51 protein-coding genes are annotated in these 57,671 nt (G+C 61.7%); 32 read left to right on the top strand and 19 right to left on the bottom strand.

What is annotated here, in order from left to right:
- Positions 1–783: 783 nt before the first annotated feature.
- A complete protein-coding gene (locus L0U82_RS37380) occupies positions 784–4,356 on the top strand; it encodes an autotransporter outer membrane beta-barrel domain-containing protein (RefSeq protein WP_233838860.1) in 3,573 nt (1,190 codons plus the stop codon).
- 644 nt (positions 4,357–5,000) lie between these two features.
- Here L0U82_RS37380 and L0U82_RS37375 read toward each other — a convergent pair.
- A complete protein-coding gene (locus L0U82_RS37375; RefSeq protein ID WP_233838859.1) occupies positions 5,001–5,138 on the bottom strand; it encodes a hypothetical protein in 138 nt (45 codons plus the stop codon).
- Here L0U82_RS37375 and L0U82_RS37370 point away from each other — a divergent pair.
- Positions 5,137–6,906 (top strand): phospholipase D-like domain-containing protein, encoded by a 1,770-nt coding sequence (locus tag L0U82_RS37370; RefSeq protein ID WP_233838858.1) that lies wholly within the window; start codon positions 5,137–5,139, stop codon positions 6,904–6,906. The two genes, L0U82_RS37375 and L0U82_RS37370, sit on opposite strands and share 2 nt — an antisense overlap.
- Before the next feature lie 136 nt (positions 6,907–7,042).
- On the opposite strand, the gene L0U82_RS37365 is transcribed toward L0U82_RS37370, so the two are convergent.
- The 9 genes from L0U82_RS37365 to L0U82_RS37325 all read right to left on the bottom strand — a co-directional run bounded on the left by L0U82_RS37365 (position 7,043) and on the right by L0U82_RS37325 (position 17,138).
- Positions 7,043–7,732 carry a GntR family transcriptional regulator gene (locus tag L0U82_RS37365; RefSeq protein WP_233838857.1) on the bottom strand — a complete coding sequence of 230 codons (690 nt, stop codon included), beginning with the start codon at positions 7,730–7,732 and terminating at the stop codon, positions 7,043–7,045.
- Between the two features lie 70 nt (positions 7,733–7,802).
- Positions 7,803–9,587: a gamma-glutamyltransferase family protein gene (locus tag L0U82_RS37360; protein ID WP_233838856.1), complete on the bottom strand. Its 1,785-nt coding sequence runs from the start codon at positions 9,585–9,587 to the stop codon at positions 7,803–7,805.
- A gap of 85 nt (positions 9,588–9,672) precedes the next feature.
- Positions 9,673–10,470 (bottom strand): ABC transporter permease, encoded by a 798-nt coding sequence (locus tag L0U82_RS37355; protein WP_233838855.1) that lies wholly within the window; start codon positions 10,468–10,470, stop codon positions 9,673–9,675.
- A 3-nt stretch (positions 10,471–10,473) separates the two neighbouring features.
- Positions 10,474–11,427: an ABC transporter permease gene (locus tag L0U82_RS37350; RefSeq protein WP_233838854.1), complete on the bottom strand. Its 954-nt coding sequence runs from the start codon at positions 11,425–11,427 to the stop codon at positions 10,474–10,476.
- On the bottom strand, positions 11,424–12,524 hold the full coding sequence (locus L0U82_RS37345) for an ABC transporter ATP-binding protein (protein ID WP_233838853.1): 1,101 nt from the start codon (positions 12,522–12,524) through the stop codon (positions 11,424–11,426). The genes L0U82_RS37350 and L0U82_RS37345 overlap by 4 nt, the downstream gene beginning before the upstream one ends.
- A complete protein-coding gene (locus L0U82_RS37340) occupies positions 12,521–13,951 on the bottom strand; it encodes a BPL-N domain-containing protein (RefSeq protein ID WP_233838852.1) in 1,431 nt (476 codons plus the stop codon). The genes L0U82_RS37345 and L0U82_RS37340 overlap by 4 nt, the downstream gene beginning before the upstream one ends.
- A 7-nt stretch (positions 13,952–13,958) precedes the next feature.
- A complete protein-coding gene (locus tag L0U82_RS37335) occupies positions 13,959–15,014 on the bottom strand; it encodes an ABC transporter substrate-binding protein (protein ID WP_233838851.1) in 1,056 nt (351 codons plus the stop codon).
- Between the two features lie 91 nt (positions 15,015–15,105).
- Positions 15,106–16,032, bottom strand: coding sequence for a dihydrodipicolinate synthase family protein (locus L0U82_RS37330; protein WP_442793718.1), 927 nt, complete (start codon positions 16,030–16,032; stop codon positions 15,106–15,108).
- Positions 16,033–16,136: 104 nt separating this feature from the next.
- A complete protein-coding gene (locus tag L0U82_RS37325; protein WP_233838850.1) occupies positions 16,137–17,138 on the bottom strand; it encodes a LacI family DNA-binding transcriptional regulator in 1,002 nt (333 codons plus the stop codon).
- Positions 17,139–17,437: 299 nt separating this feature from the next.
- Between L0U82_RS37325 and L0U82_RS37320 the strand changes: the two genes are divergently transcribed.
- The 16 genes from L0U82_RS37320 to L0U82_RS37245 all read left to right on the top strand — a co-directional run bounded on the left by L0U82_RS37320 (position 17,438) and on the right by L0U82_RS37245 (position 34,210).
- Positions 17,438–18,529, top strand: a complete 1,092-nt coding sequence (locus tag L0U82_RS37320) for a Gfo/Idh/MocA family protein (RefSeq protein WP_233838849.1) — start codon at positions 17,438–17,440, stop codon at positions 18,527–18,529.
- A 101-nt stretch (positions 18,530–18,630) separates the two neighbouring features.
- Positions 18,631–19,545: a sugar phosphate isomerase/epimerase family protein gene (locus tag L0U82_RS37315; protein ID WP_233838848.1), complete on the top strand. Its 915-nt coding sequence runs from the start codon at positions 18,631–18,633 to the stop codon at positions 19,543–19,545.
- A 100-nt stretch (positions 19,546–19,645) separates the two neighbouring features.
- Positions 19,646–20,860, top strand: coding sequence for an aldose 1-epimerase family protein (locus L0U82_RS37310; RefSeq protein WP_233838847.1), 1,215 nt, complete (start codon positions 19,646–19,648; stop codon positions 20,858–20,860).
- On the top strand, positions 20,857–21,630 hold the full coding sequence (locus tag L0U82_RS37305; protein ID WP_233838846.1) for an SDR family NAD(P)-dependent oxidoreductase: 774 nt from the start codon (positions 20,857–20,859) through the stop codon (positions 21,628–21,630). Before L0U82_RS37310 ends, L0U82_RS37305 begins: the two co-directional genes overlap by 4 nt.
- An 11-nt stretch (positions 21,631–21,641) precedes the next feature.
- A complete protein-coding gene (locus L0U82_RS37300) occupies positions 21,642–22,838 on the top strand; it encodes a CaiB/BaiF CoA transferase family protein (RefSeq protein ID WP_233838845.1) in 1,197 nt (398 codons plus the stop codon).
- Positions 22,835–23,959, top strand: a complete 1,125-nt coding sequence (locus L0U82_RS37295; RefSeq protein WP_233838844.1) for an extracellular solute-binding protein — start codon at positions 22,835–22,837, stop codon at positions 23,957–23,959. The genes L0U82_RS37300 and L0U82_RS37295 overlap by 4 nt, the downstream gene beginning before the upstream one ends.
- A gap of 27 nt (positions 23,960–23,986) precedes the next feature.
- Positions 23,987–24,757, top strand: a complete 771-nt coding sequence (locus L0U82_RS37290) for an enoyl-CoA hydratase/isomerase family protein (protein WP_326489797.1) — start codon at positions 23,987–23,989, stop codon at positions 24,755–24,757.
- 538 nt (positions 24,758–25,295) lie between these two features.
- Positions 25,296–26,516 carry a cupin gene (locus L0U82_RS37285; protein WP_233838843.1) on the top strand — a complete coding sequence of 407 codons (1,221 nt, stop codon included), beginning with the start codon at positions 25,296–25,298 and terminating at the stop codon, positions 26,514–26,516.
- Positions 26,517–26,592: 76 nt separating this feature from the next.
- Positions 26,593–28,146 carry an ethanolamine ammonia-lyase reactivating factor EutA gene (locus L0U82_RS37280; RefSeq protein ID WP_233838842.1) on the top strand — a complete coding sequence of 518 codons (1,554 nt, stop codon included), beginning with the start codon at positions 26,593–26,595 and terminating at the stop codon, positions 28,144–28,146.
- Positions 28,147–28,156: 10 nt separating this feature from the next.
- Positions 28,157–29,110 (top strand): alpha/beta fold hydrolase, encoded by a 954-nt coding sequence (locus L0U82_RS37275; RefSeq protein ID WP_233838841.1) that lies wholly within the window; start codon positions 28,157–28,159, stop codon positions 29,108–29,110.
- Positions 29,068–30,540, top strand: coding sequence for an MFS transporter (locus tag L0U82_RS37270; RefSeq protein ID WP_233838840.1), 1,473 nt, complete (start codon positions 29,068–29,070; stop codon positions 30,538–30,540). Before L0U82_RS37275 ends, L0U82_RS37270 begins: the two co-directional genes overlap by 43 nt.
- 424 nt (positions 30,541–30,964) lie before the next feature.
- Positions 30,965–31,315: an SH3-like domain-containing protein gene (locus L0U82_RS37265; protein WP_233838839.1), complete on the top strand. Its 351-nt coding sequence runs from the start codon at positions 30,965–30,967 to the stop codon at positions 31,313–31,315.
- 1 nt (position 31,316) lies between these two features.
- On the top strand, positions 31,317–31,961 hold the full coding sequence (gene nthA, locus L0U82_RS37260) for a nitrile hydratase subunit alpha (protein WP_233838838.1): 645 nt from the start codon (positions 31,317–31,319) through the stop codon (positions 31,959–31,961).
- Complete coding sequence (locus L0U82_RS37255; protein ID WP_233838837.1) at positions 31,961–32,335, top strand: SH3-like domain-containing protein; 375 nt, start codon at positions 31,961–31,963, stop codon at positions 32,333–32,335. Before nthA ends, L0U82_RS37255 begins: the two co-directional genes overlap by 1 nt.
- Complete coding sequence (locus L0U82_RS37250; protein ID WP_233838836.1) at positions 32,332–33,087, top strand: aquaporin; 756 nt, start codon at positions 32,332–32,334, stop codon at positions 33,085–33,087. The genes L0U82_RS37255 and L0U82_RS37250 overlap by 4 nt, the downstream gene beginning before the upstream one ends.
- Positions 33,088–33,136: 49 nt before the next feature.
- Complete coding sequence (locus tag L0U82_RS37245; RefSeq protein WP_233838835.1) at positions 33,137–34,210, top strand: HoxN/HupN/NixA family nickel/cobalt transporter; 1,074 nt, start codon at positions 33,137–33,139, stop codon at positions 34,208–34,210.
- A gap of 48 nt (positions 34,211–34,258) precedes the next feature.
- Here the strand turns inward: L0U82_RS37245 and L0U82_RS37240 are convergent, their stop codons facing one another.
- The 4 genes from L0U82_RS37240 to L0U82_RS37225 form a co-directional block, all read right to left on the bottom strand.
- Complete coding sequence (locus L0U82_RS37240) at positions 34,259–35,248, bottom strand: LysR family transcriptional regulator (RefSeq protein WP_233838834.1); 990 nt, start codon at positions 35,246–35,248, stop codon at positions 34,259–34,261.
- Between the two features lie 256 nt (positions 35,249–35,504).
- Positions 35,505–35,723 carry a hypothetical protein gene (locus L0U82_RS37235; protein WP_233838833.1) on the bottom strand — a complete coding sequence of 73 codons (219 nt, stop codon included), beginning with the start codon at positions 35,721–35,723 and terminating at the stop codon, positions 35,505–35,507.
- A gap of 175 nt (positions 35,724–35,898) precedes the next feature.
- Positions 35,899–36,564, bottom strand: coding sequence for an isochorismatase family protein (locus L0U82_RS37230; protein ID WP_233839373.1), 666 nt, complete (start codon positions 36,562–36,564; stop codon positions 35,899–35,901).
- A 245-nt stretch (positions 36,565–36,809) separates the two neighbouring features.
- The gene (locus tag L0U82_RS37225) at positions 36,810–37,634 is read right to left on the bottom strand and encodes an alpha/beta fold hydrolase (RefSeq protein ID WP_233839372.1); all 825 of its coding nucleotides are present in this window, start codon (positions 37,632–37,634) and stop codon (positions 36,810–36,812) included.
- A gap of 249 nt (positions 37,635–37,883) precedes the next feature.
- Between L0U82_RS37225 and L0U82_RS37220 the strand changes: the two genes are divergently transcribed.
- From L0U82_RS37220 to L0U82_RS37175, 10 genes are all read left to right on the top strand, one after another.
- Positions 37,884–38,858: an AraC family transcriptional regulator gene (locus L0U82_RS37220; protein WP_233838832.1), complete on the top strand. Its 975-nt coding sequence runs from the start codon at positions 37,884–37,886 to the stop codon at positions 38,856–38,858.
- A 182-nt stretch (positions 38,859–39,040) separates the two neighbouring features.
- Positions 39,041–40,471: a 3-isopropylmalate dehydratase large subunit gene (gene leuC, locus L0U82_RS37215; protein ID WP_233839371.1), complete on the top strand. Its 1,431-nt coding sequence runs from the start codon at positions 39,041–39,043 to the stop codon at positions 40,469–40,471.
- A 2-nt stretch (positions 40,472–40,473) separates the two neighbouring features.
- On the top strand, positions 40,474–41,070 hold the full coding sequence (gene leuD / locus L0U82_RS37210; RefSeq protein WP_233838831.1) for a 3-isopropylmalate dehydratase small subunit: 597 nt from the start codon (positions 40,474–40,476) through the stop codon (positions 41,068–41,070).
- A 39-nt stretch (positions 41,071–41,109) separates the two neighbouring features.
- Complete coding sequence (gene leuB, locus L0U82_RS37205; protein WP_233838830.1) at positions 41,110–42,180, top strand: 3-isopropylmalate dehydrogenase; 1,071 nt, start codon at positions 41,110–41,112, stop codon at positions 42,178–42,180.
- A 104-nt stretch (positions 42,181–42,284) separates the two neighbouring features.
- Positions 42,285–43,310, top strand: coding sequence for an ABC transporter substrate-binding protein (locus tag L0U82_RS37200; RefSeq protein WP_233838829.1), 1,026 nt, complete (start codon positions 42,285–42,287; stop codon positions 43,308–43,310).
- The gene (locus L0U82_RS37195; protein ID WP_233838828.1) at positions 43,307–44,161 is read left to right on the top strand and encodes an ABC transporter ATP-binding protein; all 855 of its coding nucleotides are present in this window, start codon (positions 43,307–43,309) and stop codon (positions 44,159–44,161) included. Before L0U82_RS37200 ends, L0U82_RS37195 begins: the two co-directional genes overlap by 4 nt.
- Positions 44,142–44,948, top strand: a complete 807-nt coding sequence (locus L0U82_RS37190; protein ID WP_233838827.1) for an ABC transporter permease — start codon at positions 44,142–44,144, stop codon at positions 44,946–44,948. The genes L0U82_RS37195 and L0U82_RS37190 overlap by 20 nt, the downstream gene beginning before the upstream one ends.
- Positions 44,949–45,017: 69 nt before the next feature.
- Entirely contained in the window at positions 45,018–45,773 is a 756-nt protein-coding gene (locus tag L0U82_RS37185) for an SDR family NAD(P)-dependent oxidoreductase (RefSeq protein ID WP_233838826.1), read from the top strand.
- Between the two features lie 159 nt (positions 45,774–45,932).
- On the top strand, positions 45,933–46,949 hold the full coding sequence (locus tag L0U82_RS37180) for an ABC transporter substrate-binding protein (protein ID WP_442793728.1): 1,017 nt from the start codon (positions 45,933–45,935) through the stop codon (positions 46,947–46,949).
- Between the two features lie 20 nt (positions 46,950–46,969).
- Complete coding sequence (locus tag L0U82_RS37175; RefSeq protein WP_233838824.1) at positions 46,970–47,893, top strand: SMP-30/gluconolactonase/LRE family protein; 924 nt, start codon at positions 46,970–46,972, stop codon at positions 47,891–47,893.
- A gap of 31 nt (positions 47,894–47,924) precedes the next feature.
- Here the strand turns inward: L0U82_RS37175 and L0U82_RS37170 are convergent, their stop codons facing one another.
- Positions 47,925–48,827, bottom strand: a complete 903-nt coding sequence (locus L0U82_RS37170; RefSeq protein WP_233838823.1) for a LysR family transcriptional regulator — start codon at positions 48,825–48,827, stop codon at positions 47,925–47,927.
- A gap of 277 nt (positions 48,828–49,104) precedes the next feature.
- On the opposite strand from L0U82_RS37170, the gene L0U82_RS37165 reads away from it, so the two are divergent.
- Positions 49,105–50,049, top strand: coding sequence for a LysR family transcriptional regulator (locus L0U82_RS37165; protein WP_233838822.1), 945 nt, complete (start codon positions 49,105–49,107; stop codon positions 50,047–50,049).
- Positions 50,050–50,159: 110 nt separating this feature from the next.
- On the opposite strand, the gene L0U82_RS37160 is transcribed toward L0U82_RS37165, so the two are convergent.
- From L0U82_RS37160 to L0U82_RS37145, 4 genes are read right to left on the bottom strand one after another with little or no spacing between them, the layout of a single operon-like run.
- Positions 50,160–51,713 (bottom strand): tripartite tricarboxylate transporter permease, encoded by a 1,554-nt coding sequence (locus L0U82_RS37160; protein ID WP_233838821.1) that lies wholly within the window; start codon positions 51,711–51,713, stop codon positions 50,160–50,162.
- 4 nt (positions 51,714–51,717) lie between these two features.
- Positions 51,718–52,218 (bottom strand): tripartite tricarboxylate transporter TctB family protein, encoded by a 501-nt coding sequence (locus L0U82_RS37155; protein ID WP_233838820.1) that lies wholly within the window; start codon positions 52,216–52,218, stop codon positions 51,718–51,720.
- 55 nt (positions 52,219–52,273) lie between these two features.
- Positions 52,274–53,089, bottom strand: coding sequence for an amidohydrolase family protein (locus tag L0U82_RS37150; protein WP_233838819.1), 816 nt, complete (start codon positions 53,087–53,089; stop codon positions 52,274–52,276).
- Between the two features lie 13 nt (positions 53,090–53,102).
- Positions 53,103–54,104 (bottom strand): Bug family tripartite tricarboxylate transporter substrate binding protein, encoded by a 1,002-nt coding sequence (locus tag L0U82_RS37145; protein ID WP_233838818.1) that lies wholly within the window; start codon positions 54,102–54,104, stop codon positions 53,103–53,105.
- Positions 54,105–54,441: 337 nt separating this feature from the next.
- Between L0U82_RS37145 and L0U82_RS37140 the strand changes: the two genes are divergently transcribed.
- The 3 genes from L0U82_RS37140 (at position 54,442) to L0U82_RS37130 (ending at position 57,607) form a co-directional block, all read left to right on the top strand.
- Positions 54,442–55,380, top strand: a complete 939-nt coding sequence (locus tag L0U82_RS37140; RefSeq protein WP_233838817.1) for a Bug family tripartite tricarboxylate transporter substrate binding protein — start codon at positions 54,442–54,444, stop codon at positions 55,378–55,380.
- Positions 55,381–55,402: 22 nt separating this feature from the next.
- Positions 55,403–56,290, top strand: a complete 888-nt coding sequence (locus L0U82_RS37135) for an amidohydrolase family protein (RefSeq protein WP_233838816.1) — start codon at positions 55,403–55,405, stop codon at positions 56,288–56,290.
- A gap of 156 nt (positions 56,291–56,446) precedes the next feature.
- Positions 56,447–57,607: a porin gene (locus L0U82_RS37130; protein WP_233838815.1), complete on the top strand. Its 1,161-nt coding sequence runs from the start codon at positions 56,447–56,449 to the stop codon at positions 57,605–57,607.
- The last annotated feature ends 64 nt before the right edge of the window (positions 57,608–57,671 follow it).

Raw genomic sequence — 57,671 nt, 5'->3', positions numbered from 1 at the left:
TACGTCAACCACGCAGAAATAGCCCCGTTGCCAGCGAGTGCGCGGCGAAGGTGGCATGCGTTATTCACAGCTAGCACTGGATCGTCCGATGGCTAACGCGAATGCGGGCGAAGCGTGTGCACTAAACGGATGACAGGGATGAATATTCCGGTGTGAGGGGGGCATTTGTGGCGCTTGTCGCGCTAATTCCTTAGCTAATACGGGGGCTGGCTGCGATGGGTCACGACGAGGATATGTCGGTAAGTGTATTCATGACGATCTCCTTTCAGTTGAAGGAAGATCCAGTCTGGAATCTGGTGGTCAAAAACGTCGACGCAATTTAACGTTCGTGGGATAGCCTGGCTTCAAACGCCAGTATTTGACAAGAATTAACAGACTTTGCAAATCTCCGGCATTGTTGATCATCGCGCCGGTTAAGCGGAACTGGCTGGTCTTGCGCGTGACTATCAGGATTGCATTTTGCCCGCCCGGAGACTACGCTTCTGGCACAGAAAATCAAAGCCATGGTTGATCCGCATGGCAGATAAATGAAAGACTCAACGCCGCCGCCAGGCGGCGCGAAACGGGGCTCCACAGACAGATGAAATCTCGGCATCAAAGATAACGCCGCGCGGATCGATGAGATTAACGTCGATGTGCGCTCGATGCCTTGCGCGACAAAATAGTGAAAACGCGGAAATCATCTGGGAATGGTGAAATACATATCGCACCTGTTGGCACGATAAATAGGGCGTGATTTGCATTAGAAATAATGTACTGCCCACAACGGTGATCGGGGACATCATGAAACAAAATTGCAATAAAGCAGCGAAAACTATAAATACGGTTTCTGCACGCAATTCACGTGTCATATCGAGAGACAACAAAGGACGTGCCGCCGCGAAATACCCTGGCATCGGAGTGCGTTCCAGCCGCTCCCTGATGCTATCGACGGCGATTGCCGCGCTTTTCTGCACGTTCGCCGGCGTGCGTCCGGCGCACGCGCAGACGTCGTACACCGTGGGCACGGCGTCCGATCTGACCAGTGCGATGACAGACGCGAACACCAATAACGACTACCTTCCGGACCTTACGCTGTCGGGAAACGTCACAACCCCCAGCGGGACCGTGGTGCCTACCGGAACGGCTACTGGCAACGGCTCCGGCAACGGGCTGAACCTGAACGTGGGCGCCTCCACGCTGACATTGAGCGGGGCAGGTACGGTCTGGAATACGGGTACCTTTGGCGGCGCCTTCGATGTCAACGGATCGGGCAGTGGCGGATTGACCGTTTCCAACGGCGCTCAGCTCGTCATTCCGGACACCGTCGAGGTCGGCTTCCTGAGCTTCAATTCGGGCACCCTGACGGTCACGGGAAGCGGTTCGAGTTTGACCACAGACTACCTTGCCGTCGGCCGGGGCGGGGATGCGTCGATCGCACTGACAGACGGCGCCCAGCTAACGACCAGCAACGCCTCGATTGGCGAAGGCCCGGGATTTACCTTGGCATCCAACATCACCATGCTGGTAGACGGAGCGGGTACCGTCTGGAACGCTGGCAACTTCGCGGCGGGTGGAGCGACGAACAGTGTCGATGTGACGGTTTCCAACGGCGCCACGATCCAGGCTGTCAACGCCGGCATCGGTGTAAACGGCACCGCGTCGATGCTGGTGACCGGGGCAGGTTCCAGCTTCGCTGACTCCGGCGTTCTCTTCATCGGGCAAACCCCCTTCGGGAGTACGCCAGGGCAGGGAACACTGATCATCAGCAACGGCGGTCTTGTTTCGGCGTTGGGAGGGGTCGTCGTGGGTGCCGACCGCGGCACCCACGGCACGCTGACCGTCGACACCAACGGGGTCCTCGAAACAGCGGCGCTGCTGCCGGGCGTCGGCGACGCGACGGCGACATTCGATAACGGCACGCTGCGGGCGACCGCCGACAGCACGCCCAACTCAGCGCTGATCTATGGTTTTGCGCCCGACAGTTTCATTCTCGGGGCCGGCGGCATGGTGCTGGATTCCAATGGTTTCAATGTGACCGCCACAACGATCATGTCGGGCGTCGGCGCGCTGACCAAGCAAGGCGCGGGCACGCTCACGCTCACCGACGACAACACCTATACCGGCGGCACGACGATCTCGGCGGGTACGCTGCAGCTCGGCAACGGCGGAACGTCGGGCAGCATCCTCGGCAATGTCACCGACAACGGCACGCTGGCCTTCGACCGCTCGGACAGCGTCACTTTCGGCGGCATCGTCTCCGGCACCGGCTCGGTCGAGCAGATCGGCACCGGCACGACCATCCTGACGGCCAACAATACCTACACCGGCGGCACGACGATCTCGGCAGGGACGCTGCAACTCGGCAATGGCGGAACCTCGGGCAGCATTTCCGGCGATGTCACCAACAACGGCACGCTGGCCTTCGACCGCTCGGACAACGTCATTTTTGGCGGCATCGTCTCCGGCACCGGCTCGGTCGGCCAGATCGGCACCGGCGCGACCATCCTGACGGCCAGCAATACTTACACGGGTGGCACGACGATTTCGGCAGGGACGTTGCAACTCGGCAATGGTGGAACCTCGGGGAGCATTTCCGGCGACGTCACCAACAACGGCACGCTCGCCTTCGACCGTTCGGACAGCGTCACTTTCGGCGGCACGATTTCCGGCACGGGCAACGTGACGCAAACAGGTTCGGGCGTCACGGTCCTGAACGCGATGAACACCTATAGCGGAGGCTCGAGCGTTTCGGACGGCACGCTCGCGGTCGGCGATGCCGCGCATGCGAACGCCACCCTCGGTGCGGGCGCAACGACCGTGGCGGCCGGCGCAACGCTCGGCGGTTATGGCACGGTAGCGGGCGCGGTGACCAATGCGGGCACGATCGCTGTCGCCAACGCATTGCCTTCGTTTGCGGCCGATGCGAACGGCTCGTTCACGATCGGCGGCAATCTCGTGAATCGGGGTGTGGTGGACGTGGCGGCTGCATCCGGACGAATCGGCAACGTGCTGACCGTTGGCGGAAACTACTCGGGTGCAAACGGGCAACTGGTACTGAACACGCTGCTTAATCAGGGCGGCGCGGCCACCAGAACGGATCGGCTTATCGTTACGGGCAATACGAGTGGCAACACGACCATTCAGGTACGCGCGACAGGCACGGGCGTGCAGACGGTGGGCGACGGCATCGAGCTTGTACAGGTGGATGGAACGTCGGCCGCGAACAGTTTCCGCCTGAGCAATGTGATCCAGAGCGGCGCTTATCAGTATCTGCTGTATCAAGGTGGTACTGCGAGCGCCAACGACTGGTACTTGCGCTCGATGCTCGAATCGTCGTCTTCGTCGTCAGCGGCGAGCGGCTCTGTCGCGCCTTCCGGAAACGTTGCATATCGTCCGGGCGCGGTCGGCTATTCGATGACTCCGCTGCTTGATGCCGACTACGGCTTTACGATCATGGGGACGTTGAACGAACGCGTGGGCGACATCGCAAGCGTTGAAGCGGGACAAGCCAATAAAACCGGCGCCGGCAACAGCAATGGAGTCTGGGGTCGTGTGAGCGGGCAGAATGCCGACGTCGATTCAAACAACGGGTTCTCGGCCAGTGGACAGACGTTCTTCGGGCAATTCGGCAAGGACTGGACGCTCGGGCGCGGCGCCAATGGGGGCAGCACGCATGCGGGCGTGATGGTGACCTTCGGCTCGATGTCGGCGACTTTCGACGACACTCTGCGCAGCCTTAATTCACAACTGTCCGACGCAACGGGCTCGGTGGAAACGCAAGCGCAATCCATTGGCGGCTACTGGACGAAATATCTTCCGGACGGCACTTATTTCGATGGCGTGGGCCAACTCACGCATTACTACAACAAATACGGCGATATCTACGGCGACGAGACAACCCAGAACGGTTTCAGCGCCGGCGCCTCGGGCGAGATGGGCAAGCCCTTCCTGCTTCCTGGCTCGACGGGTATCGCGATTGAACCGCAGGTGCAGTTGCTCTATCAGTACCTGCATATGAATGCGGCGGACGACGGGGTTTCGCCGATTTCCAGCACGAGTACGAATGGCTTGCGCGGGCGAGTGGGTTTACGGCTGTTCCGCGCGAATCTGCAAAACGACGGTCGCACGGCTGCCGCAACGCCTTATCTGACCTTCGACGTGCTGCATGACTTCTTCTCTGCCGGGCAGACCAGCGTGGGCGGCACGCCGTTCGACAGCGATCCGGCGAGGACCTGGTACGACGTGGGCGTGGGTGTGACGACGAGCATGGGTAAATCGTCCGAGCTGTACGTCAATATCAAGTACGCACACAACATTGGCGGTGAATACGCGCGCACCGTGTTCGGTCAGGCAGGGTATCGATATTCCTGGTAGGCGCGGGTTGCGGCTATGTCCTTCAAGAAATACGAATATTCAGGTCGAATCGAAAGCACAGTTTCGATGTGAGTTCGTCCGAATGACAACCTGCGGACCGGTATTGTCCAACGAAGGGCCGTTGTTAATAGTGAACCGGACGAAGGCCCAGGCAGTGGTGCAAGGCATCGTCCGTAGTTGGCCGAATCCTGGCGGCTGCAATCGGCCACGCAAACGTCAGCACGCGTGTGAGATCCTGAATGTGCGCTTCCGCACATAGCATGGCGAGAAATGATTCGGATAAGTCCCTGGTGTTCCTTTCCTTTCGATTACCTATCTTCAAGTTGGAAAGTATTCTCGCCTGATGCATCGCTTTCTTGCACGCACAGCGCCAACCAGATAAGCGAAGGAGCGCAATCTTGTTGCGCCAAACGGTAACGTTTTGTTTTGCTGATGCGAACACTACACGTTTACTTTCAAAGCCTGCCGTTCAGGTCGCATCATGCAGCTTCTTCTTTGTCTTGAACCGGGAATCAAAGCGCAGTTGCCAGACAGTGCATTGATTTGAGCGAGGCGGTTCTCTTTCGCTCGTGTGCGGAGAAATTCGTGCAATTGCTTGTCCGTTAATTAACGTGAATTAAAGAAATTCATCAGAAGCAGGAACGCTATCCGGTCGCCTGGTAGCCGATTGTAGTGACGCGTGCCGACGCAAGCTGTGCAACGACTGCGTCGCTGACTCGACTATCGAGCATCACGACCAGTCCTATCACCGATTCGAAACAGGCCAGAAAGGAAGTCGACATGACCACCAATATTCGCTTGATCGTCAATTCCGACGACGCGGTAATCTTCTGGACCATTGCAAAGCCTGTTACTGACTGCTGGGGTTTCGCGATCGAAAAGGAATTGAGAACACCCGACGGCAAGGTAGTGCGTAGCACGCTCGATAACCGGAAAGGATTTGAACGGGACAAGCCAAAGATTGGCGAAGTTCGTCCCTCGACGGATTGGCCATTTCAGCGATTCTGGTGGGCGGACTTTACGGCAAACCTCGGTGATGAGGTGCGATATCGCGTCACGCCTATGATCCATACGCAAGGCAAGCTACGCCAGCTGGTCAGCGAGCAAAGCGATTGGACCGCATGGATCAAGCTCTCGGGTGGTACGCAGGACGGTTTCTCCTCGTACTTCAATCGCGGCCTGGTTATTTCCCAGTTCATGTCGCGCTACCTGGAAGATCTTCGAATCAAGAACAAGCTGAAGACACGCAAGGAAGCACTAAGCCTGTTCAAGGACAGCCTGGCCCAGCATGAGCTACCCATCCGGAACTTCCTCTCAGGCACATTGCGGACCGAGATGCTGGCGCTGCTCGACAGCGCAAAAAAATCGAAAGGCCATCTCTACGCTGCATTGTACGAACTCGACGACGACGAGTTGATTGCGGGTTTGACGGCACTCAAGGGAAATGCGCATGTGGTGCTCTCCAATGGATCGATCACTAAGAAGAAAGCCGAAACTTCGAAAGAGGCCCGCAAGAGAGACCAAAACAAGAGCGCTCGCAAGCTACTAAAGGATAACGGAGTAGAGGTTTTTGACCGCTTTGTCTCTCCGGGCGCGCTCGCTCATAACAAGTTTCTCGTACTGACCGATAGCAAAGGCACCGCACAGAGGGCTTGGACCGGGAGCACAAATTGGACCACTACCGGCCTTTGCACGCAGATCAACAACGGTTTGCTAATCGACAACCCTGACGTAGCTGCCGAATATCTGGCGCAGTGGGAGCGCCTCCGGGATGCCGAAAGCTCGTTCCCACCGGCGCTGGTAGAAGCGAACGATCAGCCCGCGGCATTCAAGGCCGGAAAGCATTCCTCTTCCGGTGAGATCTGGTTCACGCGCACGCACAAGAAGGTCGATCTGGCGGCGCTGGACGACGTGGTCAATTCCGCGAAGGAAGCCGTCATGTTCCTGATGTTCCAGCCTGGTGGCACGGCCACGCTGGCCACTATCCGCGCGCTGCAGTCAGCAAGGAGGTCGCTCTACATCAAGGGTGTGGTTAGTACTCCGCCCAGCGATGGCGATAGCGCCGACGAGAGCGAGGTTACCGTTGAGACGTTCACCTTGAACAAGCGTGCCAGCGCCACGCTCGACATCGTGCGGCCGGAAGGCATGAACAAGTTTGCCAACTGGGCGGCGACCGTCACCCGCAACGAGTTTCTCAAGCGCCGAGATGGCCACGGCGGAGTTATCGGCTACGCTATCGTGCATTCAAAGCTGATCGTCGTCGATCCCTTTACCAACCCGATCGTGGTGACCGGGAGCCACAACTTCTCAGGCTCGGCAAGCGGAAGCAATGACGACAACTTCATCATCGTGCGTGGTAATCAGGAACTGGCGTTGCACTATGCCACTCACGTTCTGTCGGTGTATCACCACTACCGCTGGCTAGCCTATGTGAACGACTTGCAGAAGAAAGGTAAACAACCTGACGGCTTCCTGCTTGAGAGCAGTGATTGGCAGAAGGCGCAACTCAACAGCGACGCGAAGAGGGAGCTCGATTTCTGGGTGCGTTGATGATCAAGCTGGTTGGCCGTCGTAAGCCGAAGCTCTTGACGGCACCCAGGGTGGCATGCGGTTTGTCGCGCAACTGCGGTTCAGCCTGCGGCGCAATACGGACTCGAGTGTCGCTCAGGTATGGGCCAAGCGTCGCTCAAGCATCAATCACACAGCGAGCAAACCGCTCCAGATAATCCATCAACAGCCCCGCATGCCGCGTCGCCTCGGCCTCGTTACCGCTGGCGATCGCCTCCGCCATTTCCTGATGGGCACGCGCGGCCATCGCCGTGTCACCCTCGTGCTGGTACGCATACCAGAAGCGTCTGCATTGCACCACCAGCGGGACCACTGCCTTGACGGCCGAGCGGTTGCGGCACGCGTTGTGCACGACATGATCGAGCGCCTGGTCGGCTTCCATGTAGTCATCCAGATTGTCCCGCGAGGCCGCTTCGACCATTCGCTGCGAGCAGGCCAGCATGGTCTTGCGCTGCTCGGCGGTTGCGCGGCGCGCGGCGTTGGCGGCGATCAGCTGTTCGAGCACGCGCCGGGTCTGGATCACGTCGAGGTGGTCGGTTACATTGATCGCCGACACCATCAGCCCGCGCCGCGGCTGCTGCACGATCAGCCCGATCGACACCATGCGCATCAGCGATTCGCGCACCGGCGTTCTGCCGAGACCGGTCAGCACCGCCAGATCCGCTTCGACGACCGGGCTGCCGGGTTCGATCACGAGCTTCGAAATCAGCGTTTCGATCCTGTCGTACGCAACGTCGGCCGCACGCCGTTTGGACGGTGCGGTCCCGGACAGGCCGATGGCGGGGTGGTTCGTGATGACAGTCCTCATCAAACGGTTCAAAGGCAGTTGAAATGTCCGGCCGCGGCAGACGCACGCGGCGGACGCCGGATCGAATCGGCTAGCGCGCGAGCGCGTAGCTCTGCATATGTCGCGGCGTGGCGGCGGCGCGCAGCATGCCTTCGCTGCGCTGTACCGCGCAGACCCGTCCCAGTGACCAGTCGTCCATCACGCTGACCTTGTGGCCTCGTTCGCGCAAGCGCTCGATTACGCGCGGCTCGAAGCGGCCTTCGATCAGCAGACGGCCCGGCTCGTAGTCGCGCGGATAGAACGACGTCGGGCAATGGCGGTTGTGGAACATCGGCGCGTCGATCGAGCGCTGCAAGCCGTAGCCGTGCCACAGATGGCGCAGGAACACGGACAGCGGCCACTGGTCCTGCTGGTCGCCGCCGGGCGTGCCGATCGCGAGCCACGCGGCGCCGTCGCGCGTCATCAGCGTCGGCGTCAGCGTGGTGCGAGGACGCGTGCGCGGACGCAGGCTGGAGGGCAGCCCCTCGTCGAGCCAGAACATCTGTCCACGCGTGGTAATCGGAAAACCGAGTTCCGGGATCACCGGAGAACTTTGCAGCCAGCCGCCGCTCGGCGTCGCCGATACCACGTTGCCGAAGCGGTCGGCCACATCCAGATGCACGGTGTCGCCCTCGACCGCCGGGATCGGCGCGAACGTGACTTCGCCGCCGCCCGCGCCGTGCGGCGTTTCCGAACCGGCGCGGCGGCAGATCATCGCGAGGCGTTCGCTTGCGCCGGCCAGGTGACTGGCGGTCACCGTCATCGATGCGCGGTCGTCGATCAGTTTGACGCGGCGCGCGTTGTACTCGGCCGATAGCAGCAGCTCCAGCGGCACCTCCGAAGTAGCGGGGTCGCCGTAGAACGCCTCGCGGTCCGCCATCGCGAGCTTCGCGCACTCGGTGACGGTATGGACGAACTCGTCGCCCAGCGGATCCATCGCCGCGAGGTCGAAGTGCGACAGCAACGCCAGTTGCTGCAGCATGACCGGGCCTTGTCCCCAGGGGCCGGTCTTGTGTACGCGCACGCCGCCGTATTCGAGCGACACGGTGGGCTCGTAGCTGGCCTGCCAGCTCGCCATGTCGTCGCCGCGCAGCAGACCGCCGTGCACTTCACCCGACGTATCGACGAGAGACTCGGTACGGTAAAAGCGATCGATCGCTTCGGCGACGAAGCCTTGATAAAAGACCTTGCGAGCCGCTTCGATCTGTTCCGCGCGGTCGCTGCTCGCGGCCTTCGCTTCTTCGATGATGCGCTTGTAGGTCGCCGCGATGCCGGGGTTGCGGAACAACGCGCCGGGCTTCGGAACGTTGCCGCCGGGCAGCCATACAGCGGCCGACGTGGGCCAGTCTTCGCGGAACATCTGTTCGACCGGCACGATCGACGCGACCGCGCGGCTCAGCAGCGGGTAGCCGTTTTCCGCGTAGCCGATCGCATAGCCGAGGATGTCCTCCAACGGCATCGTGCCGTGGTCGCGCAGCATCAGCATCCATGCATCGAACGCACCCGGCACCACAGCGGGCAGCAGGCCGGTGCCGGGCACCATCTCGAGACCTTGCGCGCGGAACGCGTCGATGGTGGCCAACGCGGGGCTCACGCCCTGGCCGCAGATCACCGTGGGTTCGGCGTCGCCGGCGCGCTGGAAGATGATCGGCACTTCGCCGCCCGGACCGTTCAGATGCGGCTCGACGATCTGCAGCGCGAAGCCGCAGGCCGCCGCGGCATCGAACGCATTGCCGCCGCGTTCGAGCACCGCCATGCCGACGGCCGTGGCGATCCAGTGCGTGCTGCTGATCGCGCCGAACGTGCCACGCAACTCGGGACGGGTCGTGAAGCTCATGGTGTCTGCCTCTGTCTTTGAATGTAGTGTGAACGATTCAGCCGTGCTTTTAGGCCTGATTTCAGGCCCGCATTTAGCCTCGCATTTAGCCTTGCTCCGCGCGGACCATGTTCCTGGTCCCCAGCACCTGCTGCGCGATCAGCAGGAACAGCACGACCACGCCGACCTGCAGCGCCGAAGCCGCGGCCACCACCAGTTGATCGCCCTGAAATTGCAGGTAGCTGAAGATCTCCAACGGCAGCGTCGTAACGCCGGGGCCGGTCAGGAACAGCACGACGTTGGCCTCGCCGAACGACACGATGAACGCGAACATCCATCCAACCATAATGCTCGGCCAGATGATCGGCACCACGACCAGCGTGAACACGCGCCACGGGTTGGCGCCGAGGCTCAGTGCCGCTTCGTCCAGCGACCAGTCGAACGATTGCAGTGCCGCGTAGATCGAGCGCAGCGCATACGGAAAGCACACGACCACGTGCGCGATGGCGAGACCCGCGATCAGCGGCATGCCGAACGTGCGATAGAGCAGCAGTAGCGCGAGGCCCAGGATGATCGCCGGAAATACCAGCGGCGCGATGAACAGCGTTTCGAGCAGCGCGGCGAGCCGGCCGCGCTGACGCGCTAGATAGGTCGCGCCGAGCAATGCCAGCGCGGTCGATACGGTGGCCGCCAGCAGCGCGAGCCAGAAGCTCGTCACGAACGAGCCGCGCATTTCGTCGGAATCGAGAAAGGCCCGGAACCAGCGCAGCGACAGCGAATGCGGCGGAAAGGCGATCGTGTCGCCGCCGTTGAACGACAGCAGCAGCACGACGAGGATCGGCGCGAAGATCAGCAGCAACGCGACGAGCGCGGTGCCACCGAGTAGCCATTTGCTTGCACGCATGATTTACGCTCTCCCCTGGACGCGCTGCGGGCGCAGCAACAGCTGAATGATCTTGGCCAGCAGCAGCGCCACCACCAGCAGCACGAACGACAGCGCCGCCGCCTTCGGCCATTGCGCGGTCGATGCCGCATCGAACACCATGCTGACCAGCAGCTTGTAGCGCGCGCCGCCGAGCAGCGAGATCGATACATACGCGCTCAGCGCGAGGAAGGTCACCAGCAGCAGGCCGGAGGTGACGCCCGGCGTCGACAACGGAAACGTGACCTCGCGAAACACACGGAACGGGCTCGCGCCCAGCGACTCCGCCGCCTCGTAATAGCGCCGATCGATCGCGGCGAGCGAATTGGTGATCGAGATGATCATGAACGGCAGCAAGATGGTCATCAGACCGACCGTCAGCGCGCCGACCGAATACAGATACTGCTTCGGATAATCGAGCAGCCCGACATGCTGCAACGTGCTGCTCAGCACGCCGTTGCGGCTGAGAATACTGACCCAGCCATACGCGCGCACGACGTTACTGACCATCATCGGGAACATCAGCACCAGCATCGCCATCACGCGGCGCTTGACCGGCATTCTGACCAGATACAGCGCGACCGGATAGCCGAACAGCAGGCATAGCGCCAGCACCAGCACGGTAATCAGCAGCGTGCGTTCGATGATGCCCAGATAGAACGGATCGGCAAGCACCGCGGTGTAGTTGCCGAGCGTCATCGGCCACGCGTACAGATCGGTGCCCGAATTGCTCATCACGCTGATGAACAGCAGATAGGCGAGCGGCAACGCGAAGAACGCCAGCAGCAGCACGACCGGCGGAATCGCCACCGTCCACATCAGGCTGCGGCGGGTTACGCGCAGGCGCGAAGCGCTTGCCGGGCGCTGCCGCGACGTGCTTTTCGACGCGGCCTTCGTGGACTCGGCGGCTTCGGCAGGGGAGCGGACAGGTGCGGTCATGCCGGTTCCCCGTGCAGTGGTACCAGATGTTTCGGATCCCAACCGATATGCACGCGCTGGCCGGGCACCAGTTCGCCGCTCAGCTTCTGCGTCGGCAGATCCATCACGATCGCCTGACCGGCGATGTCGGTGAAGACCTGCGTCTGCGCGCCCTTGTAGACGACATTGGTCAACGTGGCGGGCACGCCCGAGCCGGCGTCGCTCAAGAACAGGTTTTCGGGCCGCAACGCGAGCTTCAGCGCGGAGCCCGCGCTCCTTGCGTCGCCGCTTGCCGGCACCGGGCAGGTGCGGCCGAACACTTCGATCAGATCGGCGTCGGCTTCACGTCCCGCCAGACGGCCTTCGATCACATTGGCCGCGCCCAGAAAGGTGGCGACGAATTCGTTGGCCGGCCGTTCGTAGACATCGCGCGGCGCGCCGAGCTGTTGAATACGCCCGGCCTGCATCACCGCGATCGAGTCGGACATCGTCATCGCTTCTTCCTGATCGTGCGTGACGAAGATCGTGGTCATGCCGAGCCGGCGCTGCAGCGTGCGCAGTTCGACCTGCATCTGTTCGCGCAGCACTTTGTCCAGCGCCGACAGCGATTCGTCGAGCAACAGCACGTCCGGTTCGAACACGATTGCGCGGGCGATCGCCACGCGTTGCTGCTGGCCGCCCGACAGTTCGCGCGGATAACGCTTGCCGAAGCCCGCCAGCGACACCAGTTCCAGTGCGGCCTCGACCTTGCGTGCCGCGGCCGCGGCGTCGACCTTGCGCATCTTCAGCCCGAACGCGACGTTCTGCGTGATCGTCAGGTGCGGAAACAGCGCGAAGTTCTGGAACACCATGCCGAAGTTGCGCTGGTACGGCGGCAATGCGGTGACGTCGCGCTGCCGGATCGACACCGAGCCGGTGGTCGGTTGCTCGAAGCCCGCGACGATGCGCAGCGTGGTCGTCTTGCCGCAGCCGCTCGGCCCCAGCAGCGAGAAAAACTCGCCCTCGTGGACTTGCAGATCGAGCTGGTCGATCGCAACCGAATCGCCGAAATGTTTGACGATGCCCTTCAGCTCGACGCCGATTTCGTTGGACGGCTGACGGTGTGGCAGTGTGCTCATTGCAGATTCCTTATCGCTCGATCATGCTCGGCGATGCGTTTGCAGGCCGATGCGAGGCGCAGCGGCAATTCCAGCAACGTCAGTTGCTCGACCGGGCGCTGACCGCTATGAGCCCAGCTCGGTATGGCTTCGGTGAGGACATTCATCAATTCGGCGGCGATCGCGGGCGTCGCATCGTTGCTCGGACGCGACCACCATGCGTTCAGCTCGTCCCATTCGTCGCGGCGCCTCGTCAGTTCGTTATCGAGCAACTCGGCGAACTCGGGTTCTTCGGTTTCCGCAATGTGTTTAGCGACGCGCACCGCAGCGGTACGCCATGCCTGGTCGATCTGTTGCCAGCGTGCGTAGTCGATGCCGGCGGCGGAGGCGTGCTGCGAGTCCGCATCAGCTTCCGGACGCGCATCCCGCGCATGAATATCGAGGTACGTCACCGCGTTGAGGATCAGCCGGAACGCAATGCAATCCTCGCGTTCGTAAAAGCGCAACGTCTGTTCCATCACCTTGTCGCCACGAATCGGCAGGAAGTGCCGCACGTAGTGATCGGTGGCCATGCCCTGGCGCAGGAACTCGCCCATTTCCGGATGCGGTGAGAACAGCACCACGCGCCGGCCCTGCGCACGCGTGGCGATGATGGCCACTTGCCCTTGCTGCGCTGCGCGGTAGTGCGCGGCATCGATCGGGTTGTCGATGAAAAGCCGGCTCGGCATCACGAGGCCGCCGAACAGAGCAGGGGCGTCGCAGCCATCGTCGCTGGCCGCGGCAAAGATCGGTCCGTGGTAATAGGGCAATTCGATCCGGTCGGGCAAGCCGGCGCACAGTGCGTGACCCGCGGCAAGGTCGACATTGACGAGGCCCACGCCGGGCTGAAGGTACTCGTGCGAATACAGCGGCTTGCGCGGTATCAAGCCGAGCCAGCCAGGGCGGCCGCTCGACAGATAGAACGCGCCGCCGCATGAGCCGATATAGGCGCCGCCTTCGTCGATAAAGCGGGCGATCGCCGCGTCGACGCCAGCCACGTTTTCCGCGCGATCGAGGCCCCAGGTCGCGAAGCCGCCGGGCATGATCAGCAGGTCGGTGTGATCGAGCGCGCCAGCGACGATCTCCGCCGCCGTGACGCGCCGATGCTCGATGCCGAGCGACCACAGCGCATGCGCGTAGTACGCGTGGTACGGATAACCGACGGCGGCATCCGCGTAGATCAACACGCGCAGATGCCGCAGACGCTGGCCGCGCGCCGCGCCGGCTTGCGCTTGCGCTTGTGCTCGTGCTGTCAGCCCCAGTTCCGGCAGCGCGTCGGCAAGCCCGCTGTCGAGCGTGACCGCGTCCGGCGCCAGGTGCGCGGCGAACCCATGCGCGGCAGCCCGGTGCGCGAGGACCACCGGTGCCAACCGGTGCGGCTGCCGTTGCAGATCGATCTCCAGTTGCATGATTGCGTCAGCCCGAGACGATACGGTTCCATTGATCGGTCCAGCGCGACCGGTTCGCGGCAATCGACTTCTGGTCCAGGTCGATGATCCGTTTGGCCTGCTCGGGGGTGAACTCCACCCGCGCGCGCAGTTCGGGCGGCAGTAGCGCCAATGCGGCCGGATTGGTCGGCGCGTAGTTGAACACCTTGGCCACCCACGCCTGATATTGCGGGTTCAGCGTCATGTTCACGTACTGCTCGGCAAGCGCCTTGTGCTTGGTGTTCTTGCCGATGCCGGTGCCGGACGTATAGGTGATCGCGCCTTCAGTCGGCAGCACCCATTGCACTTTGGCGCCCTTGTCCATGATCGTGTAAGTCTGCGAGCGGTACAGCAGGCCAACCACTGCTTCGCCGGTTTGCAGCGTGCTCATCATCGTGTCGGTGTCCTTGGCCCAGATCGGGTCGAGGCGCGCCATCTTCTTCAGCATGTCGAAGCCGGCTTGCTCGTCGGTGGGCGGCTTGCCGGCAGCCATCGCGCCGATCGGGATGATGTAAGGCCCGATCGAATGGGTGATCTCCGGCAGCACGATGCGGCCGCGGAACTCTTCGTTCCATAGGTCCGCGTAACGCTTCGGCGGATTCTTCACCTTCTCGGTGTTGTACACGATGCCGAGCGCCGAATAGATGTTGGCGGCCCAGCCTTGCGATCTGAAGCGGGCAGGGATCTGCTTGAGGAAAGGCAGATTCGGTGAGCTCTCGGACAGCGCTTCCAGTACCCCTTGCGATTCCGCCATCGGCACCACGCCGTCGTGCAACTGAACCAGGTCGTAGATCTGGTTGTTCAGCGCGAGTTTCATCTTGGTGACGCGCTCCACCGGACTCGAACTGCGATCCTGCACGATGCGCCAGCCGGTGGCTTTCTGGAACGGCGCGTCGACGTTCTCGGCCATGCCGTTGCCCCACAGGCCGCCCCAGGTCAACAGCGTCAGCGAGCCGTTGTCCGCGAAGGCGGAGCGTGCGCCGAGGCCGGCCAGCGACGTGACTGATAGCGCCGGTACCATCTTCAGCAAGGTTCTGCGTTTCATTCTTCTATGCTCCTGATCGATCGTGAGAATCGTGTGCTTGAGCTACTGCAATGAGCGGCTCAATAAGCTGCTGCAATGAGAGGCTGCGATGTCAGGCGACCGACTGGTACTGCTTCGGACGCGTTGCGAGGGCCTGCCGGACGATCCGCTCGACGTGCGCGCGCTCGTCGCCCGCCAGTGGCAGGCGAGGGCGGCGCACGTGCTCGGTACCGACTCCGACGATGGCATCGATGAGCTTCAGGTTCTGCACCAGCTTGGTGGACACGTCGAGATGCAGCATCGGTGTCATCCAGCGGTACAGGGTCAGTGCCTCCTGATGGCGACCGGCTTTCAGCAGGTCGAACAGCGCGACCGTTTCGCGTGGGAACGCGCAGCCGACGCCGGCCAGCAGGCCGTCGCAGCCGATCGCGAGGCCTTCGTACGCGAGGTCGTCGACGCCCATGAAGATTTGATAGCGCTCGCCGAGCGCATTGCGCAGGTCGGTCACACGACGCACGTCGCCGGTACTCTCCTTGATCGCGACGAGCCATTCGCAGCTAGCCAGTTCGGCCATGTGCTGCGGCAGCAGGTCGACGCGGTACGCGACCGGATTGTTGTAGATCAGGCAGGGCTTCTGCGCGGCTTCGGCCATGGTCCGCACATTGAGCATCGCCTCGCGCGCGTCGGCCACGTAGATCACGGAGGGCATCAGCATGAAGCCGGCGACGCCGAGCTTATTGGCGCCATAGATGTAGCGCAGTGCTTCGCGGGTGCTGGTTTCGGACACGTTGGCGAGCACCGGAATGCGGCCGTCCGCCGCCTCCAGCGCGATGCGCGCGACCTCGAGTTTTTCTTCGAGCGTGAGCGTGCTGGCTTCGCCCAGCGAGCCGCAGGTGACGAGGCCGTGGATGCCGTTGCGGATCTGGAAGTCGATGTGACGCATCGTGCCTTCGGCGTCGATGCGTTCGTCGGCGTGGAACTTCGTGGTGATAGCCGGAAAAACGCCGGTCCAGCGAGTGGTGCTCAGAGCGGTACTCATCGAGACTCCCAGGGTGGCCTGCCGCCAAATATTGGGCAAATATATTTACGATATTTTTTGACAGGCATAGGGGAAAACCCTGGGACGCTCCGAAGCGTGCTGCATCAATCCACGGGGATGTTCTCCCGAAAGATGACCTGCAGCCGGGGCAAATAACTCGGCTCGGTCTGCCCCCGCACCGCCGATGCCAGCAGCCGGACGGCTTCGCGCGCCTCGACGCGGGGGTTCTGTTCGATGACGGCGTCCATCGTGCGGTCCAGCAGGAATTGCCGGGATGCGCTGGTCAGGTCATGGCCGACGAACATCACCTGGCGCTGCAGCCCCGCTTCCTGCAACGCGCGGCCGATGCCGGAGTTGCCGGCGCCGACGTTGTAGATGCCCGCGGGCACGCCCGACTGAAGCAGTTGCCGGGTCAGTTCGTAGCCGCGCGCCCGGTCGTCGCCGATCTCCAGCATGCGACTGATTTTGAGGTGCGGAAACTCTTCGCTGAGCAACGCGCGAAAGCCCATTTCGCGCTCTTCGTGCCCGCGATAGGCGAGCGAGCCCAGAAACACCGCCACTTCCTGCGGCACGCCCTGAGGCAGGAAGCGCCCCAGCAACCATGCCGCGAGCCTCCCGGCCGCGCGGTTGTCGATGCCGACATACGCAATGCGCGACGACGTCGGGATGTCCGATGCCAGCGTGCACACATGAACGCCGCTTGCTTCGAGCGCGCCGATCGCATCGCGGACCTGTGGATGATCGAGCCCGACGAGTCCAACGGCGTCGGTATGGCCTTTGAGTTGATGCAGTTGCGCGGCGAGCTTTTCGGCGTTGAACCCTTCGACCAGATGCAATTGCGCGTGCACCTCCGGCCGGCACTGAGCCTCTGCCAGCAGATGCTCGCGCAGCAGCGACATGAAGCTGTTATCGCCGGCGGGCAGAACGAAGCTCAGGCGAATGGCGTTCGAATTCGCTTCGCCACCGTGACCGAGCTTGCGCGCGATGGTCAGCACGTGGTCGCGCGTATGGCTGCGCACGCCGTCGCGTCCGTTCAGAACGCGGTCTACGGTGGCGGTCGATACGCCCGCGGCCTCGGCGATCGTGGTGATGGTGGCTCGGCTCATCGTTCGATTCGATTGATTTGATGGGGGGTGGATGCAATCGACTCTATCACATCATTTTGATTTGATTACATCAAATTGATGTGTTTTTGAGGATTGAACATCTGGCGCGGTATATTTTCATCACAGCGCTAAGGAGGCTGTTTTTAAAGGAGTTTTGGCCGCATAGTCCCGCCGGACAACGCTCTTACACCGTCAATTTGATGTCAATACGTGAAATCGATCATGCAAAATGATGTGATTTGTTTATAAAAAAGATGCGATAGTTTGACCCGAGAAAAGCAGGCCACTAGGAGACGAGCATGTCCGTAACCGGGCTCCAACCCGATGCACCCGTGCGCGAGAGAGGCTTCACGATTGGCTGCATCGGCGCCGGCATGATCATGGCCGAGTGCCATCTGGCCGCCTATCGCGAAGCGGGCTTCAATGTCGCGGCGATTGCATCGCGCACACCTGCCCGCGCGCAAGCCGTCGCGCAGCGATGGTCGATCGGACGCGTGTACGACACGCCGCAGGCGTTGATCGCGGATCCCGAGGTGGACATCGTCGATATCGCGTTTCCACCCGATCAACAGCCCGAGCTGATTCGCGCGGCTCTCGCCGCGCCGCACGTGAAGGCGGTGCTGGCGCAAAAGCCGCTGGCGCTGTCGTTGTCCGAAGCAGTGGCGTTGCGCGATGAAGCACGCAAGGCGGGCAAGCTGTTATCGGTCAACCAGAACATGCGCTATGACCAGTCGATGCGCGTGCTCAAGCAATTGCTCGATCAAGGCGCGCTCGGCGAACCGGTGCTCGCGCAGATCGACATGCATGCGATTCCGCACTGGCAGGGCTTTCTCGAAGGCTACGACCGGCTCACGCTGTCCAACATGAGCGTGCATCACCTCGACGTGCTGCGTCATCTGTTTGGGGATCCTGTCGAAGTGACCAGCGTGGTTCGTACCGATCCGCGCACGCGCTTCGCGCATCAGGACGGCATCGTCGCAACGACGTTGCGATTCGGCTCGGGCCTGCTCGCGTTTTCGCTGGAGGATGTGTGGGCCGGACCGCGCCACGACGGCTTCGCGGACGATCAGTACATCCACTGGCGCGTCGAGGGTACCGAGGGCGTGGCTAAAGGCACGATCGGCTGGCCGCATGGCAAGCCTTCCACGTTGAGCTATGCGTCTGAGCGTCTGACGGACGGTCAGTGGGTGACGCCCGAGTGGTCGACGATGTGGTTTCCGCACGCCTTCGTCGGCGTGATGGAGCAGTTGCAGTACGCGTTGGCGAGCGGCACCGAGCCTGCACTGACGGTCGCCGATAACGTCAAGACGATGGCGTTGGTGGAGGCGGCGTATCGCTCCGCAGCCGAGCGCCGCACGGTGCGCATGGCCGACATTCCGCTGTCCGATTAGGGGCTTCGCCCCGCGTCGGTTTCCGTGCACAAGTCCAGTTCCAGGCAGGCCGACGGGCGGCCCTTGCAAGGGGAGCCCTGCCTATCCATAGGAGACAGAGCATGATTCAACCCGGTATCTTTTCAGGCTATTTTCCGTACGATCTCGCCACCGCGGCAGACAGGATTCGCGCTCACGGCTTCAACACCGTACAGCTCGATCTGCACTTCAAGGACATGGATCTCGGTCGCGGCCAGATCACGCTGGACAAGTGCGAGCGCATCCGCAATACGTTCCGCGATCACAATCTGCCGGTCTCGTGCATTTCCGGCTATACGAACATCGTGCATCCCGATCCGGCGGAGCGGCAGCGGCGCAATGACTACCTGAAGGAGATCATCGCGCACGCGCAGTACCTGGGCTCTCCGTATGTGATTTCGGAAACCGGCACGTTCGCGACCGACAGCGACTGGGTCCACCATCCGCGCAACAAGACCGAAGAAGGCTGGGAGCAATGCCGCGCGGTCATTCAGGAACTCTCGCAATACGCTTACGACCATGGCGCCGTGTTTCTGCTCGAAACCTATGTGAACAACGTGGTCGGATCGGTGGAAGAAACGCTGCGCATGTTCGCTGAAGTCAATCACCCGGGGCTCGGTTTGCTGATGGACCCGACCAATTACTTCGAAGATCACAACATCGATCAGATGGACAAAACGCTCAACCAGGTATTCGATGCGCTGTCCGACAAGATCTGCATTGCTCACGCGAAAGATGTCAAACGCGCCGGCGGCGACAAGTCTGAAAAGCACTCGGATATCGGCGACGCCGACGCCGCCGAGAGCCACACGTTCCGTGGCGTGGGCGAAATCGAATTGCCTGCTCCGGGGCTGGGCGCGTTGAACTACGACCTGTATTTGCGGCGTCTTGCGAAGCACCACCCGAATATCCCGATCATCATCGAGCACCTGACCGAAGACGATGTGCCGCGCGCAAAGGCATTTCTCGACGGCAGGCTGCGCGCCAACGGCGTTTGAGTTCGAGCGCGAAGCGCGGGCGCTTTTGCCCGCGTTTCCCGATCCTCATTCCTCAACCATCCTGGCACGATGAGTGCCGGTTTCTGGAGTCAACGCACACATGGTGCAGCTATACGCCACGGCAATGAGCAGGCGGCAGATCGAAGCGCGCTGCGGACAGCTCGCGCAGTTTGCCGGTGTGAGGCTAGTTACGCTGGATGATGGACTGGAGCGCGGCATTCGTATGCTCGAATTTCGCAGCGGCACGGGTCTGCGTTTTACCGTGCTGGTCGATCGCGCGATGGATATCGCCGAGTGCGAGTTTCGCGGCTATGCGGTGGGCTGGCATTCGCCCGCCGGGTTTCGGCATCCCGGCTTGCACGAGTATGAAGGCGAGGGCGGCCTCGGTTGGCTGCGTTCGTTTTCGGGTTTGCTGGTCACCTGCGGGCTGGATCACATCCTGTTCATGCACGACTCGCCGGCGGACAACTACGTGTACAAACCGCGCCAGAAAGTGCAGCACTCGATTCATGGGCGGGTCGGCACGATCCCGGCGCGGCTCGGCGGCTATGGCGAGCGTTGGGAAGGCGAGCGCTGTTTTCTGTGGGCTGAAGGCGTGGTTTCGCAGGGCACGGTGTTCGGCGAGCATCTGGAATTGCATCGACGTATCGAGATCGAAGCGGGCACCAACGACATCCAGTTGACCGATCGCGTGGTCAATCGCGGCTTTTATCGCACGCCGCACATGCTGTGCTATCACATGAACATCGGCTATCCGGTGCTCGACGAAGGTGCGCGTTACCTCGCTCCGATTCAGGACGTGGTGTGGGCCGCGCACGCCGATTCGTATCGTGCGCAAGGGGTCGGCTATCAGCGTATGCCTGCGCCGCAAATGGGCTTTCATGAGCAGGTGTGGCAGCACGAGATGAAGGCCGACGCGGCCGGTCTCGTACCCGTCGCGCTGGTCAACGACCGCCTCGGCATCGGCGTCGAAGTCACGACGCGCAAGGACCAGTTTCCCTGTCAGTATCAATGGCAGAACCTTCAGGCGGGCCAGTATGCGTTGGGTCTCGAGCCATCGACGAATCATGTGCTCGGCGAAGGCGGCGCGCGCGAGCGCGGTGAGTTGATCTGGCTCGAACATGGCGATGAACGTCACTACGACACACGTATTCGCATTCTCGCTGGCGAAGAAGACATCTTCCGCAGTGAGCAGCGCATTCGCGCGATCTCGCCGCAACCGCTCGACGACTATCCGCCAGTCTCCGGCTGCTTCGTGCCGTTGAGCGGACGCGGAGCGAGCGAAAGGCACGAAGGGCAAGGAGGCGCGGCATGAACGGCACGTCGATGCAGTTTTCGTTGCGCGGCCGGCGCGTGCTGCTAACGGGAGCTGGAGGAGGCTTGGGGCATGGCGTGAGCCTCGCGCTGTTGCGCCAGGGCGCGCGGCTCTTCGCGCTCGATCGCGATGCCGAATCGCTCGCGAGGCTACACGCCGCCGCGGAGTCCGAACGGGTAGAAGAGCAGTTGCAAACGCTGCAAGTCGATCTGGCGGATGAGACGGCGTTGCAGCACACGTTGGATCGGTTGACTGCCGATGCGCCGCTCGACGTGGTGATCAACAACGCGGCCATTTATCCGTCGCGGCCATTCGACGCGTATTCGGATGACGAGCGCGCCCGCGTGTATCGCGTGAATGTTGCGGCCGCGCTGCAAATCATCCGTGCGGCGCTGCCGGGCATGCGCGCGCAAGGCTGGGGCCGCATCGTCAACATCGCGTCCATCACGCTGTCTGGGGGCTGGGAGCATTTGCAGCCCTATGTCGAATCGAAGGGCGCGATGGTCGCCAACACGCGCGCGCTCGCGCGCGAGTTCGGCGCCGAGGGCATCACCTGCAATGCGATTTCTCCGGGCGCATTTCCAACCGCCGCCGAAGCGATTCATCCGGACTTGCCGGGTTATGAGCGCATGGTGCTCGAACGCCAGTCCATCAAGCGGCGCGGCCACGCGAACGACATTGCCGCCGCGATCGTTTTTCTCGCTTCCGAGGAAGCCGGGTTCATCACCGGACAAACGCTCGCCGTCGATGGCGGCTGGATCATGCACTAAAGGGTATCTACATGGGTATTTTGACGGGTTACAAGGTGCTGGACTGTTCGATCGCGATGGCCGGACCGTTCGCCGCGCAGAGCCTGGGCGATCTCGGCGCCGACGTGGTGAAGATCGAGCCGAAGGAAGGCGAGTGGCAGCGTCACGCGCCGGCCGGCGGTATCAAGGGCAACAAGATCAATGTGTCGTTCCTGTCGCTGAACCGCAATAAGCGCTCGCTGGCGGTCGATCTGAAAAGCGCGGACGGCCAGGCCATCATGCGTCAACTCGCCAGTCAGGCCGATGTGTTCATCCAGAACTACCGGCCGGGTGTCGCGCAGCGTCTGGGCGTCGACTATGACAGCCTCGCGCGGATCAATCCCCGGCTCATCTATGTGTCGATGTCCGGCTATGGCGAGGATGGCCCGTATGCGCGCAGGCCCGGCCAGGATCTGCTGTTGCAGGCGATGTCGGGGGCGATGCTGTCGACCGGCTGCGAAGGCGAGGCGCCGCGTGCCGCGGGCCAATATCTGGTCGATGCGGTGACCGCGTATTGCGCGTTCGAGGGCGTGCTTGCCGCTCTGCTGCATCGCGAGCGCACCGGCGAAGGGCAGAAGGTCGAAGTCAATATGCTCGACGCGATTACGACGCTGCAAATGCAGGAGCTTTCGGTATTCACGGTGGGCGGCAAGGCACAGACGCGCAGCGCCGAACCGCATGCGCACAGCTATATTCGCGCACCCTATGGCACCTTCGCGACACGCGACGGCTATCTCGCGCTGGCGATGCCCGACATGACCGCGCTCGCGCGAGAACTGGAGCAGCCGGCATTGCTCGACTACGTCGACGAAGCCGCCGGCTGGACCCGGCGCGACGATATCTTTCGCCTCGTGCGCGAAGCGATGACCCGACGCACGACGCAGGACTGGCTCGATCGTCTTGGCAGCGCGGGTATCTGGTGCAGCCCGGTGTATGGCTATGCCGAGCTGGTGGCGGACCCGCAGATCGCGCACAACGGCACCTTCGTCGAATACGAGCATCCGACCGAAGGTCACGTGAAAACGCCCGGCTTTCCGATTCGTTTCGGCAAGAGTCCCGCCACGATCCAGCGCGGCGCGCCGCTGGTGGGACAGCATACGGCGGAGATTCTGCGCGAATACGGTTTCGATGCCGACCAGGTCGCTGCGTTCGAGGCCAATGGTGCGATTGTGCGCGGGGAGCAGGCATGAGCCGGCGATGGCGCGGGCTGACATGGGATCATCCGCGCGGCTATGCCGCGTTGCGGGCCGCGGCGGATCAGTCGGAACTGATCGAATGGCACACGCATTCGCTGGAAGGCTTCGAGTCGGCGCCGATCGGGCAGTTGTGCGAGCAATACGATCTGATCGTGCTCGACCATCCGCATCTGGGCGAAGCGTTGGCGCAAAACTGTCTGCAACCGCTCGATACGCTATTCACGCGTGAAGCGCTGCAGCGCATCGAACGCGACAGCATGGGCTTGAGCTATGCCAGCTATCGGATGGCGGGTTGCCAATGGGGACTGCCGCTGGATGCCGCGACCCAGGTGATGGCTGCGCGCGCCGATCTGCTCGCGCGCGCGGACGCTGCCGTTCCAACGCAATGGCACGATGTGCTGGCTATGTCGCGTCGCACTGGGCAAGTGGCGATGTCGCTGGCGGGACCTCACGCATTCCTGACGCTGCTATCGATTTGCGCGGCGCTCGATCCGCAACTCGCGCTCGCCGATGGCGCGCGCTGGCACTCACCCGACGTGGTTCGCGAAGCCTGTGAGTTGCTGGTGGAGTTGGCCTCGCTGAGCCCGGCCTGCGTGCGCGACGAGAACCCGATAGGTTTGCTGCAGTACATGACGACGCACGACGACGTGATGCTGTGCCCGCTCGTCTATGGATACGTGAATTACACGCAGGTGCAAAACGGTGTGCCGCTGGCATTTCACGACGCACCGAGATTCGACGCAAGGCCGCCGGGTTCCATTCTTGGCGGAACCGGAATCGCGGTGACGAAGCGTTGCGAGGTCGATACCCAATTGATCGAGCACCTGCTGTGGCTGTTGAGCGAAACCGCGCAAAGCGGTTTTATCCCGCAACACGCGGGGCAGCCCAGCCATATCGCAAGCTGGCGCGATGCAAACGTCAACGCGGCCAGCGGCAACTTTTATCTGAACACATTCGCGACCGTGCAGGCGGCGAGCCTGCGACCGCGCCATGACGGATTCATCGCGATACAAGCCAAGGCATCGGCGCTATTGCGCGACGGATTGCTGGCCGGTGCATCGGCGGCGAGTCTGGCCGATCGCCTGAACGGCCTGTGTCGTCCGCGCGCTTCGTGACCGAATTCGTGACTGGAGGAATGCTTCGTGACTTGCCTCGTTAATTTTGAAGTACAGGACCATGTGGGCTGGATCGAATTGAACCGGCCGGAAAAGCTCAATGCGATGACGCCCGAGATGGCGGAACTGCTGCTCGATGCGGTGCAGGCCTGCAATCGCAGCGATGACGTTCGCGTCGTCGTGTTGACGGGCGCGGGACCCAAAGCCTTTTGTGCCGGCTCCGACATCACGGAACTCGATAGCTACGCCACGCCTTGGGACTTTCGCAACCGCCGCGACTACTGCGATCTGATTCGCGCGCTCAGGAAGCCCGCGATCGCCGCGATCAACGGCTATGCGTTCGGCGGCGGACTGGAGATGGCACTCGCTTGCGACATCCGTATCGCGTCGGACAACGCACGGCTCGCCGCGCCTGAAATCAAGCTCGGCTGGATTGGAGGTGGCGGGGTGACCCCACAGTTGCTGCATTCGATCGGTGCATCGAGCGCGGCGCTGATGGTGATGACAGGCGAGCCGGTGTCCGCGCAACAGGCAATGACCTGGGGGCTGGTCAGCGAAGTCGTGAGCGCCGATGCACTGCGTGAGCGAGCCGCGAGCATCGCAGGTGCGATTGCCGCGCGCGCGCCGATTGCCGCGGAAACGGCCAAGGTCAACTTGCGCGCGGCGATGAGCATGCCGCTGGAGCAGGCAATCGTCTACGAGCGCGATCTGCAGACGATCTGCTTTGCGACAGCCGATGCGATGGAGGGCAGAAGGGCGTTTCAGGAGAAGCGGGCTGCGGAGTTCAAGCGTCGATGAGGGTATGTACCGTTGAACGAGATACGACCGCACGCTGATAAGGCAGATCGCACGGTCGATCGATTCGTTGCTGATACGCGCGGGTAAATTTCGATGCCGGCTCGTTGAATTCCGCGTCTTGCGCTTAGCGCCTCTCCAGTTTTCTGTACGTCTCCCGCAGTTCTTCCTTCGCGCCGACATCCGGCGCTACACCTCCCACTCCTACGCTACGCGATCAAGGTTGCCCGACCCAGCGGCTACCTTGATCGCGCCAACGATCCGCCCCCACACAACACAGCTATGTGACGGGGCATGCAATGCCTTACGGCATCCGCCCCGGATATGAACGCGCCCTTAAAAGCAGTGGGTCATTGCCATGCCACGCGAGCCGCTTACTGAAAGACCCGGCCGCAAAGTCTATCAGTCAATCCCTCATTGACACCCATTGCGGTATCGTGCTCCAATCGTCTCGTTCCATATACGTGTATGCCGTTCTTCATATAAGAACGAGCAAGGCGATCTTTGCCCGAAAGATCGGCCCATACAAGGAGAGAAAGCGATGCCGCATGAGAAAGACCTTGCCCACTGGCATGAACCCGCTGGTCACAAGAAAGCCGGTTTTGGCGAGTTCAAGAAGCAACCGACGCCTTACGACCTTTTCATGGAAAGCGAAGGCGTGCCGGTCTTCCGCGACATCGGTATCAAGGACGTGCGCGATCTGCCAATGGTGGAATGGAAGCGTAAGGGCGGCCGTGGCCACTACATCCAGTTGCTGGGCACGGAAACGAAATGGGGCTGCTATGTGGTTGAAGTGCCCGCGGGCAGTGCACTGAACCCCGAAAAGCACATGTTCGAGGAAATCTACTGGGTGGTCGAAGGCCGGGGCACCACCGAGGTCTGGCTCGAAGGCGAAGGCCGCAAGCACGTGTTCGAATGGCAAGCCGGTTCGATGTTCTCGATTCCGATGAACGCATGGTTCCGTATCGTCGACGGCTCGAACTCGGGCGCGGTGCTGCTCGCGGGCAACACGGCACCGAATGTGATGAACCAGATCAACAACGTCGAAGCGGTGTTCAACAATCCGTTCGTATTCCGCGATCGCTTCAGCGCGGACGAAGACTTCTACAAGCCGCGCGATGACATCGAAACGGATCCGGTTCGCGGTCTTGCTCGCCGTCGTACCAACCTGATCACCGATGCGGTCAATTGCGAGTTGCCTCTGGATAACCGTCGTTCGCCGGGCTATCGCCGCGTCGAGCCGTTCATGACGGAAAACTGCTTCTATTTCTGGATCGGCCAGCATGAACAGGGCCGCTACTCGAAGGCTCATGCTCACACGTCGGCGGCCGTGCTGATCTGTCTGAAGGGAGAAGGCTATACGTATTCGTGGCCGGAAGAATGCGGCGAAACTCCGTGGGCCGATGGTCGCGCGGACAAGGTCCGTCGCCTCGACTACGGTTACGGCGGCATCGTGACCGCGGCGCCGGGCGGCGCGCGTTGGTATCACCAGCACTTCAGCACGTCCAAAGACCCGTTCCGTCTGACCGCGTGGTTCGGCCCGCACAACCCGGGCCGTGATCCGGGCGCGCCGGGCTCGAAGCACAACGACTACACGGCTCAGGATGTCGGTTCCGGCGGCACCGCGATCCCGTACTGGATGGAAGATCCGTACATCCGTCAAGAATACGAGGCGCGCCTCGCGAAGAACGGCGTCCAAAGCCGTATGGACTCGACGTGGTACGTGAAGCCGGAAAAGAATGTCGGTGACTCGGTGGTCTGACGCGTTTGCGTAGCGAGTCCATAGGGCTGTGTTCTTCTGGGGACACGGCCCTAACTTTTATGCACTGGAGACAAGCATGAGCGGTGAGTCGCAAGAGGGGCGCATCTTCTTTACCGATACCGGCCGGAGCCTGGAGGAAGAAGATGAAATCGAACTGATCAGCGTGGGCATCGACGTCGGGTCTTCTACGTCCCACATGGTCGTTTCGCGCATCGTTCTCGAACGCACGACCACGCGCTACATCGTTGCGGAACGTACGATCCTTCACGAGTCGGATATCCTGCTCACCCCCTATACCGACGATCTGACTATCGATGAAGCCCGGCTTGGTGCGTTCATCGATGAGCAATACCGGAAGGCGGGCGTCACGCCCGAACAGATCGATACCGGTGCGCTGATTCTCACCGGTCTGGCGGTCCGTCGTCGCAATGCACGCGCTATTGCAGATCTGTTTGCAGCGCAGGCGGGCAAATTCGTGTCGGTCTCGGCCGGTGACGGTCTCGAATCGATGCTGGCGGCGTTCGGTTCCGGTGCCGTGTTGCGAGCACTGCGTCAAGGTACCCGTCTCCTTCACCTGGACATCGGCGGTGGGACCACGAAGATCGCCATCTGTGAAGAAGGCGAGGTTAAAAGCGTGACGGCTATCGATATCGGCGCGCGCATCATTACGCTCGACGAGCAAGGCCACGTGGCCCGTGTCGAAGCCGCGGGCGAACGTTTTGCGCAGGAGGTGGGCGCCACGCTGAGCGTGGGTCATCGGCCGTCTCCCGGTGTACTCGAAGCCATCGTCGAGCGCATGGCCGAGCACCTGTGCGAAGCGTCGATGAAAAACGGCGCGGAACTCGATCCGGCAACTGCATCGTTGCTGCGTCTGCCGCCGCTGCAAGGCGCCCGCGTTCCCGATCTCGTCACGTTCTCCGGTGGTGTTTCGGAATACGTTTACGGCCGCGAAACGCGCGTATTCGGTGACCTCGGTTTGATGCTGGCCGCCGCTGTTCGCAGGCGCATCGAAGCCTCGGGCGCCGAGATCAAGGAAACGGATGAGGGTATCCGGGCCACGGTCGTCGGCGCGTCGCAATACACGGTGCAAGTGAGCGGCAGCACGGTTTACGTCGAACCGCAGTCGGTTCTGCCGTTGCGCAATCTCCCGGTGGTGGTCCTCGATTTCGATCTCGAGCCAGACCAACTCGACCCGAAGGATATCGAAAACGCAGTGACGACCGCGCTTGTGCGGATGGACCTGCACGAGGACACCCAAGCCGTTGCGCTTTTCTACCGGTTTGCCGGGACGGCATTCTATCGCCGCATGGACGCGCTTGTGGTCGGCGTGATGAACGCGATGCGCACGCGGATCGAAGCCGGGCAACCGATCGTGCTGATCGGCGAGGGCGATGTCGGCGGCTTGATCGGCATTCATTTCAAGCGGGAACGCAATCTGCCGGTGCCCATCGTTTCCATCGACGGGATCTCGCTGAAGGAATTCGATTTCGTCGATATCGGCGAACTGCTGCCCACTGCGTCGGCGGCACCCGTCGTGATCAAATCGCTGGTGTTCCCGACGTCGAGCGGCCTCGGCCAAACCGCATTCGAATCCGTGACCGAAACCACAGCCGAAGCTACGATCGCATAGGGGATTCGCGATGACATATCTACGCGATCTTTATCCCCCGAGCGCCGCACGCGAATCCGGCTGGATGGATGTCGGTGGGGGCCATCGCGTCTTCTGGGAAGCGCATGGCAATCCCGTGGGTATTCCGTTGCTGCATCTATGCGGAGGTCCTGGCGGTTCTCCGAGCCGGCAGGATCCGCGATTCTTTAACCCGATCGGTTATCGAATCGTGCTCCTTCATCCGCGTGGAGCCGGCTGTTCTACGCCGGCGGCCCGCATAGAACACAACACGATGGCCGATCAGATCGCCGATATCGAGCAACTACGCACGCAGCTCGATATCGATCGCTGGATTGTTTCGGGCGCATCCTGGGGGACCACCGTGGCGTTGGCCTATGCGCAAACCCATCGGCAAAGAGTCCGCGCTCTGTTGCTGCGTGGCGTTTTTCTTTGCAGCGCAGACGAACTGGAATGGCTTTACGGAGGAGGCGCCGGCCGCCTGCATCCCGAGGCCTGGGCGCGGTTCTCTAGTTGGACCAGGGCTGCGGAGCGTCGAGGTCTTCTACAGGCCTACGCGGAGACATTGAATTGCGGCATCGCCGAAGAAGAATACGAAGCGGCTTATCAGTGGTGTGCCTGGGAAAATCATCTGGCCGGATTCCGGGACCAGCAACGCGACACGGACCCACAAACGAAGGCGCAAGAATTGGCGATGGCACGCATCTCCGTGCACTACTTCCTGAATGACGGATTTCTATCGCCTGATCAACTGATCAATAACGCGAACCAATTGCACGACATCCCTGGTACGTTGATTCAAGGTACCAGGGATGAGCTTACCCCTATGGGCGTGTTTCCCTTGATTCAGGCATGGAAAAGGTCGGTATTTCACGCTGTTGAAGGTGGAACCCATGTAAGCAGCGACCATGCTGGAATGATCGATTGCATTGTTCGCAACTCAGTCGAGTTGATGAGTTTGAAATAGGCGGTACGTCCCCCCCATTCCTTAAGTATCGTTTGCATCCGATACTCCGTCACCTGTGTAGACACTGCGCTGGCAGCCGCTGGAGAGTAGCGATAATGAACTACGAAGTAAATTCACAGACGATTCGTATCGCGGAGTTTGTCGACGAACAGAAGATTGGCTCATTCATCTGGACGGTCGTATTCATTGGCTTTCTATGCCAGCTCTGTGACGGTTATGATCTGTCGGCCGCGGCATTCGCGGCGATTGGTATCGCCAACGAGTTCGGCATCGAGAGACACGCATTGGCGCCGCTGTTCAGTGTCGGTCTGTTCGGCATGCTGTTTGGCGCGCTGGGTTTCGGCTACATCGGTGACCGTTGGGGCCGGCGTGTGGCCGTACTCTCTGCCGCAGTGCTTTGTAGTGCGTTCACGCTGCTTAGTGCGACCGCCGAATCCTTTTCCACGCTGGTCGTGTTCCGCTTCTTTACCGGCATTGCGCTCGGTGGCCTGCCTGCAAATACCGTGGCGCTGACAGCCGAATACGCACCGCAGCGTAAGCGCGCGCTGTTGATCACCATCATGTTTGTGGGCATGACTTTTGGTGGTGCTCTGCCGGGCCAGCTCGGAAGCATCATTCACCCGACGCAATGGCGGCTGATTTTCACTATCGGTGGCCTGGCTCCACTCGTGACCGCGCTGCTCGCGTACTTCTTCCTGCCCGAGTCGATCAAGTTCCTGGTCGTGCGTAACCCGCACGATCCGCAGATCGTGAAGCTTGCGCGCCGGATTCGTCCGGAGCTGAACATTCCGGTCGATCCGAGGTTTTATATCCATCAGCTCGCGGAAAAGAAGTTCCACGTCAGTCAACTCTTCGAAGGCAATCTGCGCATCATTACGCCGCTCATCTGGGTGATGTCGATCACGAACCTGTTCGCGAATTTCTTCATGAACAGCTGGATGCCAACCCTGCTGCATTCGTTCGGCCTGAACCCGCACGAAGCCGAACGCGCTGCCTCGATGTACTACCTGGGCGGCGTTCTTGGCGGCCTGCTGATGTCGGTGATGCTCGACCGAGGGCGTCTTCTGGTCGTGCCTCTGTATATGGCGCTCGGCGCTGTAGCTGCTCTGTTCCTCGGGCAGCAAACACACTCGATGATGCTCGCCCTTGGCGTGTTCGGTGTCGGCCTGTTCATCCTGGGTACGCAGTCGGGTACGAATGCGCTGATGGCCATTTGCTACCCCACTCAGATTCGCGCGTCGGGTACGGGCTGGGCACACGGTCTGGGACGCTTCGGCGCAATTGCGGGTCCGTTGACTGGCGGTGAGCTGATCCGTATGCATATGAACATGGCACAGATCTTTTGGGCGCCGGCAATCATGTCGGTGATCGGTTGCGCGGCTACGATCTGGCTCGCGCGCGTGGCCCGGCATCGCTTTCCGAAGAACTAGCAGAAGGTCTTATTCGGAAACATCGGTTGATTCCGACGAGTCCGTTCGAACTGACCTCGTAACGCCCAGACTTTCTTCGGCTGATCTGGGCGGACCGCTGCGATCATTACGACTCGCATGGCCGCCCCTTGAACGTGCTGCCTATCCGCGCTTTCGCAAGGTTCTTGCCACGCAAGACCTGTCAGCCTGCTGCATACCCCCGCTCGATGATGACGCGCCGTTGACCTGATACCGGTGCGTGCATCGCCACGCCCCTGCTGCCCAATTCTCCCCACTTGAAGACAACGCCGGAAAACCTGCCGACACCCACGGCACGCGTTTATCCAATACGGCGAATGGTGCATCCAGAAATCACCGGTTGTTCGATCGCTGGGACTGCGCCAATAATCAGCCAGCCGCTTTACTCTCATGTCAGGAGAAGTCAATGTCGCCCCAGGCACAGACACAGGCACCGACCGGTTTCTCGAACACCGTCATCGCTCTCGACCAGCAAGTACTTTTTCAGCCCGGCGAAACCGTTAGAGTGATGACCCGCTCGCCGATCGGACACTACCGCGTTCCGATCTACCTGCGCGGAAAAACGGGCGTGGTCGAGAAGGTTCTGGAACCCATGCAGTTCGACAATGAGCGCGAAGGTTACGGGCAAAACGGCGGCGACAAACGCCACTATTACCGGATTGCATTCTCGCTGAAGGAGCTGTGGCCCGACTACGCGGGGCCGGCTCACGACAATCTGCACATTGAAGTCTTCGAAAACTGGCTGGAAAGGAGCTGATATGGCATCCCAATTGCACGATCACCATCACGATGATCACACGCCGATTACCCAGGACGGTGAGCCCGACTATTACGAGTTACTGGAAGCGGCACTGCGCGAGCTTCTGATCGAACGCAGCCTGATCAGCGCGGACGAGATCCGGCGTCAGATCGAAGTACTGGATTCGCGAACGCCGGCACTCGGCGCAAAGATCGTCGCGCGGGCTTGGCTCGATTCGACGTTCCGCGACAAGCTTCTGAAGAATGGACGGGCAACCTGCGAAGAACTCGGCATCAATTTCTACGACGATACCGATCTGATCGTCATCGAGAATACCGACAAGGTCCACAATCTGATCGTTTGCACGCTGTGCAGTTGCTACCCGCGGCCCATTCTTGGGCTTCCGCCGGATTGGTACAAGTCGCGTAACTATCGCGCGCGGGCCGTCATTGAACCGCGGGCCGTGCTTGCGGAATTCGGCACCGTGTTGCCCGATGACGTGCAGGTACAAGTGCACGATTCCACCGCCGTCGTCCGCTATCTGGTGCTTCCACGGCGACCAGCCGGAACCGACGGCTATACCGAAGAGCAACTGGCCGCGCTCGTTACGCGAGACGCGATGATTGGTGTCGTCCACCCGCGCACCACTGAGGAGACAGTGTAATGACCATCAACAAGGGAATGAGTCAGCCCGAGAACCTCGTCAACCGTATTCCCAATGATCTCGGCGGCCTGAGCGCGGGGCCCGTGCAGATTACCGATCACGAACTGCTGCCGTGGGAAAAGCGCTGCCATGCATTGGCGGATGTGCTGGACTTTCACAAGATCATCAACACCGAGGAAAAGCGCCGCGGTGTCGAAGCGCTCGGTAGCGAGATGGTCAACAAACTGTCCTATTACCAGCGTTGGCTCGTTGCCTTTTCGAACATCCTGTTCGCGAAGGGTATTCTGGTTCCGTCACAATTGGCGCAGAAGATGGACGAGGTGCAGCAACGCTGGCATGACGAAGCGGCAAAGGCCGAACGCGCCGGCTTATGACGGCGTCGACACCGGCGGAAGTCTGCTTCTTCGAGCGGGATCCCAATTGCGGGCTGCTGCGCCGCGCGGTAACGGAAGCGATTGGAACGTTGATGCTGATGTTTGCGGCGACGGGGTCAGCCGTCATCGCTGCAAGCCTCGGCGCGCCGAATGCTGCGGCGCTTTTGCTGCAGGCATTTGCGGTCAGCGGCGCGCTCGTCGCTTTGATCATCGCGTTTGGCGCGGTGTCGGGCGGCCATTTCAATCCGATCATTACAGCAGGGCAATGGATAGGCGGTGAAAGGACGCTTCGTTGCACGATCGCCTATATTGTCGGGCAGATGATCGGTGCCGTCGCCGGCGCAGTGCTGGCGCGATGTATATTCGCGGTCCCGGCTATCCCGGCCATTCCAGTCGGTCCTGCAGGATGGGCCTTCGCGGGCAGCGAGCTGGTCGCGACGGCGGGGTTGATGGTCATCGTCTTTGGGTGTTCGCGAGCCAGGCGCAGCGAAGCAGGGCCGTTTGCAGTAGGCGCGTGGCTGGTCGGAATGATCATGTCCCTGCCTTCTTCGTATGCGAATCCCGCACTCGTGGTCGGCGCCATCTTCGCGGTAGGACCGATTAAGATCGCGTTGGGGACCATTGCGCTGTTTATCCCCGCGCAGGTCATTGGTGGATTGGTGGCGCGTGCGATCGTGGCGTTCGCGTACGGAGGCACACGTGCGGAACGCCTGCAGCCGGAAATCGTTGCCTTGAGTCCACACGAAGATTGAGCGATGGCCCGATTCGTACGTCGATGCCAACCAAAGCGGAGAAATTCTTTTGTCAGCAACTTCATCAGTATCCGGCACCGGCGCGCGAAGCCTGCGCGGCCGTGTCATCGCCATCTATACGGTGTTGGCATGTTTCAACGTGGGCGTGTGGGTTTGGGCGTTTATCGCCTTCCATGCCCAGGTGCTGCTTCTTAGCACCGGCCTCATCGCATGGGGCTTTGGCCTGCGGCACGCGGTGGACGCCGACCATATCGCCGCGATCGACAACGTGACCCGCAAGCTGATGCAGGATGGCAAGCGACCGGTCAGCGTCGGGCTCTTCTTTGCGCTCGGTCATTCGGCCGTCGTCATTCTGGTTGCCGCGCTGGTCGCTGTAACGGCTTCGGTATTGCAGCATAACGTCGCGTCGTGGCGAGGCATCGGCGGGATCGTGTCGACGTCGGTATCCGCGCTGTTTCTTTTCCTGATCGCCACGATGAACATCGTGATCTTGCGTGGCGTGTGGAAGGCATTCAACCGCGTGCGACGAGGTCTGCCTTATGTGGAAGAGGATCTGGACATTCTGCTGGGTAACCGGGGGCTCATTGCACGGCTATTTCGACCGCTTTTCCGGCTGGTTTCGAACCCGCTGTGGATGTTCCCGCTGGGTTTCCTTTTCGGACTTGGCTTCGATACCGCAACCGAGGTGAGTCTGCTCGGCATCTCGGCGACTCAGGCCTCGCAGGGCTTGTCGATCTGGACCATTCTCGTTTTTCCGGCGCTTTTCGCGGCGGGTATGTCGCTGGTCGACACAACGGATGGCATCCTGATGTTGAGCGCCTATGAATGGGCGTTCGTCCGGCCGATCCGCAAGCTTTACTACAACCTGACTATCACGCTCGTGTCGGTCGTCGTTGCGCTGTTGATCGGCGGCATCGAGACACTGGGGCTGATTCAGGACAAACTCGGACTTGGGGAAGAAGCGGGTGCGTTCTGGACCGCCATCGCCACGCTCAACAACAACTTCAACAATCTGGGATTCTTCATCATTGGCGTGTTTGTCGTCGCTTGGGGAATGTCTTATCTGATCTACAAGGCGAAAGGGCTGGACGACATCGAGACTCAATCGGCGGGGTCGCGCTGATTGCGGAAAAGCGGTGCGTCAGGGGGTGGCTCTAAAAGTGCCGCAAATCTAGCGGCCCGACCTGGACGTCAGACCAAGCTCCTCCGGCAAATTGCCCCGCGCCTCCACGGTCTCAGACTCGCTACTCACGCAGAAGCGCACCGCGGAAGGAAACGCCGTTGCGATGTGGTCTATAAATGCGCGAGCACCAGCGGTCAAACCTCGGTGCGGCATCAGCGCCGTGACTGTCGATTCCAGAGCAATCCAATCCGGCAATACGCGGCGCAGGCGACCACACAAGACTTCCTGACGGCAAATGTAGGCAGGCAACGCGACAATGCCTAGCCCCGCCTCAGCCGCTTCTTTTAACGTCGCCGTGCACGCGCCATAGATGCGGGGACGCAGCCGGACCACCGCGAATTGAGTTTTGTCGCGCTCCGAGTGCATGCGCCACGCCGGGTTCGCATCCTCTCGTTTCATAACCAGAGTCTCGCAGTTGTCGAGATCGTCAGGAGACTTCAAAGGACCAACCCGGCGCAAATAATCGGCAGAGGCAAACAGATGCCAGGGCACTTCCGCCAGGGGCCGCTGGATCAACTGTGAGTCGGGCAGCGGCCCTGAATGAGCGTGAATCGCGAGATCGTACCGGCGCGCGACGATATCCGTCTGCGAATCGACGACGTGCTGTACGAGTTGGATCTTCGGATATTGGGCGAGAAAGGCAAGCAGCATGCCGGGCATCGCGAACTGAGCGATAGCCGGTGCCACCGCGTAATGGACAATGCCTGCCGGTTCCTTGCAGCGACTGCGCATGACCCTTTCCGCTTCATTCGCGCGCTCCAGCATGGAGGTCGCGTAACGGTAGAACTCCTCGCCGGCCTGTGTCATCACGATGCTTCGCGTCGTGCGGGCCAGTAGCGCCAGTCCGAGTTCACATTCGAGCTGCTGGATGCGGTAGCTGACCGTGGAGGCCGCGCGCTGAAGTGCCGTTGCGGCCGCGGAAATGCCACCGGTATCAACCACCTGCACGAAATAGAGAAAGTCGTTCAGATCAAGCATAGGATTTCCGGATGCGCATTCGGGTGAACGAGACGGCCTGTTAATGCCATCGGCGGTGTCGTCGGCGGGCGGCGCGAAAGCGTGCGCGTCGCGAGATGCGGTGAGGCGTCGAGTCGGGAACAGCTCACTTCCTGAGCTTGTTGTTATCTCAAGGGTCGTGGCAAACCAATGCGCGGATATGTGGCGTCCATCTGCGTGCGAACGCGGACCAATACTCAGCAGATCATTCGCGCCGGCTACGCTCTGATGGATATCGTCAGGTCGGCTTTACTGGATGATTGCTCGTCCGAGCCGAACTCACGGCGATCGGATCGCTCGCGGGGAACGTCTCGTCGAGTGCTTCGTCGAGCGATCGCTCCAGGTTTTCACTCGCGTCAGGCTGGCCGGATTCCGGAACGTCCGTAGCGGAATCGGTTGAATCCGTCTTCATACCGGACTGAACGGGAAGTCCCTGATTTTCAGTTGCTGAAGTCATTCATGATCCTCCTGGCTGGCAATCAATGGATACGTCCCGTTCCTATTGCCGATTTGAGCGAGGCCGCGAGATTGCACGGCCTCACAGAGCCTGACGAAATATTGCCGTTTGAACCGGAGCGTCCTCACCATCCAGCTTCCGCGAGGACGCTCCAACGGATCAAGCAAAGTGACTTTTAACCCACGGCACTGGGATGCATTTTCCCGACGACTTCATCCGTGGTCCACACAGCGTGGGCGAGGAAGTTGTAGTTGACCAGCGCGGCCTTGTAGCCATCACCCCAGACAGGATGACGCGGGCCCGCGGTCGCATCCTTGATGACCGCAACCTGAAATCCCTGTTCCAGCAGCTCTCGCAGATGTGATTCGACGCACATGTTCGCAAGCATGCCGCCGAGGATTACCTTCTGAACCCCACGCTTGCGGAGCTGCAGCACGAGATCGTTGGTTTCCGGTCCCCACACCTTGTGAGGGCTGACGACGATCGTCTTGCCGTCCTCGATGTACGGCTTGAACTGATCGAGCCAGTCGGCGCCGGACCCCTTCAGGCCAGTCAGATTGAGCGGCCCCTGGCGGGCAAAAGACTTATTCCTGACTTCCTCCGTTTCCAGCGGATCGTAGTATTGCCAGCCGTAGTCGGTCGGATAGAAGAAGTGCGGTGAAATGAAGACGTTGTATCCCAACTGCTTGGCCGCCACGAATATCTTCGTCATGTTCTCGATGGTGTGATTTTCGGTGACGCTGGCGCCGACCGCGCCCCAGTTGACGCCTTTGTCGCTGAGAACATCGTTCTGTGGATCGATGAAGACCACGGCGGTATTCGTGTTGCGGATGTCGCCCATTCCCTGACCCGACGACTCGGCCGAACGACCGCTTGTTGAGTCTTGCGAACCCGCTGCGGTTGCGCCAGCCGCTCTCGCGGACCCGGCAAGTCCCATGACCGCCCCTGTGGCAAGAATACTCGTGCCGACTACAAAACCGCGCCGCGACGCATTATCCGGCGGCGAATCATCTTTAGACATTTGGCATCCCCTTGATTCAACAAATAGTCATGGCACTTCTGCGAATGTGTGTGCGAAACGCTGTATCAGCTTTTAATGAAATCGAGGATGTCCGGATTGAGCACGTCGGCATGAGTGGTCAGCATTCCGTGCGGATAACCGGGATATATCTTTAGCGTCGCATTTTTGAGGATTTTTGCCGAAAGCAGCGCGGCATCCTGATAAGGAACGATCTGGTCGTCGTCGCCATGAAGCACGAGCGTCGGCACGTCGATCATTTCCAGATCTTCGGTCAGATCCGTTTCCGAAAAGACCTTGATGCACTCGTATTGGGCCAGCGCGCCGCCCATCATTCCCTGGCGCCACCAGTTGTGAACGACACCATCGATTGTTTTGACGCCGGGGCGATTGAACCCGTAGAACGGACCACCAGGAACGTCGAGATAGAACTGCGCGCGGCTGGTGGCAAACTGCTGGCGCAGATCGTCGAATACTTCGATCGGCAGGCCGCCGGGATTGCGCTCGCTCTTGAGCATCACCGGCGGGATCGCACTGACAAGCACGGCCTTGGCGACACGGCCTTTGCCGTGGCGCGCAACGTAACGTGTGACCTCACCGCCACCCGTTGAATGACCGATATGGATCGCGTCGCGCAGGTCCAGCGCCGTGACGAGTTCGGCGACATCGCGCGCGTAGGTATCCATGTCATTGCCGACCGACGTCTGCGTCGATCGTCCATGTCCGCGACGGTCGTGCGCGATAACCCGATAACCGTGCTGCAGGAAAAACAGCATCTGGGTGTCCCAGTCGTCTGCGCTCAGCGGCCAGCCGTGATGAAAGACAATGGGCTGACCTTGCCCCCAATCCTTGTAAAAAATCTGAGTTCCGTCTTGCACGGTGAGAGAGGGCATCGCATCTTCTCCTGAATTTTTAGCGGCAATTTCAATTGTCACGTAACGAAGAAATTCAACGAATTTTATTTTTCAATAAGCAATTGCACGATCGTTTATATCGATTACTTTACCTCCATCAATTTAAATTTCAACGTTATGTAATTGTATTTTTATCGTGCATTTATTATTATTTCGTGAAATTCTTTATTTAATTTCTTTAGCCTGTATTTAATGGCTTGAGCTTAGAGGCCGTCACGGTGCGTGTCAATGACCGAACGGATCATTGTTATACCCGCCAGGATCAAAATGAAAAAAGATTTCACCGATCAAACCATCGACGCCTTTGAAGCAATTGCGCCGTTGCTGCGCGCGCAACTGATCATCGACGAGTTGTGCCATTTCGATAACGAATGGGCGCAAGCCAACCAACATGCATCGGCGGGTCAGGCATGGTTCCATATCGTCGTGCGCGGCAGTTGCGTGCTCGAACAGATCAGTGCTGGCCCGCTCACGATCGAAGCGGGAGATGTTGTCCTTTTGCCGCATGGCAATGCGCATGTGGTCCGCTCCGCGAAGTTATCGATCGCGGAGGGCGTGCCCGCTGCTTTGCCTAATGCGCTTAGAGTGCCGCAGTCCAACGCTCATGCATCGGGCACCGAGCTTATTTGCGGGCGTCTGGCGTTCGAAACACCTGGCAATCCGGTGTTGGCCGTGTTGCCGGATCTTCTCGTGATGCACGCCGGGGATAGCGGCATCGATCGGCTCAGTACGTTGCTGATAGCAATCCGCGACGAACTCGACGAAGAACGTGTAGGCGGAAGATTGATTGCGACAGAACTCGCCAGTGTCCTGTTTCTGATGCTGCTTCGTCTTCATCTCGAAGAGAGCCCGCCGACGATCGGACTGGTGCGACTTCTCGGAGATGAAGTCACTTCGCGGGTTGTGATCGCGTTGATCACAGATCTAACCCGCAACTGGTCCCTCGATGAACTTGCCGTAGTGGCCGACACGTCGCGCGCCACGCTGGTAAGAAGTTTTCGTCGTGTCTGCGGGCAACCGCCGCTCGCGTTTGCCACGGATTTACGGCTCGATTTCGCCCGCATGCGTCTGCTGCGGAGTAAAGATTCGATTGCTTCCATTGCCACGCAGGCCGGCTATCAATCGGAACATGCATTTAGCCGCGCGATGGTGCGGCGTTTCGGCATCCGTCCGAGCCTGATGCGTTCGAAAGATCGCGCGTAGCGCGAACTGAAACCGAAGCCACCCAGGCATATCCCTATCATCGCGATCGGCGATGGTGCCTTGCCAAAACACCACGTACAAGCCAGTTCGCCTGATGCATGATGCTCGCACATCAGGATCAATTGCGTAACCGCACGGCCAGGCTTGCCGCGGCCGACACATTGATGGAGCGAGACGAAGCGATGCCACTCGACCACGCGATGGATGGTCCGCGGACCCTTTACGACAAAATCTGGGATGCTCACCGGGTTATGTCGCGCGACGATGGACAAGACTTATTGTTCATCGACCGCCATTTCGTTCACGACGTGACCGCGCAATCGTTCGACATGCTGCGTGAACGCGGGCTCGAGCCACGCTCGCCCGAACGGACCTTCGGCACGCCCGACCACTATGTATCGAGTAGCGCGAACGGCATGGCGTCCGTGGCCGATCCCGAGCGGCGCGCGATGATCACGGCGCTGCAACGCGATACCGCTCAATCTGGCATCACGCTGTTCGACATAGAAGACTCGCGGCGCGGCATTGTGCACGTGGTCGGACCGGAGCAGGGCTTGAGCCTGCCCGGCATGACCATCGTCTGCGCGGATAGCCATACTTCCACGCACGGCGCGCTGGGCGCGCTGGCTTTCGGAATCGGCGCGACCGAGGTGGCTCACGTGCTCGCCACGCAATGCCTGTGGCAGCGCAAATCGAGCAACATGCGCGTGATCCTCGACGGCACGTTGGCCCGCGGCGTCACCGCCAAAGATCTGATCCTCGCGGTGATCGCGCGGATCGGCGTGGCGGGCGCGGTCGGTCACGTGATCGAGTACGCGGGCTCGGCGGTCGCCGGTTTATCGATGGAAGGCCGTCTGACGCTGTGCAACATGACGATCGAAGCAGGCGGCCGCGCCGGCATGATCGCTCCCGACGACACCACGTTCGCATGGCTGGCCGGCCGTCCGTATGCACCGGCGGGCGAACGCTGGGATCGGGCGATCGCGCATTGGCGCGGCTTGTTCACCGACCCAGGCGCGACCTTCGAGCGCGAGGTGCGCATCGACGCGACCGGGATCGCGCCGATGGTGACCTGGGGCACCACGCCCGAATACGCATGCGCGATCGATGGACGCGTGCCCGACCCCGCGCAACAGAGCGATCCGGATTCGCGCGAAGCGATGTCGCGCGCGCTCGGCTACATGGGCTTGACCCCTGACGACGCGCTGGAAGGCACGGCGATCGACCGCGTATTCATCGGCTCGTGCACCAACGGACGTATCGAAGATCTGCGCGGCGCGGCCGAGGTCGCGCGCGGCCGGGTCGTCGCACCAGGAGTCGAGGCATGGGTGGTGCCGGGATCGCACCAGGTCCGCGCGCAGGCCGAGGCCGAAGGGCTGGACCGCGTGTTCAAGGACGCGGGCTTCGAGTGGCGCTTCCCCGGCTGCTCGATGTGCCTCGCGACCAACGGCGATATCGCCGCGCCCGGCCAGCGCTGTGCGTCCACATCGAACCGCAATTTCGTGGGCCGCCAGGGGCCCGGCGTGCGCACGCATCTGATGAGCCCGCCGATGGCGGCCGCGGCCGCGGTGACCGGACATCTGACCGACGTGCGCCGCCTGTTGGGAGCCTGAGCATGGAAAGCCTCAACTATCTCGACGCGGTGGCCGCGCCGATTGCCGGCATCAACTGCGATACCGACCAGATCTTGCCCGCGCGCTTTCTGCAGAAACCCCGCCGCGACGACTTCGGCCAGTTTCTGTTTCGCGCCCTGCGCTTCGATGACGACGGCGCGCAACGGCCTGGTTTCGTGCTCAACAGAGTGGCGTACCGCGACTCGCGCATCGTCGTGGCCAATCACAACTTCGGTTGCGGCTCGTCGCGCGAGCATGCGGTCTGGGCGCTGTACGACTACGGTATCCGCGCGGTGATCGCGCCCAGTTTCGGCGACATCTTTTTCATCAACTGCCTGAAGAACGGGCTGCTGCCGATCGTGTTGCCCGAGGCCGTGGTGCTGCCGCTGCTGGACTCGCTGGCGGCTCACCCAGGCAGCCGCATCGCAATCGATCTGCCCGCGCAGACCGCGACGCTGCCCGATGGTTCGGTGCATGGGTTCGAGACGGAGCCGTTCGCCAAACAGTGTCTGCTGTCCGGCATGGACGAGATCGGATACACGCTGTCGCATCGCGATCGCATCGATGCATTCGAACGCGACCATGCCCAAGTCTATTGAAGCTACACGCTTACGGATATCGACCAAGGAGAGGTTCAGATGAAGATTGCAGTGATGCCCGGTGATGGTATCGGCACGGAAGTCGTGGCGCAGGCGCTCAAGGTACTGCGGGTCATCGCGCCGCAAGCCGAGACTCAGGAGGCGCCGATCGGCGAGGCCGGCATTCAGGCCCACGGCGTGCCGCTTCCGGCACCCACGTTGGAACTGGCGCGCAAGGCCGATGCGATTCTGTTCGGCTCGGTCGGTGTGGCCGACGAAGCCGACATTCCGCGCGAACGCCGTCCCGGTACCGGACTTTTGCAGTTGCGCGAAGCGCTGACGCTGTATGCGAACTTCCGGCCGGCCTATATGTTTCCGGAGCTGATCGGCGCGTCGACGCTGCGGCCGGAAGTGGTCGACGGACTCGATCTGGTGATCGTGCGTGAGTTGAACGGCGATGCCTATTTCGGCCAGCCGCGTGGGTTCGAAACCAACGAGAAGGGCGAGCGGGTCGGCTTCAACACGATGCGCTATTCGGAATCGGAGGTCGAGCGGGTGGCGCGTGCCGCGTTCGAAAGCGCCCGCGGCCGCCGTCGCAAGCTGTGCTCGGTGGACAAGGCCAATGTGCTGGAGGCGAGCCAGTTGTGGCGCGAAGTCGTGACGCGTGTCGGCCACGATTATCCGGATGTCGAACTGAGCCATCTGTTCGTTGACGCCGCATCGATGATGCTGATGCGCCGGCCCAAGCAGTTCGACGTGATCGTCACCGGCAACCTGTTCGGCGACATTCTTTCGGATGCCGCGGCGATGCTGACCGGTTCGATCGGCATGCTGCCTTCGGCGTCGCTCGGCTACAACCGCAAGGGCCTGTACGAGCCCGTGCACGGTTCTGCGCCGGACATCGCGGGCAAGGACATCGCCAATCCGCTCGCCGCGATCCTGTCGCTGGCGATGATGCTGCGCGAGAGCTTCGAGATGGAGGAGGCCGCGAGCCGCGTCGAACGCGCCGTGCGCGCGGTGCTGGCCGCCGGCTACCGTACCGCCGACATCCATCAGGACGGCATGCATTCCGTCGGCACGCGTGACATGGGCGACGCGGTCGTGGAGGCGTTGCGCAAGCAGGCCGCTTGAGCAAGCTCGAGCAGGAGGCTTGAGCAGATTCGCGCGGCACGGATGACGGCCCATCCCCGGCAGTTGGCCACACCAGAATATCCCTGCAAAGGAAGGAGACAACCATGAAGCTGAAATTCGCCATTGCGCTTTGCGCAGCGTTCGAGCTTGTCTGCGGTTCCGTCACGGCCGTGGCCAGGGATGTGCCGGAAAAGCCCGAGCTGCACATTGCGGCCGCATCCGTCGGCATCACCTATCTGCCGATGCTGGTCGCTCTGCAACGCGGTTACTTCAAGGACGAAGGGCTCGACGTGCACATCGGTGCGTTCTCCGGTGGATCGAAGGCGTTGGAGTCACTGTTGGGCGGCAGCTCCGACATCGTGGCCGGCGCCTATTCGAACACCATCACGATGGCGACGAAGGGACAGCATCTGGTGGTGGTGGCCGCGCAGGTCATTTGTCCGGGATGGATCTTCGGCGTGTCGCAGAAGCGTGCCGGTGAGATCAAGTCGGCCAAGGACCTGAAGGGCATGCGGATCGGCGTCAGTGCGCCGGGCTCCAGCACGCACATGGCCGTCAACTACATCCTGCACAAGGCGGGGCTGCAGCCGGGCGACGTGTCGGTCATCGGCGTGGGTCAGGCGGCGGGTGCCGTCGCGGCGGTCCGCGCGGGGCAGATCGATGCGCTGATCGTCAATGATCCGAGCGCGACGATCCTGACCAGGGACGGCAGCCTGAAGCCGTTGGAGAACATGCGCACGGCCGAGGGTAACGTCAAGGTGTTCGGCTCGGATTACCCCGAGTCGAGCCTGTTCGCGACGCAGGACTTCATCGACAAGAATCCGAAGACGGTGCAGGCCGTTGCGAATGCAATCGTGCGTGCCGAGAAGTGGATCGCCAAGGCGACGCCGGAGCAGGTCGCCGATAACGTGCCGCCCGAGTATCTGGAGGACAACAAGGCGCTGTACGCGGAGGCCTTCAAAAACAGCCGCCGTTGTATCGCGCAGAACGGCGAAATCACCGCGAAGGGCGCGCAGACCGTGCGTGACGTGCTGTCGGCATTCGACCCGACCGTTGCGTCGGCGACGATCGACCTCAAAACGACCTATGACAACCGTTTCGTCGACAAGGCGGCGGGGATCCAGCCATGAGCACCATGCCGTGCAATCTCGCGTTCGACATGCGCAAGGCGGCGGTGCGCGAGGCGCTGCGCTTCGATAACGTGACGTGCACGTTCGCCGGCAACGGCAGGAACGCGCAGACCTATACCGCCGTTTCGCACGGCAACCTCGCGATCGGCGACGGCGAGTTCGTATCGATCGTCGGTCCCACGGGCTGCGGCAAGTCCACGCTGCTGAACGTCGCGGCCGGACTGATACGGCCTTCGTCGGGCAGCCTGAGCGTGTTCGGCGAGAAGCTGACGCATGGGCTGAATACGCAGGCTGCCTATCTGTTCCAGGTCGATGCGCTGATGCCCTGGAAGACGTGCGAAGAAAACATCGCGATGGGCCTGATCTTTCGCGGCACGCCGCGCGACGACGCGCTTGGTGTCGCGCGCGAATGGCTCGAACGCGTGGGTCTGCATGGGCACGGCAAGAAGTATCCGCACCAGATGTCAGGCGGCATGCGCAAGCGGGCCAGCATGGCGCAGGCGCTGGCGCTGAACCCTCGCATCGTGCTGATGGACGAGCCGTTCAGCGCGCTGGATATCCAGACCCGGCATCTGATGGAAAACGAGTTGCTGCGGCTATGGTCGGCCGACCGCAAGTCGGTGATGTTCGTCACGCACGATCTCGAAGAAGCGATCTCGTTGTCGGACCGCGTGATCGTGCTGTCGGCCGGGCCCGGTACGCGGCCGATCGCCGAGTTTGAAATCGACCTCGCGCGCCCGCGCGAAATGTCGGAAATCCGCATGACGCAGCGTTTCCTGCAACTGCACACCCAGATCTGGGACGTGCTTCGAGGGGAGGTTCTGAAGAGCTATGCGAACAACCGCGTTTGACCCGAAAAACCGCTTCACCGTGAACGTCACGCGGCTCGTGCTGCTGTTCGGCGTGATCTTCGTGTGGTGGCTCGGCACCAGTCAGAAATGGCTTTCGCCGTTTTTCTTCGGCGACCCGTTGGGGGTCGCGCATCGCATCGTCGAATGGATCGTGACAGGCTCGGTGTTTCGTCACTTGTACACGACGCTGGTCGAAACGATGCTGGCGTTTGCGATCGGCACCGTGCTCGGTCTCGGCTGCGGTTTGTGGCTCGCGCTCGACCCGTTCCTCGCGGTCGTGTTCGATCCGTTCATCAAGGCGATGAATTCGATGCCGCGTCTGATCTTCGCACCGATCTTCGCGCTGTGGTTCGGCCTCGGTATCTGGTCGAAGGTGGCGCTCGGCGTGACGCTGGTGTTTTTCGTCGTGTTCTTCAATGTGTTCCAGGGCGTGCGCGAGGTCAGTCCGGCCGTGTTGTCGAATACCCGCATGCTGGGCGCCAATTCGCGTCAGCTGATGCGGCACGTGTACCTGCCTTCGGCGACGAGCTGGGTGTTCTCCAGCCTGCACAACGCGATCGGTATCGCGTTCGTCGGCAGCGTGGTCGGCGAATATCTGGGCTCGGAAAAGGGCGTGGGCTATCTGATTCTGCTGGCCGAGGGCGTGTTCGACATCAACTCGGTGATCGCCGGCATCCTGGTGCTAACGCTATTTGCACTGGCGCTCGATACCGCGGTATCGCTGGTCGAAAACTATCTGATGCGCTGGCGTCCGGTCGCCGGGCAGACCGTGGCCGCGGCCGCATGAGCATGACGTAAGCGTGAGTATGAGCATGCGGGCCGGTCGACGCATCCACTTCGAGTCGAGGACATCATTTTGCAAACCAACGCTATCAACCTGAAGGATCGCGTCGCCGTCGTGACGGGCGGCGCGCAAGGCATCGGCCTCGCGGTCGGCCGCCGGCTGCTGGACTCCGGCGCTCGTCTCGCGATCTGGGACATCAATCCCGCTGGCCTCGAGCAGGCCCGCTCGGAACTAGGCGCTCGCGAAGCGCATTTCGAGCACGTCGACATCGCCGATTACGCGAGCGTCGAGGCTGCCGTCGCGGGCACGCTGAAAGCGGCGGGGCGCATCGACATCCTGATCAACAACGCGGCGATCGTCGGTCCCAATGCGACGCTGGCCGAATATCCGGTCGACGTGTGGAAGCAGGTGATCGATATCGACGTCAACGGCACCTTCCATTGCTGCCGCGCCGTGGTGCCCGTGATGATCGAACAAAAGTACGGCCGCATCGTCAATCTGGCTTCGGTTGCCGGCAAGGAAGGCAACCCGAATGCCGCGGCCTACAGCTCGGCGAAGGCGGCCGTCATCGCGATGACCAAGTCGCTCGGCAAGGAACTGGCGAGTCACGATATCGCGGTCAATTGCGTGACGCCGGCGGTCGCGCGCACGCCGGGCGCGATGGAGCAGTCGCCCGAGCATATTCGCTATATGCTGGGCAAGATTCCGCGCGGCCGTTTTCTCGAACTCGATGAAGCGGCCGCGATGATCGCCTGGCTCGCCAGCGAAGAGAATTCTTTCACCACGGCTGCGGTGTTCGATCTGTCGGGCGGCCGCGCTACCTATTGATATCGAAGAAGGGCCGCGCGGCGTGAAACGGTAACCATCTTTCATGGGACCGGACTAAGAGCTTTGCATGGGACCGGACTAAGCGCTAAAGCGCCAACTCCGGATCGACAGCTAAAGCGCCAAGTCCGGTCGACAATGGAGACAAGCATTGTGAAAGCGATCAGGTGCCTGCTGTTGCCTGTACTGACCGCATGCGCGGTCCTCGTGAACCAGCCAGCCGCCGGCGCCTCGCCCGTGCCTGAAAAGCCCAAGCTGCAGCTTGCCGCCGCGGGTGTGGGCTTTCCGTATCTGCCGTTCGTGATTGCGGACAGCCGCGGATACTTCAAGCAGGCAGGGCTCGACGTCGAGATCGGCGTGTTCAGCGGCGGCGCGAAGGCGTTGCAGGCGATGCTCGGCGGCAGCGCCGATATCGTGGCGGGCGCCTATTCGAACACGATCACGATGGCGGCCAAGGGGCAAAAGCTGGTGTCGTTCGTGACGCTGGCGTCGTGCCCGGGCTGGGTGTTCGGCACCACGCGCGCGAGCCGCGGCAAGGTCAAAACCTATGCGGACCTCAAGGGCATGCGCATCGGCGTCAGTTCGCCCGGTTCGAGCTTCCACATGGGCGTCAACTATCTGTTGAACAAGGCCGGTCTGAAACCGGGGGATGTTTCCATCATCGGCGTGGGCTCGTCGGCCGGTGCGATTGCCGCGGCACGCAGCGGTCAGATCGATGCGTTGATGAGCAACGACCCGGTCGCGACCGTGCTGCAGACCAGCGGCGATCTGTTTCCGCTCGCCGTGATGCGCGACCCCGCCGGAACGCGCGCGACGCTGGGCGGCGACTATCCGGAAGCGGCCATCTATACGACGAAGGAGTTCGCGGCCAAATATCCGAACACCGTGCAGGCGGTGACCGATGCGATCCTCGAAGCCGAACAGTGGATGGCGCATGCGACGCCCGAGCAGGTCGCCGCCGCGGTGCCGCCGCAATACGCGTTGGCCGACAAGGACGTTTTCGCGAAGGCCTATGGCAATATGCAGAGCTGCATCTCGCGCGACGGTTTGATGACGGATGCCGCCGCACATACCGTGCACGATGTACTGGCCGCGTTCGATCCCGACATCGGCAAGGCGTCGATCGATCTGAAGGCCACGTACGACAATCACTTCGTCGAGAACGCTAGCAAGCACTGATTTGCGAGGAGAAGCCTGCGATGGAAAGCGGTGTGCGTATCCTGGCCGAAGGCCTGAAATTTCCCGAGGGGCCGGTGGCGATGGCCGATGGTTCGATCGTACTGGTCGAAATCGAGCGCGAGACCCTTACCCGCGTGGCCGTCGACGGCACGGTCAGCATCCTCGCGGAAGTGGGCGGCGGGCCCAACGGTCTCGCGCTCGGGCCCGATGGCGCGTTTTACATCTGCAATAACGGCGGTTTCCTGTTCCGTACGGTCGCGGGAATGAATCGCACGAAGCCGGGCATGCACCCGCGCTACACCAGCGGCCGCATCGAGCGCTTCGATCCGCGCACCGGCGAGCTGACCACGCTGTACGACCGCTGCGGCGACCATCCTCTGTGCGGTCCCAACGACATCGTGTTCGACCACGACGGCGGCTTTTACTTCACCGACTTCGGCAAGAACCGCTTGCGCGACCGCGATCACGCGGGCCTCTACTACGCGCGGGCCGATGGCTCGATGATCGTCGAGGTTGCCTATCCGTTGACCACGGCCAACGGGGTCGGCTTGTCGCCGGACGACCGTGTCGTGTATGTGGCGGAGACCGAGACCGCGCGGCTGTGGGCGTTCGATCTGGAGGAACCAGGCCGCGCGCGCAAGCATCCTTATCCGTCTCCACACGGTGGCCGCCTCGTGTGCGGCTTGCCCGGCTATCAGCGCTTCGACAGCCTCGCGGTGGATGCGGAAGGGAACATCTGCGTGGCGACGCTCGTGACCGGCTGCATCACGGTGGTGGCGCCGTCCGGCGAGGTGCTCGAACAGGTGATGGTGCCCGACGGCTGGGTGACCAATATCTGCTTCGGCGGCGACGATATGAAAACGGCTTATCTGACGCTATCGGGCACCGGGCGCCTCGGGACAATGCGCTGGCCGCGAGCGGGTCTGAAGCTCGCTTATTCGTGATGGTGTAGTCGTGACCGCATATTCGTGAAGGCTACGCGGTTGCCATCGCCTGACGCGCGAGCAGGTGCTTCAGAAACAGTTGAACCGGCGCGGGGAGCGTCTCGGCCTCGCGCACGCAGATCTTCCAATGGCGTTCGGCCCAGACTTCGTCCAATTGCACCGCGACCAATGGCGCCGAACTGACATAGCGCCGTGCATGATGCTCGGGCACGAGGCCGACGCCGAGGCGCGCTTCGACCATGCTGCGCACCGGCTCGAAGCCGTTGACCCGGATCGACAGCTTCAACGGATGGTCCAGATCGGCGGCCGCGCGCAACACCAGCGCGTTCAGATAGCTGCCCTGTTGCGGACCGACGAGCGGGTAGCGAGCCACCTCGCTGAATTTCACTTTGGTCGCGTAGCTGAGCGGGTGATCGGGCGGCATGATGACCACCAGCCGATCGCTGCGATACGGAAAGACCTTCAGGCCGGTGTTGAGAGTCGTGCCGCCGAACACGCCGATGTCGGCCGTATTCTCGGCGACGGCGCGGACCACGGCAGGACTCAGGCTTTCCTGCAGATCGATGTGGAGTCCGGGGTGCAGCGCGAGGAAGTCGCGGATATCGTTGGCGATGTACTGGACGATCGTCGACAGGCTCGCATGCAGCCGGATCTGTCCGCGCAGTCCCTCGGCATGGTCGAGCAGTTCGCTTTCCATCTGGTTGATGTCGCGCAGCAGGACCCGCGCATGCTGCAAAAGAGCCGCGGCCGCGGTCGTCAGTTCGAGCCCTTTGTTGCTGCGCACAAAGAGGTCCGTCTTCAGCATGTCCTCGAGATGGGACATGCGTTTGCTCAGAGCCGACGGCGCGATGTTTTCGGCTTCCGCCGCGCGGGCGATGCTGCCGTGCTCACAGACGGCAACGAACAATTTGAGCGACTGCAAATCGAAGCGCATTGAGTCTCCGGGAGGCGCGCTCGATGGGCCGCGCCGTGCTCTTCTGTGGGAGAAACAGAGTATGCCCGCGGTCCGTAACAAGTGCAAAAATCCGGGCAGGGTGGGGGCGCGGGTCCTCGCGGTTGGTCATTGTCCACACGTCTATCGTGGGTTTGCGGGCTGGCAGGACCGTGACGCGAGCCGTCGCACGCAGCCGGCACGGCGGGCGCGGCGCTATGCCGCATGCCCCGGGCAAGCCAGAATTGCGGGATCAAAAGCTTGCCGCTACCATCGCCGGATGCAAATCGACTTCCTGGGCATGCAGGCCTTTTTGAGCATTGTCGAATGCGGCGGCTTCCAGCCCGCCGCCGTGCAACTCAATCTGTCGCAAACCGCCATCAGCCATCGTATTCGTAAGCTCGAAGAAGGGCTGGGCGTGCGCCTGATCGCGCGCACGACGCGCGAACTCACATTGACCGACGCAGGACGCGCATTGTTGCCGCGCGTGCGCGGCGCGATCCGTGAACTCGAAAGCTCGTACGACACGCTGCGGCAGCATCGCAGCAGCGCGCCGCAATGGCTGACGTTCGCGTGCCTGCCGACGCTGGCCGCCTCGCACATACCGAATGTGCTGCAACGTTTTGCAGCGGTCTATCCCGACATCGCCGTGCGCATGTTCGACAATTCGATTGCCGAAATCGCCGAGCTGGTGGATTCCGAATCGGCGGCATTCGGCATCTCGGTCAATTCGCCGACGCGGCTGAATCTCACCATCGAGCGATTCGCGCGCGAACCGTTCGCGCTGGTCTGTCCGCTCGGCCATCGGCTGCTCGAACGCGATGTGGTGCGGTGGGATGATCTGATCGATGAAACGCTGATCCGTATCAGCCTGCATTCCGGCAACAGTACGACGATTGACGATGCGCTCGGCAATCGCCGCATGCAATTCCGCTGGGGATATGAGACGCAGCACACCGGCGCCGCGATCGACTTCGTGCGTGCCGGACTGGGGCTGACGGTGGTGCCGTGTCTGGCGGCGAGTTGCTATCCCGGTGTGGTCGCGTTGCCGCTCGTCGAGCCGCAAATCACGCGCTGTCTGGCTACGGTGATGCGGCCGGAAACGCTGCTGGTGCCGGCGGTGGCCACGCTGCGCGACATGATCGTCGAAGACATCGACGAGCGTCTGACAGCGTTCAATGCCGCGTTGCCGCCGGTGGCCAAGGGTGAGAAGGCGCACGCATAGTTGCGTCGCTCAGTTGCCGATCAGTTGCCGATCAGGTTCGGGTCGATTCAAGCCGTGCCGGCGAGCAGGGCACGCGGGCCCCGCTCGCGAACACGCGGTAGTTCTTTCACTCAGTCATCAGCAACCGATACGGCATCCGCCGGCAACACCCGGTTGCGCTCCACATCGCGTCTGCGCATCCAGCCGCGCCATGCAAAGAACAGTTGCCCCACGATCAGCAACGCGCCGACGATCAGAAAGCCGAGTGCAATCGGACGATCGGTAAAGATCGTCAGACTGCCGCGCGACAGCAGCATCGCGCGCCGGAAGTTTTCCTCGACCATCGGCCCCAGCACATAGCCGAGCAGAATCGGCGACACCGGAAATTCCAGCGCGACCAGCAGCGCGCCGATCAGCCCGAATACCGCCACTTCGCCGACCTGGAACAGGCTGTTGTTGGTGCTGTACACGCCGACGCAAATAAAGAACAGCGCGGACGGAAACAGATAGCGATACGGCACGCGCAGCAGCTTCACCCACACGCCGATCATCGGCACGTTCAGCAACACCAGCAGCACGTTGCCGATCCAGAAGCTCGCTATCAAACCCCAGAACAGATCTTCGTGCTCGGTAATCAGTTGCGGACCCGGCTGGATGCCGTGAATCAGCAGCGCGCCGAGAATCAGCGCCATCACCGCATCGCCGGGAATGCCCAGACTCATGGTCGGAATGAAGTCGACCTGGGTCTTCGAGTGCGACGCGGCTTCCGGGCTCGCGACGCCTTCCAGCGCACCCTGGCCGAAGCGCTCCGGATTCTTCGACAGACGCCGTTCGAGCGCATAGGCGATAAACGTGGTGATGGTCGGGCCGGTGCCCGGCATCGCGCCGAACAGCGTGCCGACCGCGGTGCCGCGCACCATCGGCCAGAACGCCTGCTTCAGTTCCTTCCTGCTCGGACGCATGTCGCGCATGCGCAGCGTGGCGCTGTCGCCGACCGAATGCATCCGGTTCACGTTGCGCAGAAATTCGGTGACGCCATAGAAGCCGAGCGCCAGCGCGACCAGCTCGACGCCATCCGACAGATCCGGCATGCCGAACGTGAAGCGCATCAGGCCGCTATTCACGTCGGTGCCGACACTGCCGACCAGCAGCCCGAAAATCGTCATCGCGATGCCCTTCAACGGCGAGCCGCGCGACATCGTGCCGCCCGCGAGCAAACCCAGCAGCATGATCGAGAAAATTTCGGGCGGACCGAACTTGAAGGCGATCTTCACCAGCAACGGCGAAGCGAAAATCATCACGATGATGCCGACCGACGCCGCGAAGAACGACGCGATCATCGTGATGCCGAGCGCGGTGCCGCCCTTGCCGTGACGCGTCATCGGATAACCATCGAGACAGGTCACCGCATGAGGCGGATGGCAGGGCAGGTTCAGCAGAATCGCGCCGATCGCGCCGCCATATTGCGAACCGTAGAAGATACCGGCGAGCATCAGGATCGCCGGCACCGCATGCATCGTGTACGTCAGCGGCAGCAGCATCGAAATCGCCGACAGCGCACCCATGCCCGGCAGCACTCCGATCAGATTGCCGATCAGCACGCCGACGAACGACCACATCAGATTGTGAGGCTGTAGCGCGACGCCGAAGCCTTGCAATAAATCCAGAAGCGATTGTGCAACCATTGAATCAACTCCACTGAAACAACGGTAGCTGCAATTGCAGCAGCCACCAGAACACCACCACCGACACCACCGCCATCGCCGCGCCGAGCACACACGCGCTGAGCAGCGTGTTGTCGCGGTCGCCGAGCGCCGCGATGAAGGCGACCGCGAAACTCGCCGGCACGAGACCGCCGTGACTGCCGAGCACGATGAACGCGACGATGCTCAGCACGATGCAGAACCAGCCGCGCCATTCGGCCCGCGGCGCGGGTTCGAGCGCCGCGGCGGCAGCGGTGGTGGCGGCAGACGTGCGCGCGGCTGCGGGCGCACGTTTGCCGGTCACCGCGAGGGCCAGGCCGATCAGCATCAGCAGTACGCCGAGCGCGCCGGGAAACAGACCGGGCCCTGGCGCGGCGAGCGTGCCGAGCGAATAGGTGATGCCCTGTTGCGCGGCTCCCGCGCCGATCAGGATCATCAGCGCGCCGCCCAGCCGGTCCTTGCCGGCGCGCTTGATCAGGTCATCCATGCGAGTCTCCTTGACTGCCGTTCATCGCGCTCACGTTCACGCTCACGATCACAGATCACGAGAAGTAGAACGCCTGCGCATTCTCGCCAAAAATCTTGCGCTGCGACACCGGATCGGTAATCGTGTCGCGCAACCATTCGACGGTTTTAGCGTATTCGAACTGGCCTTCCGCGCCGACGAACGGGCAGTCGCTTGCCCACACCAGCTTGTCGTCGCCGACCCGGCGGTACAGCTCCTGCGCGCATTCGCGCGCATTCGCACCGAGCCGGTAGGCGCCCGACAGCTTGACCCACGTGCGGCCCTTCTCAACCGAGCGCACCATCGCCTTGAAGCCTTCGCTCTCGATACCGGTCTGCGGATCGGGCCGGCCGATATGGTCGATCACGATCTTCACACCCGAACGTTCGAGCACCGGCAGCACCTGCGGCAAACGCGGACCGTCGAGATGCAGATGCACGTGCCAGTCGAGGTCGACGAGCCGGCGCAGCAGCTTGCGGTATTCCCACGTGGTCATATCGGGCAGCGTGCTCATGCTGATGAACGGCAGACGCACGCCGACGATACCGGCCCGATCCATCTCGTCGAGCACGACACGCTCGACGCCGGGCTCGAGGATCACGGTGCCGCGCAGCCTGTCCGAATGCGCGCGCACCGCGCCGATCACGTAGTCGTTGTAGTCGCCCCACGGGCTCGCGGCGGCGATCACCGCCTGTTGAATGCCATTGTCGTCCATGATGTCCAGCAACTGCCCGGTCGAGAAATCGTAAGTCGGCGTATGACGGGGGTTGCTGACGAGCGGCATGCTTCGTTCGAAGACATGCACGTGCGTGTCGATGATCAGCAGGTCGTTTTCCACCAGATTCGCTTGCACATTAATCCTTTGTTCATTGAGGTTTGATGCCGGCACGCTCGATGACAGCGTGCCACTTCACTGCATCGTCGTGAAAAATCTTCGCCATCTCGGCGGGGGTGCTGCCCATCGGCTCGGTGCCGAGCGCGCGCAACTGCGTACGCAGCGACGGCGACGACAACACTTCGCCAAGCTGACGATTCAGTGTGTCGATCGCCACTTGCGGCGTACCGTTGGCGACGTAAAGCGCATTCCAGCCGGTCACTTCGTAGTTCGGCACGCCGGCTTCGGCGACGGTCGGCACATCCGGCAGCCACGCGGTGCGTTTCGCGCCGGTGGTGGCAAGCGCGCGGACCTGTCCCGCCGCGAGCGATCCTTTGACCGCCGCGTACGATTCGAAACCGACGTCGATATCGCCGCGCACGAGTCCCGAGATCACGTCGCCGGTATTGCGATACGGCACGACGACCGCATTGAGCTTCGCGGTGGACTTGAACAGCTCCGTGGAAAGGTTCTGCGTGCTGCCGGGGTTGATCGCACCCATCGTGATCTGCCGTTTGGCGGCGGCCGCGAGCACGTCGTGCAGCGTGTTGAGTTTGCCGCCGCCTTTGGCCAGTACCAGCAGGTCGAAATAGGCGATCCGTGAAACCGGTTTGAAATCCTTTTCCGGATCGAACGGCAGCTTGATCAGCGAGCCGGCAATCGCGGTGCCGTTGGCGAACAGCGCGACCGTATAGCCGTCGTGTGCCGCGCTGAGTACTGCGTTGGCTGCGGCGATACCGCCGGCGCCCGGCCGGTTGTCGATGATGATGTTGTCGCCGAAACGCTGGTTCATTTCTTTCGCGACGATGCGCATCGTGATGTCGGCGAGGCCGCCGACGCCGAACGGTACGACGACGCGAATCGGCTGCGACGGATAGGCCGACTCCGCGGCCGCCGGAGCGGCGCACAAGCCCACAGCGCTGGTGGCTAGAACATACGAGGCCAGCAGGCGGCGCGCAGTGCGCAGCGGTGATCCGGCAGGTTGAAAAATCATCTTTCTGTCTCCAAGGTTGGCCGCTTTTGTGCGTCGGGCAGGCAAGTGGCACGAGCCTGCCCGAACTTCGGTCCGCAGCTAGTCTAAATAGGGGCCTCTACCGTATCAAATGAATTGTTTTGCTGCCGCGATTCCTTTTTTTCACACTCCGGACGCGCTGCCAGCTCATCTCAAGCAATTCATGTAACCGTGAAAATCAATCATTTGCCGGCCACGCCAACGCGTTTTATCGTCTCGCCCTACTAATGAATCGGGATCGACAGAATCCCCAACGGAGACGATGATGAAAATCCCCCTTGATTTACGGCGTCGTGCGTGTGTTGGTGCGTGCGTTGTGATGGCAGCCGTGGCTAGCTGCATCGCGCCCGCTGCGTACAGCGCGTATCCCGACCGGCCGATCACGCTGATCGTGCCGTTTTCCGCGGGCGGCACCGTCGATTCCGTAGCGCGCCTGCTGGCCGCACAGATGGGCACCGAGCTGAAAACCCACGTGATCGTCGAGAACGTGCCGGGCGCGGGCGGCACCATCGCCGAGCAACGCGTGGCACGCTCGAAACCCGATGGTCTGACGCTGCTGTTCGCGACGCCGAACCATACGATCAATCCGGCGATCCTCCACAACCTGCCGTTCGATACCGAACGCGACTTCGCGCCGATCTCGCTCGCCGCGCAGATTCCGGAACTGCTGATCGCGAATTCGAAGCAGCCGTACTCGGACTTCAAGGGCTTCGTCGCGTATGCGAAGGCGCATCCGGGTCAGCTCAACTACGGCTCGGCCGGGGTCGGCACGTTGCCTCACGTGACGATGGAATTGCTGCTGCAGAAGCTCGGCATCAAGGTCACGCATATCCCCTATAAAGGCGCGGCGCCGGCGATGAACGATCTGCTCGGCGGCCAGGTGGCGATCAAGATGGACACCATCGTTACGTCGCTGCCGCAGATCCAGGCCGGTCGCCTGAAGCCGCTCGCGCTGGCCAGCACCCAACGCTCGCCACTGCTGCCGAATGTTCCGACGATCGCCGAATCGGGCGTGCCCGGCTACGAAGCCACGCTGTGGATGGGCTTCCTTGCGCCGAAGGGCACGTCCCCGCAGGTTATCGACACGGTCGACCGCGCGATCGAGCAGTCGTTGAAGCGTCCGGAATTGCTGAAGCAATTTGCCGTCTACGGCGTCGAGCCTGTCGGCAGCACACCGGCCGCGTTCCAGAGCCAGATTTCAGCCGAGCTCAAGCAATGGGCCACGGTCGTCCAGCGCGCCAACATCACCGCCAACTGAGTCCACCCGAGGAAACGCGAACATGCCCCCGTCATTGACCCAACCGCCGGACCCCAATCCGAAAACACCGAAGCTGCGGCTGCCGGCCGGCTCGATCGATACGCACATTCATCTGTTCGGACCCGCCGCGCAGTATCCGTTTCATCCCGACAGCAAATACATTGCCGCCGACGCGCTGCCGGAAACGCAGATCGCCCAGCAGGACATCCTTGGGCTCGCCGGCGCGGTGGTCGTCAGTGGTGGCGGCTACGGGCAGAACAGCCGGCATCTCGAACAGGTGCTCGAACGTTTCGGCGAGCGTTTTCGCGGCGTCGCGCTGCTGCCGGACGATGCCGATGCCGCGCATGTCGAACGGCTCGACCGGCTCGGTGTGCGAGGTGCCCGCTTCGTCGGCACCAGTCATCGGGGCGCGCTGCCGCGACTGTCGCCGCGTATCGCTGCATTGGTCGCGGAGTTCGGCTGGCACGTGCAGTTCTATCCGGGTCCCGACGATCTGCTGGAGAAATCGCAGGCACTGCTCGATCTGCCGGTGCCCGTCGTGCTCGATCACTTCGCGTGCATTCCTGCCGAAGGCGGTGTCGACCAGCCCGCGTTCAAGGCGCTGCTGAAGATGCTCGACACCGGCCGTATCTGGGTCAAGCTGTCCGGCCCGATGCGCTGCACGCCCGGCGACTATCCGTACGCACCGGTCACGCCGCTCGCGCGTGCGCTGGTGGCGCACGCTCCGCAACGCCTGCTGTGGGGCAGCGACTGGCCGCACGTCAACATGAACGGCCGCGGCATGCCCAACGATGGCGACCTCGTCGATCTGCTCGGCGAATGGATCGACGACGCCGACACGCTCGAACAGATTCTCGTGACGAATCCCCGCGAGGTCTATGGCCAGTTTGGCAGCGCGTCGGACTCGTAGCGGTGCGGCGTCGCGCTGACGACGCCGGCCTCCTCGGCTTGACCACTCGTATTGCTTCGCCTCTCGCATTGCACCTCTCGCCGCAAAGTTTCTTATCCTGCGCTCTCAACCTATTTGAAAACACAGCGCAACAACAATCAGACTGGAGACTATCCAATGAAAAAGATCATCATGTGCGGCGTTGCCGCGTTCGGCATTCCGGCAGTGTGTGCCGCCCAGAGTTCGGTCACGTTATACGGCCTGATCGACACGACGTTGAGCGTGACCAGCAATCAGGGCGGCAAGCACAACATCCAGATGGTGGACGGAGGGCCGGGGCTGAGCCGCTGGGGTCTGCAAGGCGCCGAAGATCTCGGCAATGGCCTGAAGGCGATTTTCACGCTGGAAAATGGCTTTAGTCCGAATAACGGCACGTTGTCGCAGAACAACCGGCTGTTCGGACGCCAGGCGTTCGTGGGCCTGTCGAGCGATCGCTTCGGTACGCTGAAAGCGGGCCGCATGTACGACACCATGACGACTTACGTCGGACCGTTCGGCAGCGCGCAATCGACGATCGGCTCGGTCACCGGACACCCCGGCGACGTCGACGATCTGGTCGGCTCGTACCGGATCAACAACTCCGTGTCGTACACGACACCGGACTTCAACGGTTTTGCGGGCATGGTGATGGGCAGCCTCGGCGGCCAGCCGGGTTCGGTTTCGACCAACAGCACCTACAGCGTCGGCGTGCGTTATTCGCATGGCCCGTTCAAGGCCGGCGCCGCATACGGCAACTACAATCGTCCGAACACGTCACTGTGGGATGGCACCTCGACGACGCTCGGCGTGCTGCTGTTCTCGGCACCGATCTTCAGCGGCTTCGCATCGGCCAATTCGTTGAAGATCTCCGGTCTCGGCGCGGGTTACGACAACGGCACCGCTGGCGTGAACATGGTCTACACGAACTACCGCTTCAACGGACTCGGGTCGAACGGCGGCCCGAACCCGATGCATTTCCGCGAAGGCACCGCGGCGTTCAACACGCTGGAAGTCAACGGACGTTATATGGTGTCGCCGGCATTGATGCTGGCGGGCGCATACCAGTTCACCAACGGTGCGGCCGTCGGTGGACATGGCGGACAGCGCTATAGCCAGTTCAGCGCGATTGTCGATTACTTCCTGTCGAAGCGCTTCGACATCTACGCGAGCGCTGCTTATGAACTCGCGAACGGCACCAATTCGCTCGGCGCGCCGGCTGTCGCCGCGATCAATACCGTGACGCCGTCGAGTTCGAATCGTCAGGCGCTGGTGCGGGTTGGGATGCGCGAGAAGTTCTGACGCGTGTGCTGATGCGTGAAACCGTATGTTAAGTACGGTCACGTTCGCTGCGGGCTCCGTCGTG

Origin of the sequence: Paraburkholderia sp. ZP32-5 (genome assembly GCF_021390495.1) — a bacterium.
Classification (GTDB): Bacteria; Pseudomonadota; Gammaproteobacteria; order Burkholderiales; family Burkholderiaceae; genus Paraburkholderia.
Note: the sequence above shows the minus strand (reverse complement) of the source record. Positions and strands in the feature narration are given on the sequence as shown.

Bases quoted from the DNA above. Each gene is read 5' to 3' on its own strand.
- L0U82_RS37135 (WP_233838816.1), top strand. From the start codon at position 55,403: ATGCCCCCGTCATTGACCCAACCGCCGGACCCCAATCCGAAAACACCG.
- L0U82_RS37160 (WP_233838821.1), bottom strand. From the start codon at position 51,713: ATGGTTGCACAATCGCTTCTGGATTTATTGCAAGGCTTCGGCGTCGCG.
- L0U82_RS37130 (WP_233838815.1), top strand. From the start codon at position 56,447: ATGAAAAAGATCATCATGTGCGGCGTTGCCGCGTTCGGCATTCCGGCA.
- L0U82_RS37190 (WP_233838827.1), top strand. From the start codon at position 44,142: ATGCGAACAACCGCGTTTGACCCGAAAAACCGCTTCACCGTGAACGTC.
- L0U82_RS37375 (WP_233838859.1), bottom strand. From the start codon at position 5,138: ATGTCGACTTCCTTTCTGGCCTGTTTCGAATCGGTGATAGGACTGGTC.
- L0U82_RS37335 (WP_233838851.1), bottom strand. From the start codon at position 15,014: ATGAAACGCAGAACCTTGCTGAAGATGGTACCGGCGCTATCAGTCACG.
- L0U82_RS37340 (WP_233838852.1), bottom strand. From the start codon at position 13,951: ATGCAACTGGAGATCGATCTGCAACGGCAGCCGCACCGGTTGGCACCG.
- L0U82_RS37285 (WP_233838843.1), top strand. From the start codon at position 25,296: ATGCCGCATGAGAAAGACCTTGCCCACTGGCATGAACCCGCTGGTCAC.
- L0U82_RS37175 (WP_233838824.1), top strand. From the start codon at position 46,970: ATGGAAAGCGGTGTGCGTATCCTGGCCGAAGGCCTGAAATTTCCCGAG.
- L0U82_RS37225 (WP_233839372.1), bottom strand. From the start codon at position 37,634: ATGCCCTCTCTCACCGTGCAAGACGGAACTCAGATTTTTTACAAGGAT.
- L0U82_RS37155 (WP_233838820.1), bottom strand. From the start codon at position 52,218: ATGGATGACCTGATCAAGCGCGCCGGCAAGGACCGGCTGGGCGGCGCG.
- L0U82_RS37200 (WP_233838829.1), top strand. From the start codon at position 42,285: ATGAAGCTGAAATTCGCCATTGCGCTTTGCGCAGCGTTCGAGCTTGTC.
- L0U82_RS37380 (WP_233838860.1), top strand. From the start codon at position 784: ATGAAACAAAATTGCAATAAAGCAGCGAAAACTATAAATACGGTTTCT.
- L0U82_RS37325 (WP_233838850.1), bottom strand. From the start codon at position 17,138: ATGAGCCGAGCCACCATCACCACGATCGCCGAGGCCGCGGGCGTATCG.
- L0U82_RS37145 (WP_233838818.1), bottom strand. From the start codon at position 54,104: ATGATTTTTCAACCTGCCGGATCACCGCTGCGCACTGCGCGCCGCCTG.
- L0U82_RS37275 (WP_233838841.1), top strand. From the start codon at position 28,157: ATGACATATCTACGCGATCTTTATCCCCCGAGCGCCGCACGCGAATCC.
- L0U82_RS37330 (WP_442793718.1), bottom strand. From the start codon at position 16,032: ATGAGTACCGCTCTGAGCACCACTCGCTGGACCGGCGTTTTTCCGGCT.
- L0U82_RS37310 (WP_233838847.1), top strand. From the start codon at position 19,646: ATGGTGCAGCTATACGCCACGGCAATGAGCAGGCGGCAGATCGAAGCG.
- L0U82_RS37240 (WP_233838834.1), bottom strand. From the start codon at position 35,248: ATGCTTGATCTGAACGACTTTCTCTATTTCGTGCAGGTGGTTGATACC.
- L0U82_RS37320 (WP_233838849.1), top strand. From the start codon at position 17,438: ATGTCCGTAACCGGGCTCCAACCCGATGCACCCGTGCGCGAGAGAGGC.
- L0U82_RS37220 (WP_233838832.1), top strand. From the start codon at position 37,884: ATGACCGAACGGATCATTGTTATACCCGCCAGGATCAAAATGAAAAAA.
- L0U82_RS37230 (WP_233839373.1), bottom strand. From the start codon at position 36,564: ATGGGCGACATCCGCAACACGAATACCGCCGTGGTCTTCATCGATCCA.
- L0U82_RS37345 (WP_233838853.1), bottom strand. From the start codon at position 12,524: ATGAGCACACTGCCACACCGTCAGCCGTCCAACGAAATCGGCGTCGAG.
- L0U82_RS37250 (WP_233838836.1), top strand. From the start codon at position 32,332: ATGACGGCGTCGACACCGGCGGAAGTCTGCTTCTTCGAGCGGGATCCC.
- L0U82_RS37355 (WP_233838855.1), bottom strand. From the start codon at position 10,470: ATGCGTGCAAGCAAATGGCTACTCGGTGGCACCGCGCTCGTCGCGTTG.
- L0U82_RS37300 (WP_233838845.1), top strand. From the start codon at position 21,642: ATGGGTATTTTGACGGGTTACAAGGTGCTGGACTGTTCGATCGCGATG.
- L0U82_RS37305 (WP_233838846.1), top strand. From the start codon at position 20,857: ATGAACGGCACGTCGATGCAGTTTTCGTTGCGCGGCCGGCGCGTGCTG.
- L0U82_RS37255 (WP_233838837.1), top strand. From the start codon at position 31,961: ATGACCATCAACAAGGGAATGAGTCAGCCCGAGAACCTCGTCAACCGT.
- L0U82_RS37315 (WP_233838848.1), top strand. From the start codon at position 18,631: ATGATTCAACCCGGTATCTTTTCAGGCTATTTTCCGTACGATCTCGCC.
- leuC (WP_233839371.1), top strand. From the start codon at position 39,041: ATGCCACTCGACCACGCGATGGATGGTCCGCGGACCCTTTACGACAAA.
- L0U82_RS37195 (WP_233838828.1), top strand. From the start codon at position 43,307: ATGAGCACCATGCCGTGCAATCTCGCGTTCGACATGCGCAAGGCGGCG.
- nthA (WP_233838838.1), top strand. From the start codon at position 31,317: ATGGCATCCCAATTGCACGATCACCATCACGATGATCACACGCCGATT.
- L0U82_RS37165 (WP_233838822.1), top strand. From the start codon at position 49,105: ATGCAAATCGACTTCCTGGGCATGCAGGCCTTTTTGAGCATTGTCGAA.
- L0U82_RS37370 (WP_233838858.1), top strand. From the start codon at position 5,137: ATGACCACCAATATTCGCTTGATCGTCAATTCCGACGACGCGGTAATC.
- L0U82_RS37170 (WP_233838823.1), bottom strand. From the start codon at position 48,827: ATGCGCTTCGATTTGCAGTCGCTCAAATTGTTCGTTGCCGTCTGTGAG.
- L0U82_RS37280 (WP_233838842.1), top strand. From the start codon at position 26,593: ATGAGCGGTGAGTCGCAAGAGGGGCGCATCTTCTTTACCGATACCGGC.
- L0U82_RS37295 (WP_233838844.1), top strand. From the start codon at position 22,835: ATGAGCCGGCGATGGCGCGGGCTGACATGGGATCATCCGCGCGGCTAT.
- leuB (WP_233838830.1), top strand. From the start codon at position 41,110: ATGAAGATTGCAGTGATGCCCGGTGATGGTATCGGCACGGAAGTCGTG.
- L0U82_RS37140 (WP_233838817.1), top strand. From the start codon at position 54,442: ATGGCAGCCGTGGCTAGCTGCATCGCGCCCGCTGCGTACAGCGCGTAT.
- L0U82_RS37235 (WP_233838833.1), bottom strand. From the start codon at position 35,723: ATGACTTCAGCAACTGAAAATCAGGGACTTCCCGTTCAGTCCGGTATG.
- L0U82_RS37365 (WP_233838857.1), bottom strand. From the start codon at position 7,732: ATGAGGACTGTCATCACGAACCACCCCGCCATCGGCCTGTCCGGGACC.
- L0U82_RS37350 (WP_233838854.1), bottom strand. From the start codon at position 11,427: ATGACCGCACCTGTCCGCTCCCCTGCCGAAGCCGCCGAGTCCACGAAG.
- leuD (WP_233838831.1), top strand. From the start codon at position 40,474: ATGGAAAGCCTCAACTATCTCGACGCGGTGGCCGCGCCGATTGCCGGC.
- L0U82_RS37265 (WP_233838839.1), top strand. From the start codon at position 30,965: ATGTCGCCCCAGGCACAGACACAGGCACCGACCGGTTTCTCGAACACC.
- L0U82_RS37360 (WP_233838856.1), bottom strand. From the start codon at position 9,587: ATGAGCTTCACGACCCGTCCCGAGTTGCGTGGCACGTTCGGCGCGATC.